This is a genomic window from Thalassotalea litorea (genome assembly GCF_043642205.1).
Taxonomy (GTDB): domain Bacteria; phylum Pseudomonadota; class Gammaproteobacteria; order Enterobacterales; family Alteromonadaceae; genus Thalassotalea_A; species Thalassotalea_A litorea.
Map to the genome: position 1 here is coordinate 1 of NZ_JBHZSG010000014.1, position 57,671 is coordinate 57,671.

General features: G+C 44.5%; 40 protein-coding genes (1 of these 40 running past the window's edge). 11 read left to right on the forward strand and 29 right to left on the reverse strand.

Going from position 1 to position 57,671, the window contains the following annotated elements; genetic code table 11:
- Positions 1 to 135: 135 nt before the first annotated feature.
- The 7 genes from ACHUFQ_RS08685 to ppc all read right to left on the reverse strand — a co-directional run bounded on the left by ACHUFQ_RS08685 (position 136) and on the right by ppc (position 10,877).
- A complete protein-coding gene (locus ACHUFQ_RS08685) occupies positions 136 to 1,401 on the reverse strand; it encodes an inorganic phosphate transporter (protein WP_394174771.1) in 1,266 nt (421 codons plus the stop codon).
- An 18-nt stretch (positions 1,402 to 1,419) separates the two neighbouring features.
- Complete coding sequence (locus tag ACHUFQ_RS08690; RefSeq protein ID WP_394174772.1) at positions 1,420 to 2,097, reverse strand: TIGR00153 family protein; 678 nt, start codon at positions 2,095 to 2,097, stop codon at positions 1,420 to 1,422.
- 426 nt (positions 2,098 to 2,523) lie between these two features.
- Positions 2,524 to 3,231 (reverse strand): phosphate signaling complex protein PhoU, encoded by a 708-nt coding sequence (gene phoU / locus ACHUFQ_RS08695; RefSeq protein ID WP_394174774.1) that lies wholly within the window; start codon positions 3,229 to 3,231, stop codon positions 2,524 to 2,526.
- A gap of 18 nt (positions 3,232 to 3,249) precedes the next feature.
- Positions 3,250 to 4,074: a phosphate ABC transporter ATP-binding protein PstB gene (gene pstB, locus ACHUFQ_RS08700; RefSeq protein ID WP_394174776.1), complete on the reverse strand. Its 825-nt coding sequence runs from the start codon at positions 4,072 to 4,074 to the stop codon at positions 3,250 to 3,252.
- A gap of 41 nt (positions 4,075 to 4,115) precedes the next feature.
- Positions 4,116 to 5,750, reverse strand: coding sequence for a phosphate ABC transporter permease PstA (gene pstA / locus ACHUFQ_RS08705; RefSeq protein WP_394174778.1), 1,635 nt, complete (start codon positions 5,748 to 5,750; stop codon positions 4,116 to 4,118).
- 22 nt (positions 5,751 to 5,772) lie between these two features.
- A complete protein-coding gene (locus tag ACHUFQ_RS08710; RefSeq protein ID WP_394174779.1) occupies positions 5,773 to 8,004 on the reverse strand; it encodes an ABC transporter permease subunit in 2,232 nt (743 codons plus the stop codon).
- Positions 8,005 to 8,321: 317 nt separating this feature from the next.
- Positions 8,322 to 10,877 (reverse strand): phosphoenolpyruvate carboxylase, encoded by a 2,556-nt coding sequence (gene ppc / locus ACHUFQ_RS08715; RefSeq protein ID WP_394174781.1) that lies wholly within the window; start codon positions 10,875 to 10,877, stop codon positions 8,322 to 8,324.
- A 361-nt stretch (positions 10,878 to 11,238) separates the two neighbouring features.
- Between ppc and ACHUFQ_RS08720 the strand changes: the two genes are divergently transcribed.
- The 3 genes from ACHUFQ_RS08720 to ACHUFQ_RS08730 all read left to right on the forward strand — a co-directional run bounded on the left by ACHUFQ_RS08720 (position 11,239) and on the right by ACHUFQ_RS08730 (position 14,436).
- Positions 11,239 to 12,318 carry an NHL repeat-containing protein gene (locus ACHUFQ_RS08720; protein ID WP_394174782.1) on the forward strand — a complete coding sequence of 360 codons (1,080 nt, stop codon included), beginning with the start codon at positions 11,239 to 11,241 and terminating at the stop codon, positions 12,316 to 12,318.
- 6 nt (positions 12,319 to 12,324) lie between these two features.
- Positions 12,325 to 13,782 carry a decarboxylating NADP(+)-dependent phosphogluconate dehydrogenase gene (gene gnd / locus ACHUFQ_RS08725; protein ID WP_394174784.1) on the forward strand — a complete coding sequence of 486 codons (1,458 nt, stop codon included), beginning with the start codon at positions 12,325 to 12,327 and terminating at the stop codon, positions 13,780 to 13,782.
- 426 nt (positions 13,783 to 14,208) lie between these two features.
- Complete coding sequence (locus tag ACHUFQ_RS08730; protein WP_394174786.1) at positions 14,209 to 14,436, forward strand: DUF2986 domain-containing protein; 228 nt, start codon at positions 14,209 to 14,211, stop codon at positions 14,434 to 14,436.
- Positions 14,437 to 14,467: 31 nt separating this feature from the next.
- Here the strand turns inward: ACHUFQ_RS08730 and ACHUFQ_RS08735 are convergent, their stop codons facing one another.
- The 4 genes from ACHUFQ_RS08735 to ACHUFQ_RS08750 form a co-directional block, all read right to left on the reverse strand.
- A complete protein-coding gene (locus tag ACHUFQ_RS08735) occupies positions 14,468 to 15,766 on the reverse strand; it encodes an NAD(P)/FAD-dependent oxidoreductase (RefSeq protein ID WP_394174788.1) in 1,299 nt (432 codons plus the stop codon).
- 17 nt (positions 15,767 to 15,783) lie between these two features.
- Complete coding sequence (locus tag ACHUFQ_RS08740) at positions 15,784 to 16,092, reverse strand: 2Fe-2S iron-sulfur cluster-binding protein (protein ID WP_394174789.1); 309 nt, start codon at positions 16,090 to 16,092, stop codon at positions 15,784 to 15,786.
- A 19-nt stretch (positions 16,093 to 16,111) separates the two neighbouring features.
- A complete protein-coding gene (locus ACHUFQ_RS08745) occupies positions 16,112 to 17,266 on the reverse strand; it encodes a cytochrome P450 (protein WP_394174791.1) in 1,155 nt (384 codons plus the stop codon).
- A gap of 506 nt (positions 17,267 to 17,772) precedes the next feature.
- On the reverse strand, positions 17,773 to 18,549 hold the full coding sequence (locus tag ACHUFQ_RS08750) for a phytanoyl-CoA dioxygenase family protein (protein WP_394174793.1): 777 nt from the start codon (positions 18,547 to 18,549) through the stop codon (positions 17,773 to 17,775).
- A 214-nt stretch (positions 18,550 to 18,763) separates the two neighbouring features.
- Between ACHUFQ_RS08750 and ACHUFQ_RS08755 the strand changes: the two genes are divergently transcribed.
- Positions 18,764 to 19,543: an IclR family transcriptional regulator gene (locus ACHUFQ_RS08755; RefSeq protein ID WP_394174795.1), complete on the forward strand. Its 780-nt coding sequence runs from the start codon at positions 18,764 to 18,766 to the stop codon at positions 19,541 to 19,543.
- 192 nt (positions 19,544 to 19,735) lie between these two features.
- On the opposite strand, the gene ACHUFQ_RS08760 is transcribed toward ACHUFQ_RS08755, so the two are convergent.
- From ACHUFQ_RS08760 to ACHUFQ_RS08800, 9 genes are all read right to left on the reverse strand, one after another.
- The gene (locus tag ACHUFQ_RS08760) at positions 19,736 to 20,452 is read right to left on the reverse strand and encodes a hypothetical protein (RefSeq protein ID WP_394174797.1); all 717 of its coding nucleotides are present in this window, start codon (positions 20,450 to 20,452) and stop codon (positions 19,736 to 19,738) included.
- Positions 20,453 to 20,458: 6 nt separating this feature from the next.
- Positions 20,459 to 20,950 (reverse strand): hypothetical protein, encoded by a 492-nt coding sequence (locus ACHUFQ_RS08765; RefSeq protein WP_394174799.1) that lies wholly within the window; start codon positions 20,948 to 20,950, stop codon positions 20,459 to 20,461.
- Positions 20,951 to 20,952: 2 nt separating this feature from the next.
- Complete coding sequence (locus ACHUFQ_RS08770) at positions 20,953 to 21,795, reverse strand: ParA family protein (protein ID WP_394174801.1); 843 nt, start codon at positions 21,793 to 21,795, stop codon at positions 20,953 to 20,955.
- 519 nt (positions 21,796 to 22,314) lie between these two features.
- Positions 22,315 to 23,388: a glycoside hydrolase family 117 protein gene (locus tag ACHUFQ_RS08775; RefSeq protein ID WP_394174803.1), complete on the reverse strand. Its 1,074-nt coding sequence runs from the start codon at positions 23,386 to 23,388 to the stop codon at positions 22,315 to 22,317.
- 33 nt (positions 23,389 to 23,421) lie between these two features.
- The gene (locus ACHUFQ_RS08780) at positions 23,422 to 24,987 is read right to left on the reverse strand and encodes a sugar porter family MFS transporter (RefSeq protein WP_394174805.1); all 1,566 of its coding nucleotides are present in this window, start codon (positions 24,985 to 24,987) and stop codon (positions 23,422 to 23,424) included.
- 131 nt (positions 24,988 to 25,118) lie between these two features.
- Positions 25,119 to 25,826, reverse strand: a complete 708-nt coding sequence (locus ACHUFQ_RS08785) for a putative glycoside hydrolase (protein ID WP_394174807.1) — start codon at positions 25,824 to 25,826, stop codon at positions 25,119 to 25,121.
- Between the two features lie 45 nt (positions 25,827 to 25,871).
- The gene (locus tag ACHUFQ_RS08790; RefSeq protein WP_394174809.1) at positions 25,872 to 27,416 is read right to left on the reverse strand and encodes a tryptophan halogenase family protein; all 1,545 of its coding nucleotides are present in this window, start codon (positions 27,414 to 27,416) and stop codon (positions 25,872 to 25,874) included.
- A 139-nt stretch (positions 27,417 to 27,555) separates the two neighbouring features.
- Positions 27,556 to 29,616: a carbohydrate binding domain-containing protein gene (locus tag ACHUFQ_RS08795; RefSeq protein ID WP_394174811.1), complete on the reverse strand. Its 2,061-nt coding sequence runs from the start codon at positions 29,614 to 29,616 to the stop codon at positions 27,556 to 27,558.
- A 60-nt stretch (positions 29,617 to 29,676) separates the two neighbouring features.
- Positions 29,677 to 33,324 (reverse strand): TonB-dependent receptor, encoded by a 3,648-nt coding sequence (locus tag ACHUFQ_RS08800; protein WP_394174813.1) that lies wholly within the window; start codon positions 33,322 to 33,324, stop codon positions 29,677 to 29,679.
- A gap of 470 nt (positions 33,325 to 33,794) precedes the next feature.
- Here ACHUFQ_RS08800 and ACHUFQ_RS08805 point away from each other — a divergent pair, with 470 nt between their 5' ends.
- The 4 genes from ACHUFQ_RS08805 (at position 33,795) to ACHUFQ_RS08820 (ending at position 41,553) form a co-directional block, all read left to right on the forward strand.
- Positions 33,795 to 36,158 carry a beta-galactosidase gene (locus tag ACHUFQ_RS08805; protein WP_394174815.1) on the forward strand — a complete coding sequence of 788 codons (2,364 nt, stop codon included), beginning with the start codon at positions 33,795 to 33,797 and terminating at the stop codon, positions 36,156 to 36,158.
- 250 nt (positions 36,159 to 36,408) lie between these two features.
- Positions 36,409 to 37,023 carry a GntR family transcriptional regulator gene (locus ACHUFQ_RS08810; protein WP_394174817.1) on the forward strand — a complete coding sequence of 205 codons (615 nt, stop codon included), beginning with the start codon at positions 36,409 to 36,411 and terminating at the stop codon, positions 37,021 to 37,023.
- 125 nt (positions 37,024 to 37,148) lie between these two features.
- The gene (locus ACHUFQ_RS08815) at positions 37,149 to 39,179 is read left to right on the forward strand and encodes a CRTAC1 family protein (protein ID WP_394174819.1); all 2,031 of its coding nucleotides are present in this window, start codon (positions 37,149 to 37,151) and stop codon (positions 39,177 to 39,179) included.
- 1 nt (position 39,180) lies between these two features.
- A complete protein-coding gene (locus ACHUFQ_RS08820; RefSeq protein ID WP_394174821.1) occupies positions 39,181 to 41,553 on the forward strand; it encodes a hypothetical protein in 2,373 nt (790 codons plus the stop codon).
- Positions 41,554 to 42,418: 865 nt separating this feature from the next.
- Here the strand turns inward: ACHUFQ_RS08820 and ACHUFQ_RS08825 are convergent.
- Positions 42,419 to 43,339: a helix-turn-helix transcriptional regulator gene (locus tag ACHUFQ_RS08825; protein WP_394174823.1), complete on the reverse strand. Its 921-nt coding sequence runs from the start codon at positions 43,337 to 43,339 to the stop codon at positions 42,419 to 42,421.
- Positions 43,340 to 43,517: 178 nt separating this feature from the next.
- Here ACHUFQ_RS08825 and ACHUFQ_RS08830 point away from each other — a divergent pair, with 178 nt between their 5' ends.
- Positions 43,518 to 44,630: a Zn-dependent alcohol dehydrogenase gene (locus ACHUFQ_RS08830; RefSeq protein ID WP_394174825.1), complete on the forward strand. Its 1,113-nt coding sequence runs from the start codon at positions 43,518 to 43,520 to the stop codon at positions 44,628 to 44,630.
- 39 nt (positions 44,631 to 44,669) lie between these two features.
- Entirely contained in the window at positions 44,670 to 45,467 is a 798-nt protein-coding gene (locus tag ACHUFQ_RS08835; RefSeq protein WP_394174827.1) for an alpha/beta hydrolase, read from the forward strand.
- 87 nt (positions 45,468 to 45,554) lie between these two features.
- Here the strand turns inward: ACHUFQ_RS08835 and ACHUFQ_RS08840 are convergent, their stop codons facing one another.
- The 8 genes from ACHUFQ_RS08840 to ACHUFQ_RS08875 form a co-directional block, all read right to left on the reverse strand.
- A complete protein-coding gene (locus ACHUFQ_RS08840) occupies positions 45,555 to 47,009 on the reverse strand; it encodes a sulfatase family protein (protein WP_394174829.1) in 1,455 nt (484 codons plus the stop codon).
- Between the two features lie 320 nt (positions 47,010 to 47,329).
- On the reverse strand, positions 47,330 to 49,714 hold the full coding sequence (locus ACHUFQ_RS08845; RefSeq protein ID WP_394174831.1) for an alkaline phosphatase D family protein: 2,385 nt from the start codon (positions 49,712 to 49,714) through the stop codon (positions 47,330 to 47,332).
- Positions 49,715 to 49,803: 89 nt separating this feature from the next.
- Entirely contained in the window at positions 49,804 to 51,255 is a 1,452-nt protein-coding gene (gene aldA / locus ACHUFQ_RS08850) for an aldehyde dehydrogenase (protein WP_394174833.1), read from the reverse strand.
- Complete coding sequence (locus ACHUFQ_RS08855; RefSeq protein ID WP_394174834.1) at positions 51,256 to 52,020, reverse strand: SDR family oxidoreductase; 765 nt, start codon at positions 52,018 to 52,020, stop codon at positions 51,256 to 51,258.
- 15 nt (positions 52,021 to 52,035) lie between these two features.
- The gene (locus ACHUFQ_RS08860; protein ID WP_394174836.1) at positions 52,036 to 53,064 is read right to left on the reverse strand and encodes a zinc-dependent alcohol dehydrogenase; all 1,029 of its coding nucleotides are present in this window, start codon (positions 53,062 to 53,064) and stop codon (positions 52,036 to 52,038) included.
- Between the two features lie 9 nt (positions 53,065 to 53,073).
- Positions 53,074 to 54,183, reverse strand: a complete 1,110-nt coding sequence (locus tag ACHUFQ_RS08865; RefSeq protein WP_394174838.1) for a mandelate racemase/muconate lactonizing enzyme family protein — start codon at positions 54,181 to 54,183, stop codon at positions 53,074 to 53,076.
- A 261-nt stretch (positions 54,184 to 54,444) separates the two neighbouring features.
- Positions 54,445 to 55,587 carry a galactokinase gene (gene galK / locus ACHUFQ_RS08870; RefSeq protein ID WP_394174840.1) on the reverse strand — a complete coding sequence of 381 codons (1,143 nt, stop codon included), beginning with the start codon at positions 55,585 to 55,587 and terminating at the stop codon, positions 54,445 to 54,447.
- A gap of 2 nt (positions 55,588 to 55,589) precedes the next feature.
- Positions 55,590 to 56,630, reverse strand: a complete 1,041-nt coding sequence (locus ACHUFQ_RS08875; RefSeq protein WP_394174842.1) for a UDP-glucose--hexose-1-phosphate uridylyltransferase — start codon at positions 56,628 to 56,630, stop codon at positions 55,590 to 55,592.
- 181 nt (positions 56,631 to 56,811) lie between these two features.
- Between ACHUFQ_RS08875 and ACHUFQ_RS08880 the strand changes: the two genes are divergently transcribed.
- Positions 56,812 to 57,671: the 5' portion of a LacI family DNA-binding transcriptional regulator gene (locus ACHUFQ_RS08880; protein ID WP_394174844.1), read on the forward strand. It continues 151 nt past the right edge of the window; 860 of the gene's 1,011 nt are visible here — the first part of the coding sequence; its start codon is at positions 56,812 to 56,814; its stop codon lies beyond the right edge, outside the window.

Genomic DNA, 57,671 nt, shown 5'->3' on the forward strand with positions numbered 1-57,671 from the left:
TCTCTGCAATCAAAGCCTTGCCTAAAAGCCTTTAAATTCTCACTGAGTGAGCAATAATTTAATGTGATTGGTATTACTCTCATAAAAAAACCGGAGCATAAGCTCCGGTTTTGCATGACGTGGGTAATCGCAGGGTTAGCTTAACGCCCCTTTGATCATCCAGAAGAACATAATCGATAAGGTGGCACCAACTGGCAATGTGATGACCCAGGAGACCACGATATTGCGGACAACGCCCATATTAATAGCGGCAATACCGCGTGCCATACCTACACCCAAAACAGCACCAACAAGGGTTTGAGTAGTTGAGATTGGCAAGCCGGTACCGGAGGCTACAACAACGGTACATGCAGCGGCTAGCTCTGCAGCGAAACCACGACTTGGGGTTAAATGCGTGATGCCTTTACCTATGGTCGCAATAACGCGGTGACCAAAGATGGCAAGACCGGCAACAATACCTAGTCCGCCAAGTGGCAATATCCACCAGGCTAGCGCTGCTTTTGAAGCAATTTCACCATTGCTTTCGACAATACTGACAACCGCAGCCAATGGACCGATAGCGTTTGCAACATCATTTGAACCGTGAGCGAATGCCATACAACACGCGGTAATGACCATCAATACTGCGAACACTTTCTCTACATTCACGTACTGAGCACGACGGTCGGCCTTTAGGTTTAAATCAAGGCGAGAAATAAAGAACTTACCCGCTAAGGCAACCGCAAGAGCAACCGCAATTGCGTACATGTAACCTTCAACGGCTCCGATTTCCAAACCGATATGCTTCAGGCCCTTTTTGATGGTTACCAAAGATAGTACAAAACCTGCCAGGAACATGTAAAAAGGTACCCAACGTTTCGCCTGCTCTACCGGCTTGTCCGTATCAAAAATCAGTTTTTGCGCACTGTTGAAGATAATGAATGCAAATACACCGGCAATCAATGGTGTGACAATCCAACTACCAATGATGCCCAGAACCTTGTCCCATGCAACCGTTTCAACACCAACACCAATGGCAGAGAAGCCGATAATCGCGCCGACAATTGAGTGGGTGGTAGATACTGGCCAACCAAGATAAGACGCAACCAATAGCCAGGTTGCTGCAGCAAATAGCGCGGAAATCATCCCGAATACCAGTTGTTCTGGGATATCAGTAAAATAACTGGCATCTATGATGCCTTTACGTATCGTCGAGGTAACCTCACCACCGGCCAAATAAGCACCCGCAAATTCGAAAATCATCGCGATGATGATTGCCTGTTTAATGGTTAACGCTTTCGAACCAACAGAGGTACCCATTGCATTTGCAACATCATTGGCACCAATACCCCAAGCCATAAAAAAACCAACGGCTGCGGCAACCAGAACCAACATGGTTCCATAATTAGCTAAAATATCCATTACTACGAAACCTTTTAATTATCTTGCTAACATGATTTCTAAGCGAGCGCCTACACGCTCAGCGATGTCGGCTAAGTCGCCAACCCATTCAATGATCTGGTATAAGAAGATGACATCTACCGGATTCATATCTTTTTCGATGGCTAACAGACCCTGACGCAATTTAATTTGCATAATATCTGTGTCATCTTCGATTGAGTCCAATTCATGAATCATGGTCTCAACAAAATCCAACTCTCGACCACCAAAACCGGCTTCAAGTAATTCATCCATTTCGTTTATCGCTTTGGCCGCTTGTTTAATCGCATCCAGGCAGCGCGATAAATATGCATCAAAGTCCGCGGAAAGCTCTTGAGGGATAGTAATCTTACGCCCCAGGATTCTTCCGGCAATGTCTTTCGACTTATTGGCCATTTTGTCTTGTTGGCTTACCAACTCGAGCAAATCGGTGCGTTGTACAGGCATAAAAATCCCGCCCGGAATCTCAATTCGAATCTTCCGTTTCAGCTGATCGGCATCTTTTTCCAGGTTTGAAATTTCTTTACGAATATCTTCGGCTTTGGTCCAGTCGTCATTGGCACAAGCGGAAAATAGAGATGGAAGTAATTTTGCACATTTATAAACGGTATTAACGTGCTGTTCCAGTGGTTTTAAAGGTGATTTTGCAAATACACCCAGAATGTTATTGGCAGACATAATGTTTCCTGCAACTTTGTTTGCTGCTTCATAAAAATCGGGGCAAATATACGCTATCTGCCCCCTATTTCAACCGTAATTATGGTTTATTGATGTAAAAAACCCAATTATGGTTACTAAACTATCAGTTATTTTCTCATTTTCAAAATGTTATACCAATCACAATAAGTTTGTGCACAACTCAGAATTAGCCCAGAGGTTCATTTACAACATAGATTTTATTGATATAGCCATTCTATATCAATGAAATCTAGGGTCGTAAATGGGCCTCTGGTTAACTCCCTGCGGGTGAGTTTTAAAGGTGTTTATCCTGCGTTACTGATTTCGGCTGTTTTTGAGAGCGGAATAACCATTCTCTGCAATCAAAGCCTTGTCTAAAAGCCTTTAAATTCTCACTGAGTGAGCAATAATTTAATGTGATTGATATTATGAGATAAACTCATCCATATCTTCCTCAGATATATGTCGTACAACTTTGCCTTTTACAAAGTAAATGACGTACTCACAAATATTCTGACAACGGTCACCGATGCGCTCCAACGCCCTCGCTGACCAGATAACGCTCATGATCGATGGTATCGAACGTGGATCTTCCATCATGTAAGTCATTAGCTGACGCATCATGGCTTCATATTCGCGATCAATTCGATCGTCGTTTTGATGCACTTTTAGCGCCGCGTCGAAGTCCATTCTTGCAAACGCATCTAACGTATCATGCAAAGTCGATAGAACCAGACGACCAAGGTTTTCAAGATTTAGTAAAAAATCTTGCTTTTTGCCTGGGAAATTTTCCAAAGCGACTTTCGAGATCTTTTCAGCTTCATCACCGATACGTTCCAAATCGGCAATGGTCTTAATGATTGCCATAATAAGACGTAAATCGCTAGCCGCTGGTTGGCGTTTGGCAATAATGCGGGTGCATTCTTCATCTATTGATACTTCCAAGCGATTGATTTTATAATCGCTGGTCAATACTTTCTGAGCCAAATCTTCGTTGTGCTCACTTACGGACTGCAATGCATCTTTGAGCTGCTGTTCAACCAGCCCACCCATTGTCATTACATGATTACGAACCGCTTCTAATTCCTGGTTGAACTGGCCGGATATGTGTCTGCCAGTATTAAACTTTTCCATGGGACTGTCTCCTGTCGATTAACCGTAACGGCCGGTGATATAGTCTTCGGTCTTTTTCTTGGCGGGCGTGGTAAACAGTGTGTTGGTATCTGCATACTCAATCAAATCGCCCATGTACATAAATGCCGTTTGATCGCTTACACGAGCAGCCTGTTGCATATTATGGGTTACAATAACGACCGTATATTTCTGTTTCAGGTCATTAATTAACTCTTCAATGGTTAACGTTGAAATAGGATCCAAAGCTGAAGTGGGTTCATCTAATAATAACACCTCTGGCTCGATGGCGATTGCCCGGGCGATAACCAGACGCTGTTGCTGACCACCAGACAGACCTAAGGCACTGTCATGAATTCGGTCTTTAACTTCGTCCCACAGCGCTGCGGCACGCAATGAGCGCTCACAGGCCTCATCCAGCACACGTCGATTGTTTTGGCCAACCAGGCGCAAGCCATATACCACGTTTTCGTAAATCGACTTTGGAAACGGATTCGGACGCTGGAATACCATGCCGACTTTACGACGAAGTTGTGCAACATCGACATGCTTGGCGTAAATATTTTCGCCATGCAACTCAATCGCACCATCTATCCGACAACTATCAACCAGATCATTCATACGGTTGATACAGCGCAGTAAGGTTGATTTACCACAACCACTCGGGCCGATAAACGCTGTTACCTGACCTTTGGGGATTTTCATGGAAATATTCTGTAGCGCCTGCTTATCACCATAGTGTAAATTTAGGTTTTTGATTTCCAGGGCGACCTGTTCCGGTGTTAGGTTAGCGATATCCAGCCTGTCGCTATCGTTAGTTAACACTTGCGGATTTACATTAATCATATCTTTGATTCTCTGCTATTTTCTGGTACTTCAGATTCACGTTAGTGCTCTAAAGCACGGTATTTCTCACGTAGACGGTTACGAATCGATACCGCCGTCATGTTCAATGCGACAATAATGGTTACCAAAAGCAGCGCTGTTGCGTAAACCAGTGGCCGCGCCGCTTCTACGTTCGGACTTTGAAAACCGACATCATAGATATGGAAGCCTAAATGCATAAACTTACGTTCTAGATGTAAAAACGGGAAGTTACCATCCAAGGGTAACGTCGGTGCCATTTTCACAACACCAACCAACATCAAAGGTGCCACCTCACCCGCAGCTCGGGCAATGGCCAAAATGATACCGGTCATAATCGCTGGACTGGCAATGGGTAAAATAATCCGCCATAGGGTTTCGGCTTTGGTTGCTCCTAAAGCCAGCGAACCATGGCGCATCGAAGAAGGAATTCGTGCCAGACCTTCTTCGGTAGAAACGATAACGACGGGTAGCGTCAGAATGGCCAGGGTAATTGCAGACCACAGTACCCCTGGAGAACCGAAAGTTGGACTTGGCAAAGATTCGGGATAGAAAATTTGGTCCAATGAACCACCAACCATATAAACGAAAAATCCCAGACCAAATACGCCGTATACGATTGACGGCACACCTGCGAGGTTAATTACCGCGATACGCAGCAGTTTAGTAAAAGCATTATTACCGGCATACTCATGCAGGTAAATCGCCGCAACTACCCCTAAAGGTGATACGATCACCGTCATTAGCAATACCATCAGTACGGTTCCGAATATCGCGGGAAATACACCACCCTCAGTATTCGCTTCGCGAGGATCATTGCCGATAAAGTTACCAATTTGATGCAAGAACTGACCTAACTTACCAAACAATCCCAACTGATTATTGAAGGTAATTTGCAGCACCTGTTCGAGATTAATATCGATGACTTGTCCATCCATCGCCCGAACCACAATTTTGTCACGTTGCACATCCTGTCGCAGCTTGTTCAGGCTAGCCTCGAGCTCGTTATATTGATTCGCAAGCTCTGTACGACGCTGTTCAAAATTCGATTTAACGGATGCGGTTAACGTACCGTCTAGTTCAGCTTTTCGTTCATTTAAACGAATGCGTTCAAGCTCATAATTAATGGCACCGATATCGACGCTTTGTAATTGTTCAATGTCTTCTTGTAAGTCACTGACGCGATCAATAAAGTCTTCTAATTGCGCTCGTTCTACCGGTTTACCGTCCATATAAACCTGTTCGATAAAACCGTAAAAGTTACCATTGGTGCGTCGTTCAATCACCACAACATCGTCGGGTTGACTTCGTTTTTGCACCATAGGCTCGAGTACCCAGCGAAAATCGAGGCTTACCAGCTCACGGTTACCGGTTTTTACTAAGTAACGTTCAACCGTTTCGGCATCACCAATATCGACATTTTTATTATTCAACTGGCTGGCAGGAATACGCTCGGTTTCATAGATCTCACCAATAACAACCGATGTCTGCCCCTGAACGTCACGTAATTCGAATTGATGGATCTGAGAGGGCCAAAAGTACGACAAGCCTCTTGACGCAATCAAGAATAGTAAACCAACCACAGATATTAAGCTGATACTAACGCCTGCAGCGGATAACCATACCCAGGGAGAACCAGATTTAAACCATGTTTTCATCGTTAAAATTCCTACTTAAACACTACAGAGAGCTGTACTTATCACGCAAGCGCTGACGTACAAACTCAGCCAAGGTGTTAAAGACAAAGGTGAAAACAAACAACACGAAAGCAGCAAGGAACAAGATTCGATAATGAGAACTGCCCACTTCAGATTCCGGCATTTCTACGGCAATGTTTGCCGACAAGGTACGCATTCCCTGGAATATACTCCAGTCGATCACCGGGGTATTACCGGTTGCCATTAGCACGATCATGGTTTCGCCAACGGCTCGGCCAAGGCCCATCATAACCGCTGAAAAAATCCCCGGACTGGCGGTAAGCAATACCACTTTAACCAAGGTTTGCCATTGCGTAGCCCCCAGAGCCAATGACCCGGAAGTTAAATGTTTAGGAACACTGAAAATTGCATCTTCAGCCATAGAAAAAATCGTTGGTATGACCGCAAATCCCATCGCAATACCAACGACCAGAGCGTTGCGTTGGTCAAAATCAAAGCCTAAATCGTTGGTAATGTATTTACGCATATCGCCGCCAAACCATGCGGTTTCAACGACAGGCGACAGAGAGAATGCCAACATGGCCGCCAGAATCAAGATCGGTAAAACAATCAACGGCGCAAATGTTTCCGGCAGAATAAGTTTGATATTGTTAGGGAGCTTATACCAGGCAAATGCCGTGACAAAGGTTGCTAAAGGCAAAAAGATAAGTAACAGAAATACCGCTGGCAGGTATTCTTCAATCAAGGGAGCCAACCAAAGACCGGCCAGGAACCCGAGAATTACCGTTGGTAACGCTTCCATTAATTCAATGGTCGGCTTTACCGTGCGACGCATCATTGGCGGCATAAAATATGCGGTATAAATGGCTGCAGCCAGTGCGATAGGTACTGCAAAAAGCATCGCGTAAAGTGCGGCTTTCATGGTACCAAAAGAAATTGGTACTAACGAAAATTTAGCTTCAAAGTCATCCGAACCGGATGTCGACTGCCAAATGTATGCGGGTTCAGGATATCCCTCATACCAGACTTCCTGCCAAAGGGCTGACCAGGTAACTTCCGGGTGTTCGTTGTGAACCGTTAACAGTTCCAACTGCCCGTCACTGCTAAGCACCAAACCATTGGCACGTGGGGCTATGGCAAACAGTTGCTGGTCCGAATCCAGCATTGGTCCTTGCCACAATTTTGCTTCGCTGGTGGTATAGAAAAGTCCAGCCTGCCCGGTTGGCGTTACCGTAAAAAAGCTCTTGCGATAACGTTCGGGATAGATGTTGGTAATGGCTTCGTCGGTACTGGCGTCAAAGCTTCGAATTTGTTGAAATTCACGACCATCCTGACTGGCAACTTCAAACCATTGCAAGACCTTACCGCTATCGGTACCAAATAGAATCGAACTGCTGCCCGACAATAACGTCATTGCGGTTATATTCGTTTGTGCTTCAATTACCGGGTTAAACTGGCCTTTCATTGGCACATCCCAGTCGTCATCCAACTCATATACCGACACATTATTGTCAATGGCAATAACGCCCAGTGACATATCCGGTGTTACTTGCATGAAGTCAATCGTATCAATACCTTCCTGAATCAATTGATACTCTGATGAAAACTCTGGGTCATAATTAAAATCATCTTCAGCAAGCAAAGAGGTTTTAATGAGTCGTTGGTCTTGGGTAAGCGCAATGATTACCGCTTTTTCTTCATTCATCACAAAAGAAAAAGATTTGATTGCGGTTTCATCTTCATCGATATAGATAGGCTCTTCACCGAGCGGGTAACGAACCGCGGGGTTCATCATTCGCTTATCACCATCAAAAGATACGACAAACGAAGGTTCAACCACTTTAATGGCGCCATCCGTAGTTAATAAAACATATTGGTTTGCCGTTGTTGCCTGAATCTCTTGCAAGCTTTCGCCCTCAGACAAAATCGATTCAGTTAATAGCCGCTCACCAACCTCATGTTCATTATTGGCCTGCAACTGGTAGAAAGACATTTCCCCCGATTCACTAAATTGAAATCCGATTTCTTTAAGTTCATCAACACCCACAGCCACAGTTTTTCCACTTTCTATCAGTTGGATATTGGCTTCAGGGGTTATGCTGGCAGATTCAAAAATTGGCTTAATGACATAAACCAAATACATAAAGATAAGCACTAAGGTGAATAACACACTAACGCCACCGGCGGAGATAAGCCAACGGGCTAAGGTGTTTTTCAATTGCCTTGGATCAAAAGCTTTAGCGGAAACTGTCACGTTTAAACCTTCATAGCGACTTGTAAATTATTATGGGTTGGGATTATAAGACAGAAATATGACAGTTTTGTTACAGGGTAAATTTAATTATTAAAAACTGCTCTCCATAACGTGTCAGGCTATGCCTGCAAGCGTTCAAAGACACTGAAAAACACATGACTGTGGCTGCCGTAATAAAACGGCTAACACATAATTTCCAGATAATATGATGGCAAGCAATCAGGTATGCTCCCTCCCCCTTTTGACGCCAAAACAGTTGACATAAAAAAGAGCACGAAATGTGCTCTTTTTAACAGTAGCGAACCCATCATTGGGTGTTAACCGGTGTTGCGCATTCCGGTTGCGATCCCTGCCATGGTATGCATCAGTAAATGTTCATAGCCGGTATGTTCCGGAGAACAACGCAAACGCTTCAAGGCTTCGATCTGCATCAAATGCAACGGCAGCAGATAAGGACGACGCAGTTCAAAAGAACTAAGATTCCAGGGATCATTCTGCATCAGCTGTTGATGCCCGAGAACGGACAGAACCGTTTCCTGATCGGCTGCCAGTTGCGTCCGTAAATCCACACCCATTTGCTTTAACTCGTCATCGACAAGCGCTTGATCATATCGCGTCGCAATCATCGGATTGGATTTTAGATACACCATTTCGATTAATGATACGCGCGAGCGGAAATACGGCCATTGCGTTAACATCTCATCAATCAAGCCTTGGTACTCTTCCCTGTGGTTGGCAATCGCCTGACCAAAACCCAGCCAGCTCGGTAATACCATGCGGTTTTGACTCCACGCGAAAATCCATGGAATGGCCCGCAACGATTCAATGCCACCATCGGCACGACGTTTAGCCGGTCTCGATCCTAAAGGCAATGACGATAACTCTTGCTCAGGCGTTGCCTGACGGAAATATCGGACAAAGTCTGCCTGATCTTGCACGTAACTGCGATACGTTTTGCAGCTATCTGCGGCCATTTTGTCCATCAGTTCACGCCAAGCTGGTTCTGGTGATTTTGGTGGTGTAATCAAAGACTCAAGAATCGCCGAGGCATATAAATGGAAACTTCGCACCGCCAGATTTGGCAATCCATATTTATAACGAATGGTTTCCCCTTGCTCAGTAACGCGCAAACCACCATCTAAGGTACCTGGAGGTTGCGATGCAACCGCGGCATGAGCGGGTCCGCCGCCACGACCAATAGTGCCACCGCGACCATGGAATAATTTCAGCAATACACCTTTATCAGCAAATACTTTAGCTAAGGCTTCCTGCGCCTGATACTGAGCCCATGTTGCAGCCATCACGCCCGCATCTTTGGCAGAATCGCTGTAACCAATCATTACCGTTTGTTGTCCACCACAACTCTGGGTATAAATATCCATCGCCAGAAGTTCGTCCATAACTCCTGGCGCATTATTAAGATCATCCAATGTTTCAAACAGTGGCGCAATTGGCATCTGCCATTTAACACCGCAAATTTTCATAAACAATCGCACTAACAATACGTCACTGGCTGTGCTCGCCATGGAGATGATATAAATACCCAGAACCTGTTGCGGTTGGGCCGCTATCATGTTGAACGTATCAAGGACTTCCTGAGTATCAGCGCTCCAGGTGTGCTCGGGCAGCAACGGACGACAAGACGCCAACTCCGCTAGCAAAAACTGTTGTCGTTTTGCTTCATCCCAAGCCAGGTAATCTCCCATATTCAGGAATTCGAGAATTTCGGCCATTGCCGCATCATGGCGCTCGCTATGTTGGCGCACATCAAGATTGACCATAGAAATTCCGAAACATTGAACTTTGCGGATCAAGTCCAGCAATTGCGAATCCGCGACACGGTGCATGCCGTGATTTATCAAACTTTGGCGGCAACGCTTCAAGGGTGCGAGCAATACATCGGCATCATTGATTGTCGGTGGTTTATCGCCATTAACCAGATTGGCAATATTGTCTTCAAGACGGGAAATAATTTGTTTAAGCTGGTGTCGGTATGGACCCGCGCCATTTATGTCTTCTTCGATAAGATCCGCATCGGCTTTATGCATCGACAATTCTAGATACAGCTCACGGACATCTCGCCAATACAGTCTTGATGCTCTGATGCGAGCATTGCGAATCGCTTCACTGCTTAGTTTGGCGGTTACAAACGGATTACCATCCCTGTCACCGGCCATCCAGCTGGCGATATTAACAGGCATAAAGCCATCCGCCAGCGGCTCACCAAGTAATTGCTGAGAAACGTCATCTAATTCACGAATAAATTGCGGCAATGCCGACCACAGACTGTCAGATATAACATCCAACCCCCAACGGGATTCATCCAGCGGCGTCGGACGCTCAGCACGTATTTCATTAGTAAACCATGCCTGCTCTACCAATTCCGCAATTCGGGAGACATTGTCACTGCCGTTATCGAGTTCATCGGCAATCTGGTGGTATTTGTGAATAAACGTACGACGATTGATTTCAGTCGGATGCGCCGTCAACACCAGTTCGATGCGTAATTTACTGAACGCGTCGCGGATTTTTTCCGGCGCTACGCCTTGAATTTTTTTCGTCAACTCGGTTAAAGGATGGGCAATATCTAACTCGGCCAATCCTTGTTCGGAGATGGTGTATTGTTGCTCAGCGATATTTGCCAGATTTAAAAACTGACTAAACGCTCGAGATAGCACTAACATGTCCGCTTCAGGCATGTCGGCAAATAAGTCTTGCAACTTATTTAGCGCCTCTTCGTTGGTATTAACTTCTTTCGCCAGTGCACGGATGGCTTCGATACGTTCAACCCACTCAGGCCCTTGCTCAACAGCAATGGTTTCTCCCAAAATCTTCCCAAGCAGACGAATATTATTACGAATTGAATCTAGCATTAAACAACCTCATGTTCGTGGCATTCCATGAAAAATCCACTAAAAATTAGCAGAAGCTCCTGAGATTAGCGGTTTATAGTAAAAAAAACCACAATATTTCATTAAGTTGGACCAGTTGACCAATCTGCAATCAAGGTATTTGGCATTAAACGCTATTTGCTGTAACCTCCACGCATTGTTAACATTAAACAATCAGTAGCGCTAGGTGGTTAGTTTCTTTTGTTGAACGCTTCGGTATGACGTTATCCGATGCCCGCAAAAAACGCTCCTAAAACCTCAAACAAGTATATGTCATGTTATGCGCTGAAATTGCTAAACCTAATTACGGTTATCCCTCAATGAATTCATCAAAGGACGTTATATGAGCAGCCATATTGCCCTGCCTGAAAATGGCATAGATCCCCATCACAAAATTATCGGTGAAGGTGCGTTTACTTACCGCGTGAACAATCGATGGGGAATTTTAGATCCTGAGCAATACCCGGTAGAAAACTGCCATGATTTTGCAATCGATAGCAAAAAACGCATTTACATGGTCACGGATCACCCCGATAACCAGATCATTGTTTATGATTGCGAAGGCCAGTTGATAGATGCCTTTGGTAAAATGTTTCCCGGCGTCCATGCCATTGAAATCGTCCAGGAAGGTGACGATGAATTTATCTATTTGGTCGACAGTGGCTGGATCAGCAATCGAAAATGGGACGGTATATCCACCGATGCCTGGGATTCGCCAACCAATAAAGTCATCGCCCAATCCGGTTTTATTGCCAAATTAACCCTTGATGGGGTACTTGTTTTTACGTTGTCTCACCCGCAAACCATCGGTATATACACCCCTGATATGCCGTATCGTCCCACCGATATTGCGATACACGACAATGGAGATATTTTTGTCTGCGACGGATATGGCTCAGACTATGTGATCCGCTATGATAAACAAGGGCGTTATCTCTCTCACTTTGGTGGTCACGACAATGTCGACAGTGACCACAATCTTGCCAACGCCCATGGGATAGCCATTGATCGAAGAATTCCAGATTCACCACAACTTATCATTAGCTCTCGGGCAGAACAATGTCTAAAATTATTTTCCTTAGAAGGTGAATATCAGGGTAAGATAGACACCCCTGGAGCATGGGTTCATGGTCCGGTGTTTGCTGAAGATTATTTCGTAACTTCCGTATGCTGGTCGGATATCGATGGAAAAAATGTCGATAACTCCGGGTTTATCAGCATATTTGATAGTAGCAATAACCTTGTTGTTAATTTAGGCGCTGGTAAGCCTGAATATCGGAATAATCAATTACAACCGATGGCAACGACCTGGGATATCTTTAACCACCCGCATGGTATTTGCATCGATGACGACGGCAATATATATGTAGGACAATGGCGTGCAGGTCAATCCTACCCGATTAAACTCGAAAAAATTGGATAGATTCTTATGACCTTAAAACAGCAGTCAGATATTGGGGTGATTGGCCTGGCCGTAATGGGCGAAAACCTGATTTTAAACATGGCTTCCAAAGGCTTTACGGTAACCGCGTATAACCGTACAACTGCAAAAGTCGATCGATTCATCAATGATCGTGCCAAAGACAAAACCATTCGCGGCGCTTATAGCATTGAGGAATTTGTAAACTCGCTTGCTGCACCAAGAAAAATCATGTTGATGGTAAAAGCCGGCAGTGCCGTGGATGCCACCATAGAACAATTGCTCCCATATCTTAGCGAAGGTGACATTCTTATCGACGGTGGCAACAGCCAGTTTGAAGATTCTGACCGTCGTACTAAATATCTTGAAGAAAAAGGTTTTCTGTATATCGGCACCGGTGTATCCGGTGGCGAAGAAGGCGCGCTATTAGGCCCATCAATTATGCCTGGCGGTTCAAAAGCTGCCTGGCCACTGGTAAAACCTATCTTTCAATCGATTGCCGCGAAAGTGAATGGTGATGTACCTTGCTGCGACTGGGTTGGTAATGGTGGCGCAGGACATTTTGTAAAAATGGTCCACAATGGCATCGAATATGGCGATATGCAGTTGATTTGCGAAGCCTATATTCTGATGCGTGATGTCCTTGGTTTATCTGTTGATGAAATGGCAAACGTATTCGCTGACTGGAAGCAAACCGAGCTAAGCAGCTACCTGATTGATATCACCGCAGACATCATGGCCTACAAAGAAGATGGTCAGCCATTAATCGATGTTATCTTAGACACCGCTGGACAAAAAGGTACGGGGAAATGGACAGGTGTCACCGCTCTACACTTAGGTACGCCGTTAACCTTGATTGGTGAAGCGGTATTTGCTCGCTGTCTGTCAGCATTAAAAGACCAGCGCGTTGTAGCCTCAGAGATTATCGATGGCGTTACTACAGAGTTTGCCGGTGACAAGCAAGCCTTTATCGATGCCTTAAAAGACGCCCTTTTGGCTTCGAAAATGGTGTCCTATGCCCAAGGTTATGCCCTGATGAAGCAAGCTTCTGAAGATTTTGGCTGGGAGCTGGATTATGGCGCCATTGCATTAATGTGGCGCGGCGGCTGTATTATTCGCAGCGTATTTTTAGATGACATCAAGAACGCTTACGATAAAAACCCAGAGATTGATAACCTGTTGTTGGATGATTACTTTAATCAGGCGATAAAAGCTGCGCAACCAGGCTGGCGTAAAGTAGTTAGTGAAGCCACATTAGCAGGAATTTCCATTCCCTGCCTGGCGTCTGCATTAAGCTATTTCGATGGCTACCGTTGTAAAGACTTACCTGCAAACTTGTTGCAGGCACAACGTGACTATTTTGGCGCCCATACTTATGAGCGCAAAGATAAACCCCGCGGTGAGTTTTTCCATACCAACTGGACCGGGCGTGGTGGCGATACCTCTTCCACCACCTACGACGTTTAGCGCTTGCTAATCTGGTTTTCCATAAAGGCAATGGCTGAAAAGTCATTGCTTTTTTGATCGCCTTTTAAATAATACCAATCACATTAAATTATTGCTCACTCAGTGAGAATTTAAAGGCTTTTAGACAAGGCATTGATTGCAGAGAATGGTTATTCCGCTCTCAAAAACAGCCAAAATCAGTAACGCAGGATAAACGCCTTTAAAACTCACCCGTAGGGAGTTTACCTTAAGGCCCATTTACGACCCTATATTTCATTAATATAGAATGACTATATCAACGAAACCTATGTTGTAACTGAACCTCTGCCCTAACTCTGAGTTGTGCACAAACTTAATGTGATTGGTATAACCATTTTAAATCACTTTTGAATGCCCTGGTATTCGCGGTAAAATGACCGAATTCAACGAGCCGAGAACATCCAGAGTATGAACCGCAAAAAGAAAATTAAGTCCATTTTGATGGCCAAAAAGAAAAAGGCCAACAAGAAGCTTCACAACAGCAATAAGCCTAAATACATCTCCAAAGCCGAACGGGAGAAAATGGCTGCTGAAGAGTTACAACAACAGCAACAAGTGGCTGAGCCAGAAGCAGTTAACCTAGATGCAGTTGATCTAGATAAGAAAGAGCAGGATGAGGAAAAGCCTGAAGGCTAGATGCTTTCGGGTGAAAGCATCTAAGTATGTTTTAAACGAAATTTAACGGTTTTAATTCGACCGAAGGATCGGCAAGTTTCTGTTTATTCAAAGTTTCTTTAGCCTTAATAAACTTTGTACCTAATACATAGGCTTTCGAACTATTCACCGCATCAACTGCCAGCAGTTCCTCGCCTTTGAAATACCATAGCGAGCGTTTACTCACATTGTTTAGGACAATGTCATCTCCACCTTCATCTTGGGCTTCAACGCGAACAATCACGTCATCGTAGCCTTCACCAAGACCTACCATCTGTAATTTAACGTCATATTGATCCGACCAAAACCAGGGTAGCGCATCGTATTCAGCGTCTTTACCACAAATAGATTTGGCGGCAACTTTTGCCTGTTCAACGGCGTTTTGCACCGATTCAAGGCGCAGAAAACGTTGATAATGGGGATTGAAGTGATAACTGCAATCACCAATCGCATAGATATTATCAAAGCTGGTTTTAGCGCTGCTATCTACCTTGATACCACCATGTTCAATGTTAAGACCTACAGCAGCGGCAAGCTCGCTATTTACCCGAATACCAACACCGACAATAATAATATCGGCTGCAAATTGGCTGCCATCTGCACAAATGATCTGATTTGGGATTTGATTACAACCGTTGTCGTCGGTAGTTATTTTTACTACGTCTTTATCGGTTAGCACCTCGACACCATGTTGCTGATGAAGCTCGGTGAAAAATGCCGATAATTGTGGCGATGTTACTCGCGCTAGGATACGACTTTCCCGCTCCAACACGGTTACCTCATGCCCCAGTTTTCGTAATGATGCTGCGGTTTCCAGCCCGATGTAGCCGCCACCTATGATCACCACGTTTTTATTACCATTTGTCAGGGCTGTCTTGATGTCGATGACGTCAGTGGCCGTTCTTAGTGGAAACAGATTTTTGGCGTCCTGCAAACCATCAATCGGTGGCATAAAGGGCCGTGCCCCGGTTGCCAATACCAGCTTTGTGAAGCTGAGTGTTTCACCGTTAGTCAGGGTTAGTTGCTGCGCGTCAGCATCGATGCTTTCGACCCGAATCCCCAACATTAATTCGACGTCGTTTTTCTCATAACTGGCAATAGGTTTTAACTGGATTTTTTCAATCGGTGCACGACCATCAACCGGCGTTTCAGTTAAAAAGCCTTTTGATAACGGTGGACGGTGATAAGGCAGATGCGGATCTGCATCAATTAATTTGATAGACCCTTGCCAGCCTTCTTTGCGCAACGCAAAAGCCAGATTCACCCCCGCGTGACTGGCGCCAATAATGACACAACAATGAGATTGATTCATGATATGGCTAGCCAGAATTAATGCGCAACATTCAGTGTGATGCCATCGATATCATCACTGATTTCAATCTGACAACACAAACGACTGCGCTCATTAACGTTATCATCCAGCTCCAGCATATCCTGCTCAATTTCTCCAGCAGGACCGACTTTAGCCATATCTTCGCTGGCAACATGCACATGACAGGTTGCACAAGAGCAGACGCCACCACAATCACCGTCGATACCTTCGACACCATTTTCTACCGCCAGCTCCATTACTGAGCCAGACTCACCTTCAACTTCAATCTTTTCATTGTCAGAGGTAATAAAGGTTATTTTTGCCATTTTATTTGTCTCTCTTATATTAACGGAACGAAACGGTTAGCTGTTCAAAGCCAACCTTGCGCTGAAATTCCTGCCAATCTTCGATATTGTCCTGATGATCGAGAATATCGATATTTTTAACTTTAGCCGATAAAGACGTGAGAAGAATATTCATGATTTGTCGTGCATGGGTAGCGCCAAGACAATTGTGGGTGGCAAAACCAAATCCTACATGCGGATTAATTTTGCGATCAAGTACTACTTCATTGGCATTTTCAAATACCCGCTCGTCTCGGTTTGCCGATGCCCAACACAAGGAAATTCTCGAATTTGCTTTAACGGCGTGCTCACATACCTGAGTATCTTCGGTCACTACCCGCCCCATGTGAGTAAGCGGTGAAAAGTAACGAATTAATTCTTCAACCGCTTTACCGGTGATCTCTGGCTCATTTTGTAAACGGTTAAGAGACTCTGGGTTTTCGGCAAAATAGGCGATGGAATTAGTAACCGCATTGATAACCGTATCGCGGCCACCAGCAAAGGTCAGGATCATTACCCCCTTAACTTCTTCTTTGCTGAGTTTTCGACCATTCACTTCACTGTTAAGCAATACCGAATATAAATCTTCACCAGGATTGGCTATCGCTTTATCAATCTGTTGATCGATATAGTCATAAAGGATATTGGCCTTGTCAGCGTCCAGGGCGGTATCGTCGCTGCGAAATACATGAGTACCCCAGTTAATCCAAACCTGGGCTTCCTCATAAGGAATGTTAAGCAGTAAGGTTAATGCCCGGGATTGAAGTTTCAGGGAAAAATCGGCAACCACTTCAACACTGTCTTTTGCCAACACTTCGTCAATTAGCTCATCAATGATGGCTTTTAAGCTTGCCTGATAGTCGGCCTCTAGTGGACGCTTAAACCAAGGCTCTACAATAGCTCGGTAATTTGCATGTTCAGGGGGATCGACTTCAAATGGAATTTGTCGAGTATCACGAATAGCAACTTCTGAGGGAACAACGATACGCCCGACTTCCTCGCCACCACTTTGAAAGGTTTTCCAGTTGTGGGCACATTTGCGGACATCTTTTAATCCCAGAACCATAGTCACGGGATCGTTTTGATCATCTACGGTGCCGAAACCTTTACCGTTTCGGGCCTCTTGAAACGCATCGGGTAACACGCTCTTACTCATTGCTATCCCCTTAATATTAATTCTTTACTCTTTGATAACGGGTTATCGTTTTCTATACCAATTCCATTGAGTTTTTGCACAACTCAGAGTTAGGGCAGAGGTTCAGTTACAACTTAGATTTCATTGATATAGTCATTCTATATTAATGAAATATAGGGCCGTAAATGGGCCTCTGATAAACTCCCTATGGGTGAGTTTTAAAGGCATTTATACCGTGTTACTGATTTTGACCAACTTTGACAATAGAGCTACCAATCTCTGCGATCAAAACCTTACCTAAAAGCCTTTAAAATCTCACTGAGTGGGAAAACACTTGCTGGACTTGGTATCATGCCTATAAACAACATAATATTGCTTCACTTTGAGCAAAAATACGTAATTAACTGGCAAAAGTAATATTAATTTGTCATCAAGGGATAGTTGGCCTGGCCGCACCAGCAGTTAGCTTTGAGTACTTATTTGAGCTAGCTGTCAGTGCGAGCCATGCGCGCCTTATTGCGTTTTCGCTATTCCTGCCAGGCAAGAATGGCATCGTCTTCCACTTTATCAAGTGGTCGATAGATCAACGAGTTTTCTTTGAAAGGTTTAGCACAGTCGGCACAATAGGCCGGGATCATCGCCCAGCGTGGTTCGCTGGATTTATTCTGATTGGATTTGTGCAATAGGTTACAGTGAAAGAACAAGGTATCACCGGGTTCAAGTTCAACTTTGACCAACTCATGGTGCTTCAATGCCTCTTCAACAAAAACCATATCCGCGCCTTTTTGATCGCCGGTTGCGTTATGATTAATGCGGCCAATATGGTGCGAACCTTTAAGCACTTCCAGGCAGCCATTTTCAACCGTTGCTTTGTTAATTGCGATCATGCAGCTGACAAGCTTCGGGTACAGATGATAATTATCGTTGGCCCAATAACCATAATCCTGATGCCATTCCCAGGCGCCGCCTACGAACGGCTCTTTCATCATGATTTTCGTGGTGGTATGGAATACCGGCTCGCCGAGAATTTTTTCACAGGAATCAGCAAGGCGGCGACCGCGAGAAAACATGCTGTAAAGGTCATCGCCCAAATCCTGCCAAAGGCTGACTTTACTGACAGTGCCGGAGGCATCCTTTTTATCCCAGGCGTTGGTATATAAATTTGCATCATTAAACGCCTTTTCCTGAAGGCGGGCAATTTCCTGCGGACTGTAAAATCCCTTTGCGATCACGTATCCGTCGCGATGAAAGTCCTGTACTTGCTGATCACTTAAGATGCGGCTGCTGCCATTATTATTTGTCATCTTCACTCCCTCATTCTTTCAATTTATCGGTATTAGCATTGGTAATAGCACTGAAATGCGTTTTTATTACCGCAACGTCCAAGCGCTATTAATGACTGTGCAATCACCTTAATTGAGGAAAAAGCAACATTCAAATTTAAATGAAATATTTATATATGAATGATAAACTCGCTAGTTAATCGTCCAAAAAAACATCTTATAGGTTTGAACAGCGATGAAGGAATTATTGGTGAAACCGGTGCGCTACGCGGTTCCCGCTCTGGATAAAGCCCTTGATGTGTTGGAGTTTTTAGCTTCCCAGACACGTCCATTGACCCAGGCTGAAATCGCTCAGGGCTTAGGTCGCAGTGCCAATGAAATCTATCGAATTTTAGTGAACCTCGAGGGGCGTGGTTATCTGATCCGGGATGAAGTCAGTGGCGGTTATCGAATATCACTAAAGTTGTACAACCTCTCCCATGGTATTGAGCCAATTGCGCTAATTCGTCAGGTTGCCCTGCCACATATGGAAGATTTAGCCGTACAGCTCGGAGTTTCCTGTTATTTATCAATCCTATACCAAAGCCAGACCATGGTTCTTATACACGCAAATAGTCCCTCGCCGGTGTCGTTAAATGTTCGCGAAGGTTCGTTATTCTCTACCCTAAATTCCGTACCCGGAAACGTCTTGCTTGCTCACAGTAATGAGGAAGTAAAGTCGATGATTCTTGCGCGCGAGGCAAGCTATGAAACCTATAGCGACAAACAGAAACACTCTTTGAACAAGCGTTGGCAAGCTATCGCTGAAACCGGCATTTACAGTGCCAGTAGCGAGCTTGCCGATGGCGTTTACGAGTACTCAGCGATAGTTGGCGCGGTTGCGGATAAAGTCATTGCGGCATTAACTATTCCGAGCCTGAGTACCACGTTAATCAAAAACCTGGATAAAGACAGCGTTGAAGCACAGGTAAAACAAACGGCAGGTAAGATTGCGGCACAGTTGAGTAAAGGCTAGTTATGGAACGTCGTTTTTAGGAGAGGACTGCGTCGTAGAGGACTTCGTCGAGGGAGACGTTGTCGAGAGCCTAATATTTGTCATCCCGGCGTATGCCGGGATCTGGCTCTTTGGGTTAAAATTCGGGCCTACCTGAGCGGCTGCTCGTTCATTAAAGTCCTTGGCGGCTCCAATGTACAACTTAATATACCACTAGACTTCTGATAGTTGTGGTGACAATATCTTAGTTTTAATATCTCGAGACAAAGATTCATCAATAATATCCCGACTTTTGTAGTGAATCCTCGGGTAATCAGCCCTAAATTGCCAGGATAGAATATTTAAAATTGAAGTAGCAACATCAATATAGTTTTTCATAAATTCATCAGACGCTTTTTTCTCAAAATAAGGGAAATAGCCAAGAGCGCCTATGTTCTGCATATTTGACTCCGTTGCCGTATGGACCGAAGCACAAAGGTTAGAATACAGGCATTTAAGCTTACTGTACTTTTCCTTAATTTCTTCAGTATTAAATACTTCTGCATCTTCAGCCTTATCAATGACTTCGTAAGTATTTTTAATAGTTATAATATTAGGGTGAACAGTACTTCCAATCGCTTTTAAAAAATTTTCTATAGCGCTTCTTAAAATTTGATCACTTCCTTTGTAGCATCCATGAAGAGAAACAAATAAAGAACTTCCCAGTTCGGAAATGGACTCTCCCAGGTATTTTCCGAAAGTTGAATCCAAATTATCTTTTAAAGGCGCAAGTCCCTTGCAAACCGCGTGAAGCTCTAAAATTGAAAAATATATCTTGTGAGTTCTTTTTAAATTATTGAAGTATTCTAAATTGTCATGTTTTGGTAACTCATAACCAACCACGAACTCTTTCAAGCACTCAAAGTCTTCCTTAATTGATTTTGGGGGCATATAAATTTACCTTGCAGAAAGCTCGTTGATTACGAAATTCCAATTGAAATCACTTCCGTCTTTAGTTCGTAAAATTTGCTTTGTCCTTTCTTTATTTCCGGCTAAAACAGATAAAGCCCTAACTAATACATCAAGTCCTTCATCATCTAATTCCACAGTCGAGCAAATAACTCTACCTATCACATCAGCTCTTGAGCTACGCCCAAATCTTTTTAATTCAATACCTAGCACACTTTTTGAAAAGTCAGCAATATCCTGATTTCGTTTGAAAAGCTCGGTATCAAGAAATAGCGCAGGTAGAGCTCCAATTAGAAAATGTTTATTAGGGTTTTCGGACTCGTAATTTCCAACGGCATCCTTAGCATCAGACTTATCATCTGAAGCACTTTTTATTAAATACGCGACATTTTTAAAGTCTACTTTCGAGTAGCTATCCATTAACCAAGAGAATTCCTCCAAGAAACGTAACAGCGACCTTAGTTCTTTTTCATTCTTCACAACTATTCCTCCAGCCCTAAATGTTGCAATGCTTCTCTAGTTATATCGGCTATGGCCATCTTTGATTTTGGATCATTGGTATCCAAAACTAATTTTTGACTCCCTTGTAGCCGAGCGACTTCTGTTCGCTTCAATAACGATTTATTAAAACGCTTACCTTTCCAAAAGTCAGCCGAGTCAAGGTAGTGTACCGCATTTTTATAAACAGTTTCTCTTTCATCTGCGATTGTTAGAACGACCCCAAGGCATTCTAATGCAAGGGAATAATTTTCCTTAACTCGATTTATTACATTTCTCAAAAGATCAATGCCTGTAACAGATAAGGGTTCGGGTTTAACTGGAACGAGATAGTAATCCGATGCTATCAAAGCTGCAGACATCCATGTAGATGGAGTAGGTGGAGTATCGATAATGACAATGTCAAACAGTTCAGAATCTTTAATTGTGTTTATATACCTTTTAAGACGATGTTCTCTTCCTTGACCTGCGGACATATCTAATCGATATAGGTCAAGTGCTCCGGGCAATAAATACATGTTACTGTTAAGTTTCATAGGAAGAACCTGTTCTAACTCAACTGGTTCGATCGGAGATTCACCGTTAACCGAGCTGGCCTGCACTCGAGGTGTATCGTCAAAAACATCAACAATTGTATGCCCACCAGTTTCTATGTGCTTAACGTAATCAGTACCATGAACTAATGCCTGAGTTGCATTAAATTGAGGGTCTAAATCTATGATTAAAACTTTGAGCTCGTGTCTTCTAGACATGCAGTCTGCAACATTGATCGACAACGTTGTTTTTGCAACGCCACCTTTCATATTTACAAAACTTACTACTTTCATATATTTTTCATTCCTTTAAAACTAAACTCTATTTTGCAGTCGAACGTCTCATAAAGCATTAAAAAACAATAATATATTGACTACATATTATTGAATCAATTGCATCAAACTGGTTGAAATTTTTACTCTGGGTTTTAGAGCTGTTGCATTGGTAGCTTACATCTAAAAAACACGGAGACATTTAACAATTTATAGTGAAGACCACTCGGGTAGCACCTTCTACTCCGGCCCATAAATTACCAGAAAACAGATAAACATCAATACCTTAAAAATGATAATGTGCTCATATGCCTAATTCCTTCAGATATCACTATGAAGACCAAGCATTGTAGCTATAAAGCCCTTGCCTTCCTTAATTCACTCGAGAAACCAAAAAATAAAGTCACAGTACACTAAAGGAGATCCCACTCAAAAACATAGTGGGATGACGGCGTATATTTATAAGAAAATGAAAAAGTCGAAGACTAATCAAGGGGTCAGAGTCGTTGATTTTCAACAACTCTGACCCCTTGATGTGCACTAGGCCGTATTTTGAAACGTCCCGGCATCGAGAATCTGTTTACGTGGTTTGAATTTGCAGATGTAATTCCAGTTCCAGCTTGGGTCGTATTTGTGGCATAAGCCCCAATCCAGGCCAGGTTCTGGTAACTCTTGTTCCGGGCGAAATAATCCCATTGCCTCTGGGCCACCTTTGATATGGGCTTTGATCTCAAAATTAATGCCGTCTTTGGCAAACTGAATGGTGTTTTTCTCAGGGCCGTCGGTAGTTAACATGGTGGCAATACCACCTTGGTAATTCCAGACCACCACTTCATGGCCACTATTGGAAATCGGGTTGTATTCTGATTTTACATAAGGGCCATGAATATCATCGGCGATGGCGACACCATGTTTGATTTCCCTGCCACCAAAATTCATGGTTTCGCCCATGGTTTCGCCTTTGTAATACAGATAAAACTTATCGTTAAAGAACAAAATGCACGGATCATGAACCTTATGACTATCAAAGCTCCCCTTCTCATAGACGTGAAAACGATTATCTTCATCACCTTTCCAGGAACCGTCTTTTGATGGTGATAAAATAGGGCCCGGTGATTTTTTCCAGGGACCAAACGGCGAGTCGGCTTCAGCTAGCGCAATTTCTTCATACTGACGATTGGTATAAGGATATTGAACCGTTTGATAAACCAGATAATATTTACCGTCATGATCCAAAATTTCCGGCGTAAACACTGCACGGTCGTCATAACTTCCTGCAGGTCCGCGACTAATGGCTACGCCCTGCTCTTCCCAGGTTTCAGTATCCGTTGATGTCGCATGCCAGACTTCGGTTAAATCCCATGGGAAGACTTTATCGTCCGGGTTTGCACTACCAAAACCTACGGTTTCACCACTGCCTTTGGTATACCAGCAATGGTACAGGCCGTCGACCAAAATCACTGAAGTAGGATCGCGACGGATCACCCCTTCTTCAAATGCGAAATCGCCCTTTAACGGACTAATATCAAATTCGGTAAGCCACTCAGGTCCTTTTTGATCGTAACCGCGCTCAATGGCACGTTGACTGGCGAGGCTTAATTTGTTTTCAGACATAAATCATCTCTCTAGCAATAATGACTTTTCCCATTAATTTGCCACCAATTGTGCTTCAATTTCTTCAATGGTTTTGTGTTTTGTCTCTGGCAACAGTTTGTATAAGCAGATAAAGCCAACAACACCACTGACGGCATAAAACATAAATACATCGGCGGCACCAACATTATTCAATAGCCATGGGAAAAACTGTTGTACGAAATAGCTGACCATAGAACTGATAAAGGCAAAGACTGGTATCGCAACACCACGCACGCCGGTCGGGAAAATTTCAGAGAAAAGCACCCAGAGAATTGGCCCCAGTGAGTAGTGGAAAGCAATAATGAACAACATAATACCTGTCATCACGACAGCAACATTAATGTTGGTCGCACTTTGCAACAGAATGCTTTCTGCCGCTCGAAGCTCTGATTCTGACATAGTTTTGCGAAGCGCCGCTTTAAATTCTATATCTGTTTCAAAGGTGATATCCGCCATATGGGATATTCCTTCAATACCATGCTCATTTTTTACTTCTATGATTTGTTCTGATGTCAGCTGATAAGTCGCTTGTTTAAAGCCGATATGGCAGACAAATAAACTGATACTGGCCAAGATTAACCCAGACATCAGCAACGGTCTGCGACCCACTTTATCGATTAATAATATCGCGACGATGGTAAAGGCAACGCCGACCACACCAACGACTACGGCATTTAAAAATGCGGCATCGGTACCCACGCCAATTTGTTCAAATACTGTGGGCGCATAGAATAAAATGGCATTGATGCCTGTGGCTTGTTGGACAATCGCAATGGTCAGAGCAACGATAACGGCTTTTCTGAGTTTGGTTGAAAATAGTGCCTTAAACGAGGCAATAAAGGATTTACTGGCAGGGTCGATTTCCAGACTGTGTTTAACCTGTGCCACTTCTTCTTCCGGTGATAAATCATGATCAAAACTGGCAATGATTTCTTTCGCTTCCGCTTCCTGGCCTTTCATAATTAACCAGCGAGGGCTCTTTGGGATCTTAAATAATAATACGAACCAAATGATTGCCGGAATAATTTCGACGCCCAGCATCCAGCGCCAGGTTTGTGTATCAATGGCTAAGCTAGACACCCAGGTTAAATCCGACTGGGATAACATTAAAATCCCGTAGTTAATAAAATATGCAGCCGAGAAACCAACAACGATGCTGACCTGTACAATCGATACCAATTTCCCGCGGATTTTCGATGGGGCGATTTCGCCAATGTACATGGCAGCGACCGATAATGAGGTAAACGCAAAACCTCCGACAAAGCGGGCGACTACTAGGGTTTCATAGTTTGGTGCAAATGTAGACGCTATTGCCGAGAATATATAAATAAAAGAGATGCCGATTAAGGTTTTTTTGCGGCCAATTTGATCACAAATATAACCGGTGATCATCAGCGCAAACAACACCGCCAGACCAGGCGCACTCACCATGGCCCCTACTTCCATATCCGAGAGTGAAAATTCCTTCGCTACAAACTTAATCGTTCCAGAAATTAATGCGGCGTCCAATCCCAGAATAAATGCCCCAAACGCCACCACCATGGCACAAAAGTAGACACTATGGCTTACTGATTTCATATTCTTCCCCAAATAAAACCGTGTTTATTGTTTTTAAATTACGGTACTTCTTCTAATTAGCTCTGATGTTACCTTAACCACGCCACATTGTTAACAATTAAATATATTCAATTATTGCATTTATTACAGTTCTAGCCACAACTCAAAGGATTTTCGGTTTGCACTACCCTGACGTTATTGATTTCAAGATCCATTTTACCCCCGGTATAAAGCATAAATGGCGAGGTTACTTTACTTAAATCAAAGTCAGCGCGTTTAAAACAACTTAACGGAATTGGTAACATGGCCCACTCCCCTTTAGGCAAGCGTTTAAGGGCATTTTTCAATGGAAAACTACTACGACATTGCCAGTCCCAGTTACATTCCATGGTAAAATCAACATTTTTATTCGGGGCATTATTGACTTTAATGTCGATCAAAAGAACCCCTCTGTCTTGATAAGGCAGTAAATTTGCAAACCTTTGCGTATTAATGATGTTGGCGGTCATCACGTTTTTATCTTCCGTGCCCCACTCATTTTTAACCCCTTTAGGTTTCCAGGTTAGCCGCACGGCATCTCCTTCAACATTACGAGTCGCCTTCTGCGCTTTTAAACTCCCTTTGGCCGTTTTACCAGACTGATTTTCCAGGGCAACCTGGCCAAATTGCAGGCTAAACTGCCATGGCGTGTTAGACTGTCCAGCAATAAAGTAATCTGTGGTCTGGTTCAGGTTTTGCGGTTGCTGTTGCTGTTGTTGCTGCGCCTTAGTAACCGAGGTACTTAGCAAAAAAATAGTCGTACCAATAAGAATACGAACCAAGCGGTCAACGTTGCGCATTGTCATTTTTTTAATAATCATACGTTTGCTCTTCTATTATTGATGTTTTAACAATAGGTGGTGGTCTTACGCCAGGTGAGCCATGAAAACGTCATGCCATTGACGATTGCGTGGCAAACCCGATTGTAATTGTAATTGGTTGTGTTTAGTCGTCTCGATTTGCGCGAGCAATTGCTGGACTCTGTCCTGAGGGAGAGATTGCAGTAACTGTGTTGGATAACCGCTACCATACAGCACATATTGATAGCTGGCTGCCTGAAAAATCTCACCATTGCGGTCAAAATCCAATAACGATGGCACCCGATGACGCCACAACTGTAAAAGCTCTTTAAGACGTTCTGGTATTGTTTGTGGGTCGCGATGATCCAGCCAAAAACGCGATTGTCGTTCACTTAACACATAATGCAGTTTCAAAAATTCAATCACGCGTTGCCAGCGATAATGAAAGGTCTGATTGAAACGCTTGGCAATAATTGGCATTTCCGACTGAACAACGGGCAATTGTTCGGCCAGCATATTTGCCGAGAGTTCGATCATCACCAAAGCCGATGCTTCCAACGGTTCAATAAAGCCGGCAGACAATCCGATTGCCAGACAGTTGCCTAGCCAAAACTGCTCTTTGTAACCGGGATTAAAGGCTATCTCGCGTATCTCATATGACGAGCTAGACATCGAGCTGAAAGACGAACGTATATATTGTTCCAGCACACCTAATGCGTCTGCCGATTCCATATGTCTTGATGAATAAACATGACCGATTCCCCGTCGTTGCGGTACCGGTATGTCCCAAATCCATCCACTTGTTTGCGCGCTGGCACGGGTAACTGAGGCGATTGGTGATTGTTGTTCTGGGATTTGCGCCGTTAGTGCCCGGTCACAAAACAAAGTATCACTGACATCAATATTTTTGACCGACAGAGCCTGCCCCAATAACAACGCTTTTATGCCGGAGCAATCAATAAACAAATCTGCATGAAGTTGTTCATCAGTGTCGGTATCTAACGACGTGATGTTTTTCTCTGCGCCTACATTGACTTTTTTAATGTTGGCGATCCGATGCTCCACCCCGAGTTTGCCCATACAATGATGTTTGAGATATTTGGCAAATGCCCTGGCATCGAGGTGATAGCCATAATTTAAATACGCATCATAACTGCCCTGGCGCGTCGTTTTAGGTGCTAAACCGAGCGCACAGGTAGCATGTTGAATGCTTATATATTGGCTAAATGGCTGAGCTGTCTTTTGCTGTAACCAAAGCCGCGACAAATCGCCTTCGACAGCGCCAGGCGGCACATCAAAAGGGTGTAAATAAGAGGACTCGGTATGTTCGCTATGCCAGTTAATAAATTGCGAACCTTGTTTAAAGGACATTGGAACATGGCGAAAAAGATCCCGCTCGTCAATGCCAAGCTTTTGCATCGTATCCGGCATAGTCGGCCAGGTACCTTCACCGACGCCAATTGTTGCGATGTCAGCGGATTCCACCAGGGTGATGGTTAATTGCTTTTGGCGAATGCGCTGTTGATGGGTCGCAGCTAATATACCAGCGGTCAACCAACCGGCGCTACCACCGCCAACGATGAGAATGGACTGAATGGGTGTATTATTCATTTACATCACTATTGGTTTATTTGTTATCTAAATTGATAAAAAAAGCCCTAAGCGTGCAGCATAGGGCTTTTCAATTTAATGCCAGCTTGCACAACCTTGCCAAAACAAAGGGGAGAGTGCAAGTCGGCTTAACGCTTGGTTATTCAACTTCGATTAACTGCACGTCATCAACAATAAAGTCACCATTGCCGCTCCAAAGACTTGGTTTGAACTGAATGGTTACACCGCGTTCACTCCAGTCTGTGATGCTGTTGTAGGCGTCAACATTAATGAATTGTTCAATCACAAACACTTCATCTAATGGATGATTCACCATATTGCGAGAACGTGGTTGGATTTGTGATTGCAGATCATCACCAAAGACCGACGTTGCTTCACCTTCATTGGTGTCAAACAGGTTCAGCGTGATAGGACTAAATCCATTCCCGTCATGTTTTTTGGCAACCACGATGAGGCGCAACAGATACTTTTTACCATTTTCAATGGTGCCTTTAGGCAACGCAAGGTTCGCTGCAGCCCAGCCGGTAGCACGTAGACTGTGTAAGCCGTTAATTGGCGTTACCGATTCAATCGCAATATTACCGCCGGTCCAATCGCCTAATGTACCGTCTTCAAAATTAACGTTGTTGCTACCTGATTGATAAACCGCATTGTTGACCGGATCCGAAGAGAATCGACCAGCAAAAACATCATCAAGGCTAATCAAAGACGTACCTAACGTCAGTTCACGTGAGCTGGTGGTATCATCGCTTGCCAGCACGAATGACGTAACATTGGTGTTATGCTCTTTCCAAGGAACTTCAGCGCCACCAACAAATGGAGGATGGAATCCCCAGGTTTGATAAACCGGTACTTCGCCACCGTTAATCCAAGCACTATAGCGGCCCCAGTTACCGATGCGATCGGTCTGGCGTACGTAATAAGCACCACCTGTTTGCACATCAAAGCTTTGCTTGATGGTTGTTTCACCGGACGCTTCTAAGTGATACGCTCCCTCGTATGCTTCATCGCTAGCGACAACGTCAACTAAACTTGAATCCGCAACTGTCCAGCCGGTTAAATCTCCGGACTCAAAACCACCATTGGTTAACAGACTTGTTGGCTCTTGACGGGTAAAGTTGATTACAAAGCTGCTCTCAACTACATGCCCGGCAGTTTCACCTTCTTCCCCATCCGTCAGGTTAAAGCTGTATTCCCAACTTGCCATATCGCCGTTTGCTGCGACATACTTAGAAAAATCAACCGGGTCAATGACGAGTACGGAACCAGAAGACTTATTAAACATAAGTGCTGGACCGCCATCAACTGGTGTGATGCTATCTACATCGACAAGGATCGGATCGCCGTTCCATTCGACCGTGTATTTTTCATCAGCAAGATCGACAAAAACCATGTCATCATTGTTTGTCAGGTTGCCTTCATAAGTCATTACCACTTCTGGTGGCAATGGCTCTGGACGGACACCACGAATGTTAATCGTCGCCTTGCGAGGTAAGCTGTGGTTATGATCTTCAACATTATAATTAAACATCAAAGAAACCGTTTCACCTAATGCAATTTGCTCACTGATACTGGCAATATCTAAGGTCAATACTGAGCCATCAAGACTATGAATATCGAACGTGTTCGCCGAATCGGCCGTAAAACCGGAAATCGACAGCGCTTCACCATCAGCATCAACCACGCCTTCAAGTAAATCGACAACGCCTTGCGCATCAAATTTGGTAAAACTTACCGTTAAATCTTCGAATACCGGGGCGAAATCTTCACCAATAACCGTAACTGAAATCGTACGCGGTACGGCGGCTGCGCCATCACTGATATTGTAAGTAAAATTAACCGTTAAGGTACCACCGGTATCTAGGTTTGGCGCGATTGCCGATGGACGAACACCTAATTTATTGCCTTCAAATTCAAATCCGGTCATATCTTCAGCATCAGAGCTAAAACCATCAATAAAAAGAATATCGCCATCCGGATCGAAGGCGATGCCTTCACCATTTTTCGCGCCATCCGGTGTACCAAGCAGGTAAAGAAATTCAAACGCATCGGCTTCGTTATATGTGCGAACAATATCGCCACCATGTTCCGGTGCAGCATTTACACCATCATCCGGTTTTACATAGTCATCATCACAGGCTCCAAGCATGGTCGTGAACGCCAGAGCCAACATCATTTTAGATTTTTGGAATGTCTTCATAATCAAACACCATTATTATTTTTAAAGACGGGACTGAATCCTCAGCCCCGTTTTAAAGGATTAAAAGTTAACGCGAACACCTAAACGATAAGTCGTACCGACCTTATAGTTACGATAGGTGCGAGATGTTGGCGCATCGCCTTCAAGCGGATTGCCTTCTTCCAAAGCGACAAAGTTATAACCTGAACCATCCCATTCACGCTCAACCGCGATTTCGCGACTGGTAAAATAGGTGCGGTATTCTTCATCCGTCAGGTTGATAGCCTGGAAAGTAAACATCACGTTTTCGTTAAACTGATAGCTCGCAGAAATATCTAAGGTTCCGCGACCTTCATTCCAAATAGAACCCTGGTTCCAGGTTCTGCCCTGCAAACCGGTATCATAATCGGTGCCTACCAGTGAATCACTGGTGCCACGATAACTGATACGGAATTGATGGCCATCCTGCTCCCAGAAAAGCGTTGCGTTATAGGTATGCTCCGGCGTGTCTGCTACCGGATAAGCCGGTAAATCCTTGGTCGGATCAATGCTAGATTTGTCGGCATCATACTCACTATCCTGATAGGTATAGTTCGCAGAGACACCTAAACCACTCCAGATTCCCGGTAAGAAATCGTAAGTCTGAATGTAGCCAAGTTCCAAACCTGTGATTCGAGCGCCTTTACCATTGATGATTTTGCTCACGCTATATTGCGCACACAAATCACGTAGGTCATCACTGAAACGATTTGGATCGGAAGGCCACCAGCCGTAATCGGCGGTTGCGCGAAGCGGCATACAGCCCTGCAACCCGTAATCACTGCTCTCATCCCCAGTTGCAAGAAGCGGTAAATCTTCCTGAGAAACCGGGCCATCTACCTCACGTAAGTCCATTAAGTAAGTCACCGCACTTTCGGTATCGGTGAAATTTTTCATGTCTTTGTGGAAGATAGCGGCACTTAGCATTGACGATTCATTGAAATACCATTCCAAAGAAAGATCTAAGTTATTAGACTCAAGTGGTTCAAGCTTAGTGTTATACATATCAAGGCGACTACCTGACTGAGGATTACCAGAACCCCAATAGCCGTTTTCGTTTAGCTGAAATCCCGGACGTAACTTGTCAATTTCAGGACGAGTCATGGTTTTTGAAACAGCCAGTCGACCAATCCACTCATCACTGAACGCATAGTTTAAGTTCAAGCTTGGTAGCCAGTTTTCATAAGAATGAGAACCGGTTGCCGCAAACGATTGCAACTCTTTATTCTGCGTAGATGTAAACGGAAACTGGTTCGCATTTAAGGTACTTAATGGCGTAGTGCCATCATACGTGATTGCAGAACCCCAACCGTGGTTACGAGTCGTAGATACATCGGCATAACGCCACATATTTAACCAGTTAAGCGCGATCCCTGGATCTGCAAGGCTTGGATCTTGCTGGAACGCTGCCCAGGCCGCATAATCGGGATCATGACAAGGCCCTTGATCTGGGATTGGTGTCCACTGTGATGGATCGGTACCACTGCTAGTATCATACCCTCGACCATCAACACGCTGATATTTTTTCTCATAACCTAGCGTTACAGCTGGGTCTGAAAATACCGGCGCTCGACAGGCTGGTAAACTGGTGTCGCGTAAATCGCGCAATTGTACTAGATCAAATTCACGTTCAAGGGTTTCGGTAAACTGCCAAAAATTTGCACCGGCATAACCCTCAGCATCAACATCTGTTTCAACGTAACGAATACCCACGTTACCGGTTAATCGACCATCAAAATATTCGAAGTTTGTCTTCAAATAAAATGCTGTTGTGTCAATATCGGTGATCCGGGATTCGGTGTTGTTCGGGGTACGAACAGTATCTTCAGAGTCCAACATAATGGATGCCGCATAAGCCGCATCTACCGGGATCCAGCCTTGGGTAGCGCCATTGCGGCCATAACCCAGGCTATCCATAAAGTCATCATAAGGAAGACCGCCATCTCGTGCGATTAAAGGCGCACGGATATCGAGCATTGAACCACCAGGTACGACAACCGGGTTACCATACTCATCTTCAATAACTTCAGAGGCAGTGACAGTATCAAATTGGTAGCTTTGATTATCGACGTCTTTGGTACGTTGGGTAACTTTGGCACCAAACTCTACCGAGGTAAGGCCGACAACATCTAAGTCATATTCAAAATCCAACTGAATATTGGCTAGCTCATCTTCGACGCTACGATCGGTTTCACGTAAAAATGCAAGATGCTGAACATCAACATCGGCCGGATTAAAACCGGTATAAACAGTATTATCTTCGTAACCTGGAACAAAAATCCCGGTATCCGGATCGACTTCGTTAACAATTTGGTCGCCCAAGTCTACAAAACTATCACCAAATACCATTTCACAACGGCCTGAGGTACAGTCATAACCTACTGGCTCAATCATTTCACCAGCATCGTAAAGTTTTACGGCAGGAACATTCGGAAAGTTTTGCAATGCAGCAAACGCACTTGGTAAAGAATCCGATTTACTTAAAGAATAACCAATTAACCCCGACATACGGAATTCATCAGTAATTTCCTGTTTAATATTTAGTGCTGCACTGAAGTTATCCGATTCGTCGCCACCGGTGCTGTTTTGAATATCACCAGCGCCAAAGCGGTTAACGAACTTTGTCAGTGTCGATGTGTCAGTATTTATGGTGTACCAATCCGCCTGAGGATCGGTAAAAGGCGCCGCTGGGCGCAAGGTACCTAGCGGTTGTTCACCTTCGACAAAATTGTTATTGCCAGGGAAACGACTTACCACCGCATCGTTATAGCGTTTTTGCTCAGCTTTGGTATAAGTCGCATCAAACATGATTTCAGTGCTATCCGTCGGTATCCACTGTAAACCTAAGTTAATACCCTGACGGTCATTGCTATTTTGATGCAATTCATAACGAGTACTTTGGTGCTGAATCGCTCTTACCGGACCGGCAATAACATTGCCATCCTGATCGCTGGCAACTTCGATATCTTTGGAAGCAACAAAGTTTTCAACACGATATTGATCTTTACGAAAGGTATTGGTTTCGTCATAAACAGAAAGTGCAATACCAAAGGTCTCATCTAAGAATTTTTCAGACAAAGCGAATTGAATTTTATAATCTTCTTCTTCGGCAAAATCATTGTAACGCCCTTGAAGAGTGAAACTGCGGATATCTTTGGCGACATCTAATGGACGCACCGATACCAGGTTAACATTCGCGCCAAGTGAACCTTCATCCTGATCGGCACTCGAGGTTTTAACAACTTCGAGTTTGGACAAAATATCGGATGAAAAGGAACTTAAATCAACCGCTTGGTTGAAATCAGTAGACGTTAATTGCTGACCATTGAGGGTAATATTGTTCTGGTTGGCGGATGCACCACGAACGGTTATTTGCGAACCTTCGCCATTGGCACCGGACACCACCGATACACCGGTTACTCGTCCAAGTGCGTCAGCGATGTTTTGGTCGGTGTTTTTGCCGATATCTTCGGCATTGATTGAATCAACAACCCCATCGGCAAAACGCTTATCATTGATAGATTTTTTCAGACTGCTTTTTAAGCCAGTCACTTCAATGACTTCAATTTCTTGTTCAGCTTTAGCTTGCTGCGTATCGGTTTCTTCCTGAGCGTAAACATTGGCACTCAGAACCGATAGGACTGCAGCATAGACAGCACTACGCTGAAACTTTTTACCTGTATCTCCCATCTCATTTCCCCATTAAGATTTTCAGTATTTTTGTTTTTTAAATCAATCAGCGGGATACCTAACACAGGTTTGTTGTTAGATCGTTTGCTAATTATTGCCCACTTTAGACCTTGAAATCGTAGATTGTCAACAATTTTGTTAACAATCTTCAATCAACACATCGTGATTTTGTTAACAATTTAGTTAAGGCAGTGTTGGTTATTATTCAATCGATACGTACAAAAAACCGCTAGAAGAGAACCGATTCAACCACAGAAAAAAATAAATATATTCAATATTTACAATATGTTAAAAGTGATTTGTATTTTCAAACATGGTCGAATTATGGAAGGTCCAAAAAACGGGTAACGGGCAACAACAGTAGGCTCGTCAACATCACAGCAGGGGTTATAAAAAATAAAATTATTGTTAACAATTTTCTTTTTACAATTCCTTGGGTATACTCGCCCCATTCAAGTAGAGGAATAATGATGCTAACAACGAAAAAACTCATCTTGGCCAGTATATTCTCTTGCGCCACATTATGGGGATGCAGCACGCCAGAGTCTGCTTCTGATACTAACGCTAACTACGGCAAAAATGAAGCAAAGAACGAACCCGTTAATCTCGCAAGCTTATTTGACCTAACTGATGCTCAGCAACGAAGTAAAAATATTAAAACCTTCAAAGCGGATACAATTTATGATGCCAGCAGCGACACGTTAACCGTTAATTTTGCCGCTCAACAGAATGCTTATAGCTCAGTAACGTTTGTTTCCGAGCCAGGCTGGAACTGGCAGGCCTATCAGGATTTTAATATTGCGTTTGATATTGGTAACCCAGGACAACATTCGGTACAGGTTTATCTGGACATTACCGATGGTAATAACGACACCTATACGCGCAGTGTCAGCATCCCGGTAGGAGCGGCATCTACCTATTATGCCAAGTTAGCCGGTCACGATTTGGCAACGCCAGATGGTGATGAAAAGGTAGAGCTGAATTTCACCTCAGGTCTTCGCTCAAACCCGCCAACCTGGGAAAGTGACGAAACTCAGTTTGTTTCCTTATGGGGTAAAAAGAACCTCGATGTGTCTGACATTCGCAAAATTTCATTCAGTGTACAAAGTGCGCTTTACGATAAAGTCATTACCATCAGCAATATTCGACTGCGTCAAAACCCGGACATGGATCCTGAGTTTTTGACCGGTATTGTCGATAAATATGGGCAAAATGCGAAACTGGAATTCACCGGTAAGATTCATAATCAGCAAGAATTAATCGCGGCTCGTGATAAAGAGTTCTCAGGTCTGAAAGAAAGCTATGGTGAGCAACGGTCAAAATTCGGGGGATGGAAAAGTGGTCCTCGCCAGCAAGCTACTGGATATTTCCGTACCGAAAAAATTAATGGTAAATGGATGATGGTAGACCCTGAAGGTTATCCATACTTTGCCACTGGCCTGGATATTATCCGTCTTTCTAATACATCAACGATGACTGGATATGACTTTGATCAGGGCTTAATCAATCAGCGCAAAGCCGGCGATTTCACCCCGGAAGATTCTCAAAAATTAAATCGCGTCAGCGATCAGGCCATTGCCACCCGTTATGTCGCATCAGAATTGAGAAAAGACTTATTTAACTGGTTACCGTCTTATGATGAACCATTAGGCAAACATTTTGGTTATCGTCGTAGTGCGCATTCCGGGCCTTTACAGCACGGTGAAACCTACAGTTTCTATTCAGCAAATTTAGAGCGTAAATATGCCGATATCGATAACGACTACCTGGCGGTGTGGCGCGAAGTAACCATACGTCGGATGTTGACTTGGGGGTTCACGTCGTTTGGTAACTGGACTGACCCTATGTATTACGATAACAACAAGGTTCCTTATTTTGCTAATGGCTGGATTATTGGTGATTTTAAAACGGTTTCCAGCGGCAATGACTTCTGGGCACCGTTACCTGATGTGTTCGATCCTAAATTTGAAGAGCGTGCTATGGCAACGCTTAAGCAGGTTGCCAATGAAGTGCAAAACAACCCTTGGTGTGTCGGAGTATTTATCGATAATGAAAAGAGTTTCGGTCGCCCTGACAGCCTGGCTTCACATTACGGTATCGTGCTTCATACCATGAACCGTAACGGTGATGAGGTTCCAACCAAAGCGGCATTTATGAAAGTTTTAAAAGATAAATACGCAGATATTGATGCTCTAAATAAAGCCTGGGATACGGATATCGCCAGCTGGGACTCTTTAAACCAGGGCTTTGAAGGTGATGTTAACCAACCGGGTCAGGTAGAAGATTTCGGCCTGTTGTTATCAACATACGCTGATAAATACTTCGCGACGGTGAAAAAAGCCATGGACCAACATATGCCTAATCATATGTATATGGGCGCACGCTTTCCTGACTGGGGAATGCCAAAAGAAGTGGTAAAATCCTCTGCTAAATTTGTCGATGTTATCAGCTTTAACTCATATAAAGAAGGACTCGTAGAAAGCAAATGGAAGTTCATGGAAGAAATTGACATGCCAGCGATTATTGGGGAATGGCATATCGGTGCCTCAGATTCTGGTCTGTATCACCCGGGCTTGATCCATGCAGCCGATCAGCAGGATCGTGCCAAAATGTATAAAGATTATATGAACTCCGTCATTGATAACCCTTATTTTGTGGGGGCTCATTGGTTCCAGTATATGGACTCGCCAATCACCGGCCGAGCCTACGATGGAGAAAATTATAACGTCGGTTTTATCAGCGTCACCGATCAACCGTATCAGCCGATCGTCGATGCCGCTACTAAAGTGAATAGTTATATTTATGAGCGTCGTTTTAATCGTGCAACGCAATAGTAGCAATGACTCAGCGCCTTAATAACGCGGCCTTGTGATAGCATTATTGAAGTGTTAACAAAAAACATCGATTAAGAGAAAAACCTGAGCGACTTGACTATTTTTCAATGTCGCTCATCTTGTAAAACACTAAAAACAAACATAAATTAGTTTTTCGTAGATATGTTTTGTAGACAATAAATAATTTTACAATTGTCAAGAGTAGTTGGTGTCTTTACAATAAGGTATAGGATTGATTAAGGACAAGTACATGGCAACATCACGGACAACGAAAATTTTATCCGTTAAAGACCAAATCGCAGAGCAGTTGCGTACGGATATTATCTCAGGTGCGTTTCCACCAAATACCAAGCTAAATGAAACCGAGCTGGCCAATCGCTTTGGTTTATCACGCGGTCCTATCCGTGACGTGATTTTACAGCTGACCAAAGAAGGTTTGCTGATCTCAAAGAATAATTGTGGTGCCTCGGTGAATAGCGTGCTTGATCCGAGCATGCAAAAGTTGATGATAAAGCTTCGTCGTGAAATCGAAGTATTTGCCATTGAACAAATCAATGACACTTTAGGCGAGCAGGAAATAACCGAGTTGGAAGCCATTCTGGCGGATTTGCAAAAAGCTCTGGATGCCGAAGACTATGCGGAAGTTACCAAAATTGATATTTCATTCCATCGCTATTTAATTAATAAAGCCGGTGGTGATGAGTTGGTCAATATCTGGTATCCGTACGTGATGCGTATGCGCTTGAATTACAAGCGTATCAGCAGCAGTTCGCAATGTGTTGATGAACATAGCCGAATTCTCGATGCGCTTAAAGCCGGCGATGTTAAATTGGCGAGCAAAGCCGTGAAAGCGAATATCAAGTAGCAGGTTTGTATGCACGAAAAACACCCTAGCGGGTGTTTTTTTATCGCTCATACATATTGTCAACAATTTACATTGTTCAATTTGAGCGCAATTAAAACTAAATCAACAAAAACAATAGGATTGAAATGACAACGTATTGGTTTCGCACTGCCCTGGTTTTGCTCGCAGTCTTGTATAGTCTGATATCTGCTCAGGTAAAAGCCGATTCAAAATCGCCGATGTTTATCGATATTAGCGAATCCATCGGTCTTAGCGAGCCAAACAGCTGGAAATATGGCGGGCCAAGTGTCGCTGACGTGGATCAGGATGGCAGACTGGATTTCGTGTTGCCAAATCACGATCAACACCCTGCCTATCTATATTTCTCTCAAAAAGACAACACCCTGTTAAAACACCAAACACCAATTGGTCAGTGGGATGCCCATGGTATTGCCGCCGGTGACTACGATGGTGATGGCGATCTGGACTTCCTCGTTGCCCTAGGCGGAGGCAATGGCAGTCAACCTCAACCACCAAGATTGTTAAAAAACCAACAAGGTAAATTTGTGGATATTACCGATCAGGCCGGCATTGCTGATATGGGTGCGCGTGGCCGCTCAGTGCGTTGGCTTGATTTAGATGCTGATGGTGATCTCGATTTTCTGCAAATCAATGCAATGCAGATCCAAGGTGAAAAAGGCCCCAGGAATATTTTGTTTGAAAACTTAGGTAATGATACGTTCAAGTATCGACCAAGCCCGGTGTTTGAACAGATGGATGCTGAACGGGTATTCATTACCGATCTAAATGACGACGGTCGCCCGGATTTACTGGGTTTTGCGCCTTATACCCCCTTGGTCATCCTGCAGGCCACTGCTGATTTTTCGTTCTCAGACGTTACCCATGACCTATTACCAACTAAGTTATTAGAGTTAGCTCATGTTAATGCGATTGCGGAAGCGGATGTCAATAATGACGGTTTGATGGATTACTATTTAGCTCGTGGCAAAGCGCTGTATCAAATCGCCAACAATAGTATTGAATATGACCAAAGCCAAAGACGTCTGGATTTGCGTGACGAGGGGAATAAAAGTCAGGATGGCGTCACATTTACCGGTGATCGGCAAGTTTACCTGACCGACTTTTATCACTTTCCAAGAGACCGCAACGTCACAGCCCTCCCCTTGTACCTGGGTAAAGAGCAAGTATCCATTTCCGAAGTTAGCGATATGACCGCCATTAACGCTAAGCAAGCACAGGGCTTTCCAGATAAGTTGGATAAAACCGGCTGGTATTTAGGGTATCTTGGACAAAACCACGAAGGTAAACACCAATGGCGTTTAGCCTGGCATCTTGCATCCAATGTTGCTTGGGATATTCGAGCTTCCATCATTGGCGTCGATACCTTTAAAGCCGACTTTGTTCCGCAAACGCCTGGTATCGCTGACGTACTATTGATGGGTGATGCCCGTGCAAACGCAAAAAATAAAAAATCTCAGGTTAGATTCGCTGATGCATCTCACCGACTACCACCACTTAGCAAAGACAATAATCAAGGGGTAATTACTGGCGACTTTGATAACGACGGTCGTAGTGATTTCTTCGTTTATCGATTCGGTACCTTAACGCAGCGTCAGGCGGATGTTTTGATGCTAAATCAAGGTGAGCGCTTTAATCAAAACACCCAACACGGCGCCACCCATCTGCCAGCCAAAGCCCATGGTGATATGGGGGCTGCTTTCGACTTTAACCTTGATGGTAAAATCGACATTTTAAGCGGTGATGATGACAACGGCCGTTGGCATTTGTTTGCCAATCAATTGCAAAACCAACACAACTTTATCCGCGTTGAAATTGGCTACTCGGTCGATAACATCGACGCTATCGATCCCATTGGCGCTAAAGTCACTTTGGTCAGCGCTTCTTCAACCCAGACTCGGTTTGTCAACAGTCAGTCGGCTAGCCACTCTCAATCTCTTATTAATACGCTGCACTTTGGTTTGGGCGAGGATGAGAGCGTAGAGAAGATTGTTGTGCAGTGGCGCGACGGCTCGATACAGGAACTTGAACGACAAGAGCTTCAAGAAAGACAAGAAACACAAGAATTAAACGATATACCAATAAATCAGCAAGTATTCCTGGGACAGCGGCTTGTCGCGCCAGGTAAGGGTAAATAAAATGTATAAAAAAAGCCTAATCGCGATTTCAACAAGCCTCGCACTTACCTTAACCGGTTGTGGCGGTTCCGGTGGCGGTGATTCAGAAAAACCTCTAAAGGTGGAAGACACAATACCCGCCCAGTTTAGTTTTGCCAGTGTCACGGATGCTGCCAGCAATACCTGGATTGAATCGCAAAGCATTACCGTAACCGGCATTAGTGCTGCTACCGACATCAGTATTAGCGGTGGAGAATACTCAGTAAATGATGGCGATTTTACCTCTTCTGCCGGGCAGGTGAACAGTGGTGATAATGTAAAGGTGCGAATTAAGTCATCGACAATGGATGCTACCAGTACGCAATTATCGCTGACGATCGGCGGCGTGAATGCAACCTTTATCGTAACCACAGGCACCTCTTTTGCCGGTGTAATCGTTGATATCAACTTTGATACGGTGCACAGCGTTGGCGGTGTCAGCGAGTTTTCCCGGGAAAAATTTATTACCATCCACGCCGATATTACCGAAAACGGCTGGCGCGGAGGTAATGTTCATAGCGCTAATGCAGAAAACGAAGATCCGAACCTGCTAGATTCATTTGCTAACGGTTACGATGTTTACTTTGGCCGAAACACCGGCGGCATGACGTGGCAGCTAAGCCAGATAGCAGAAGATGCTTCACGTCCTGGATTTGCCTCCGAAGCGGATGCGACGTCCCGGGGTAATGGCCAAAAATGGGGATTTAATAACTACACAGGTAATCACTGGGATACCATACGCTCGCTTCAACACCGCGCCTTAGGCATGGTGGTAGGTGCCCAGCAACACCCTTATTGGCCAGACGGTACCCTTACCGCTCAAGGCTGGGCACTATCGCAAACCGATACCGAGGCAGAACCATTTGGTACCGCAACCGGCCACTATATGGGTCAGTATGTCAGCAAATATTTCGATCCAAATCCTGATGATAATGTCGCTAATGGTCAGATAAAGCCGGCATATGTAGAAGTAATGAATGAGCCATTGTACGATCTGGTAACCGATCGCGAAGGTCAGTCTGATCAGGTAGAGCCTGCAAAGATCTTTGAATTTCACAATGCCGTAGCTAATGAAATCCGCAAAACCAACCCTGATGTTCAGGTAGGTGGATACACGGTAGCTTTCCCTAATTTTGATTGGGATAACTTCGAGCGATGGGAAGAAAGAGATAAAGCCTTTATTGATATCGCCGGAGAAAATATGGATTTCTACGCAATCCATTTATATGACTTCCCTGCCTTTCAAAATAAAGAGCAATATCGCAAGGGCAGTAACGCCGAAGCGACAATGGATATGCTTGAGCACTATTCGTTACTTAAATTTGGCGAAACGAGACCGCTAGTTATTTCTGAATATGGCGCCGCAATTCACTCGATGTTTAAGCAAGGCTGGAACCCTGAGCGCAACACATTGCAGATGCGAGCGATTAACTCGATGCTGATGCAGTTTATGGAGCGCCCGGACATGATCCTTAAAACCATTCCATTTATTGTGGTTAAAGCGGAATGGGGTCGTACCGAAGTACCCTATGGCCCAAGGTTAATGGTGCAAAAATTTGAGCGTGATGGCGATGCTGCCGGTGACAAATGGGTCTATTCAGATCTGATACAGTTTTATCAGTTATGGTCTGAAGTAAATGGTACCCGCATTGAAACTAAAGCCAGTGATTTGGACATTCAGGTGGATGCCTATATCGATGATAAAACCGCACATATCATTCTCAATAGTCTCGAATTTACTGACACGGATATTAACCTCAATGCCTTCGGATTAGACAGTGCCAACATTACAGAGGTTGAAGTTAAGCATCTAACCACCGTTGATAATGCCACTCAGGCATCGGCAATTGTTGAGTCGGCGTATAACGAATTGCCAGAGGTGATAACCTTAGGTGCTGAAAGTACCATGATTGTTAAAGTGACGTTTGATAGCGCACCAGCGTTGGATAAGACTGTTGCAGAAACCAAGTATTATGGTGAAAGCTACAAGCAGGCAATCGTTGCTAATGATCTTATTACCAACACGCTAAATGGTGTTGTTTTAGATGACCATGGCGAAGCGATATTACGATTAGGTATTGGTCGCGATCATGGTAAATCGCTATTGCCAGAAGTATCCATCAATGGCACGAGCTTGAATGTTCCGGAAGATTTTCGCGGTTATGATCAGCAAATGGGTAAAAGCTCAGCCGCCCGCGATGGCTTTTACGGCGTAATCGAAATTCCAGTGCCTTATTCAGCCCTGGCTGAAAACAACGATATCAGTATCCGCTTTAGCGATACTGGCGGATTTGTCGCCAGTACCGCATTGCAGGTATTTAACGCTGAACAACCCCTTGGCCGGACGATTCAATAGAAACGATTGCCCGCCCATTTAAGGCTCCAACAAACGCTAGCCAGAGCCACTCTGGCTAGCTCCCTCACTTTTTCTTTAACACCTACAGTTTCACCCATTACATCAACTCCCCCTGTTTAGATCGCATTTACCTCACCCATTTAATTGCGCGACTTAGCTAACGTTTTTAACCGTGATTTTATTAAGACAAACACGATATTTTTCTCATATTTAACTAGACACCCACGGCAACGAATGCGCGTTCTTACATGGACACCCACCGTAATATGCAAAGTTTATGGCCCTAAAACCGGAGCGTGATTTTATTGAGACACCCACGGTATTTTTTCTTATTTAACCAGACACCCACGGCAACGAATGCGAGTTCTTACATGGACACCCACCGTAATGTGTAACACGCTTAAACAAGACACCCACTGTAACTATTAATATGGTTTACATGGACGGTTTATATGGACACACACCTTAAAAATTAAAATTTAATATCCAACATCCGAAGAATTTTGCCTTTAATCCTTCGACTTGCGCTCTAAAAACATTCTCAAATAATTGGCGTTTTTGGAGGCTGTTACGGTGGGTGTCTTAATAAAACTTAATTGCAATCCGCCGTGACTATCGCCTGGAGTCATCTAAATCAATGGCTGTAGCAAGTCAGAGGTTTTGAATAGCATTTCAGTTTTTCAGCAGCCATTGTTATCAAGCGATAAGAAAAAATGCTGATTGCTAATTTTCCTCCTCCTTCGGTTATGACCTAGTGCCGAAGTCGGAAAATAAGCCCAGTGTTCTCGTTACAGTGGGTGTCTTGATAATTTTGAGTCGTAATTACAGTGGGTGTCTTATTAATTAGTGTGACTAATCGCTCTTACTAATCCGAGTTGGTGTCGCTGATGTGGGTGAGCAAATTTTTGCGAAATTGTAGGGGTGTTTCCTGATACGTTTTTTTGAACTGGGCAATAAAATGTGACGGGTTGGCAAAGCCTAAATCGTAGCTTATCTGGGTAATTGAACGCTCACTTTGGCTTAATTGTCTGGCGGCAATTGCTAGCTTGTGGCGCACCACGTACTCAGAATAGTTACAGCGAAATACGCGTTTAAAAAGACGTGAAAAATACGACGGTGATAAAAAGCATTTTTCAGCGGCTTGCTCTAAGGTCAGTTCAATGTTCTCATCATTTTTAAATAGTCCCATCAAGGGTGCCAAACGGGCAAAACCGTCGCGAACCGGTAACGCCGTCTGCTCTTGCTGCTGCAAAGGCTGATAAAATTCCGCGACGGTAAGAATTAACAACCTGATCAGTGCCTGACTGTGAGCACTGTGAGGGTCCTGCTCATTGCTTTGCTGCAACCATTCTACCAGGGTTAATAAGCGCTGATGAGCGGCCACCCCGTGATTTGCCTGCGTTTCTTTAGGGCGAAAGTTTTGTGCATTATTAAATAATGTCGTTAATGTTTTGAGTTCATCATGATTGAATAATGAGGGCAAAAACTGAACGATATACCAGCTTTTTTCACCCGTCGACAATTCGAAATCGTGGCTTTCCATCGCTGGGGTGAACACCACACTGTTATCTGCAATTGCCGACTGGCCACGCATGTTCAGATAGACCCCATCAACCTGCTCAAAAATAATGAATTCGTGCACTTCATGAAAGTGCATCAGGCAGGAATAATGATCATCTTGCAAGTAACGTACATGATGAACTTCAAAGGTAAGCCCCTGCTCGATGCAATAAGGTTCGCAATAAACCTGACGGGTTGCTGACTTCGTTTTTCCGGAATGTGCCATGTTCTCGACAGTTCTCCAACAGAGCAAGATTTTAATAATAATTATCTTCTGACGAGTTTATCACAGCTTTTTCAGTGAATAACAGGGCATAATTTTATTATTTTATAGCTTCATGCTGTCAAAAACTTTACTGACTTCATGATTTAATGAACCCTAAACAACAACTAGGTATTATTTCATGCAAGCACGCGCAATTATTTCCGATGGCAAGGGCAATATGGCTCTGAAAACCATCACCGTGGGTGAACCTGGCAATGATGAAGTTCAGGTAAAAATTATGGCCGCAGGTCTTTGCCATACGGACTGGGATTCGATCCAGAACTGGAACAAGGAATTTATCGTAGGTCACGAAGGCGCGGGTATCGTTACTGCTGTAGGTTGTGATGTTAGCTCCGTCGCCGTTGGTGATCATGTCATATTGAACTGGGCGATCCCCTGTGGTGAATGCTTTCAATGTGGTGAAGGCAACCTGCATATCTGTGAAGTTAACTCCCCCGTTTGTGGTTGTGATCTGAGCGGTCATGCACACCCACAAGCCTGCACTCAAGATGATATGCCTCTTGAGCGTTCATTTCATCTGGGAACCTTAAGTGAATACACGGTGGTAAAACATACCGCTGTAGTAAAAATGCCGAAACACATTCCGTTTGCCAGCGCATCTATTGTTGGCTGTGGCGTAATGACAGGCTGGGGGTCGGTCATTAACGCCGCCAATTTAAAAGCGGGCAGCAGTGCCTGTATTATTGGCTGTGGTGGCGTCGGCTTAAACGCGATCCAGGGCGCCAAGCAAGCTGGCGCTTACCCGATTATTGCCATCGATATCAATGAAGCACGACTGGCACAGGCCAAATCCTTTGGTGCCACTCATGGTATTATCGCTGCTCGTGATGATATTGATTTTGTTGAAGTCGCTGCCAAGGTTAAGGAAATGCTGGGTGGCCGAGGTGCCGATTATGCGTTCGAGTGTACTGCTATTCCGGCACTTGGCTCTGCACCTTTGGCGCTTATTCGCAGTGCCGGTACCGCGGTACAGGTAAGTGGTATTGAACAGAAAATCGATTTTGACTGTGAGCTGTTTGAATGGGATAAAATTTATATCAATCCACTTTATGGCCAGTGCAATCCGCAACGAGATTTCCCAGTGCTGATTCGTCTATATGAATCCGGACAATTGAAACTGGATGAACTGGTCACCAATACCTACACCCTGGAAACCGTCACCGAGGGCCTTAACGACATGCTCGATGGCAAAAACGCTAAAGGAGTGGTCCTGATTGGTGAACAGAGTTAATGGCAACAGGGTTAATTGAAAAAAGATTAAGGATTAACAATGGCAATTTTAAGACTGGAACAATCTGATAATCAGTACACACCAGAGAAGCTAACGTTGTTAACGGTTCATAGTAGCCATACATCACGTCGTCATTCGGTGAGCATTTACAACGCCCAGAGTACAAGTAAAGACTTACCTGTGGTTATTTTAATGCATGGGGTTTATGGCGACCACTGGTGTTGGATGCATTTAGGTGGCGCTCATGTCGTCTATGAACGGTTGCGCCAGCAAGGTCTTAACGAGTTTGTTCTGGTGATGCCTTCCGATGGTGGTATTGGCGATGGCAGCGGCTATTTGCCGCTGGCTAACGGCGAAGATTATGACGCCTGGGTAACCGATGATCTACGCGCGGCTGTCACGCAAACCATTGACGGCGTGTCAGCAAAGAGTCGTTGGTATATCAGCGGGTTATCCATGGGTGGTTTTGGCGCCTTGCGTCTGAGCGCTAAATATCCGGATAAGTATCAGGGAATTTCCGCTCATTCCAGTGTTACATCCATTGCCGATTTAAAACTGTTTACCGACGTTGATGAGCAACTATTTACCGCCAAGGTGGTGGCAGAAAGTGAGTTATTGCCCTGGTTTACCACGGCCAAAAACTTACCGCCTCTAAGGCTCGATTGCGGTGAAGGTGATGAACTATATACCTCGAACTTAGCGCTGGCTAAAGCCTTAAAAGATGCTGGTATTGAGCATAGTTTTGAAACGTTTTCTGGCGGTCACGAATGGACTTACTGGCACCAACATTTAGAAGATACGCTTAACTTTTTCAATCAGATAGAGTTAAGGCAATAGCCTTAACTCACTGCTGTCTACCTTCTTCTTTCTACTCACCACTTACTACTTTCCACTCACTACTTTCCACTCACTACTTTCCACTTACTACTTACTATCCTCTGTTACCGCTATCTGATATGGCACTTTGTTCGCGGCTTGCTGTTTACCTTGCTCATAAAGACGTTGATAGAACTCTTGCTGCTGTTGCTTATAGGGGAGCGCCTGTAGCAAAGGCGTAGTCTGATTATCCAGGTTCCAGGCATTCCAAAGCTCTGCCAACCGATTTTGCAGCTCTGGCCGCTTACCAACCAGATTGTTTTTCTCAAAAGGGTCACTTTGCATATCGAACAAGCTCAAGCCAGCACCGGGCAAGCCCTGATTTAAAAATTTGGCATCAGGGGTTCGCACCGCCCAGATATTATCCGCTTCTTCAAGGCGCCAGAATAACGCCTGATGCGGCGAACCGGTCTTTTCTCCAAGCAGATACGGCATCAGGTTTACCCCATCTAATTGTTTGACATCTGCATTTGCCAGAGCAACCGAGGTAGCGGCAATATCTAAGGAAGATACTAACCCGTTAAATTGAGTACCGGGTTTAATTTTCGCTGGCCAATGGGCAATAAAAGGTACATGAATGCCACCTTCCAACAGGCTGACTTTACCCCGTCTGAACGGTCGATTGTCGGCCCAGTTTTCCCAGGCATTCCAATACTCGGGATATACGCCGCCATTATCTGATAAAAAGAAAATTAGGGTATTATCCAGTTGCCCATTGCGCTTTAACGCTTCAACCACTATCCCTATTCCAGAATCCATAGAATCAATCATCGCGGCATAGATACGGCGATTTTTATCTTCGATATGCTGATACTTATCAATTAATGCTTTTGGCGCATGTAATGGCGCATGGGGTGCGTTATAGGCAAGATATAACATGAAAGGCTGGTGCGTATTATCGATAAAATCCGCAGCATCTTTACTAAGTGCCGACGTCAGATATTCATTAAATTCCGCCGACTTACCATTGCGCTGCAAAGGCACATGGTAAGCATTGTCACTGACGGCAACTGAGTCAGGAAAATAATCATGCCCACCGGGTAAAAATCCATAAAAATAATCAAAACCACGGTTGTTTGGGTGAAAATTTGGGTGCGAGCCTAAGTGCCATTTGCCGATAACTGCCGTTTTATACCCGGCATTTTGCAAGCGTTTGGCAAAGGTTTGCTGCTCAACCGGTAACCCCATATAAGGGTCCTGTGGTGAATGCGCAGCGTTATTTTCCATGCCAAACCGGGCCTGATGACGCCCGGTTAACAGCCCTGCTCGTGACGGACCACAATAAGGATGGGTGACATAGCCGTTGGTAAATATCACACCATTGTTAGCAAGACTATCAAGATTAGGGGTGAAAATTTCTTTGGAACCGGTAAAACCGACATCCGAATACCCCAAATCATCGGCAAAAATCACAACGATATTAGGCGCTTTGCTCTCTGCCGATTTGACGCTGAGATTCACACCAAGCAGCAAAAACAATAGTCCGATTGCTTTCGTGATCACCTTATACCAATCACATTAAGTTTGTGCACAACTCAGAGTTAGGGCAGAGGTTCAGTTACAACATAGGTTTCATTGATATAGTCATTCTATATTAATGAAATATAGGGTCGTAAATGGGCCTCTGGTAAACTCCCTACGGGTGAGTTTTAAAGGCGTTTATCCTGCGTTACTGATGTTGACAATGGAATAACCATTCTCTGCAATCAAAGCCTTGTCTAAAAGCCTTTAAATTCTCACTGAGTGAGCAATAATTTAAAGTGATTGGTATTAGTCATTGCGATTGTACTATTCAAGCAAGATCTCCTTTATTTGGTATAGATCTAGACATCGGAAAATGACAAGCGGTAGGGCCAGCCATCAAATTGCTTGCCAGTTTTAGGATCAACACTCCACTCCCAACATTCAAACTCAAATGCCTGTTGCTGATGATCAACCCGTACTAACCCGTAGCCTTCGCTTTTAACGGCAGGATCGGCAAGGAAATTCGACCAGCTATCACCAACCTGAGACTTAAAGCTTTGATAGGTGACTTTAGGGTTCGCCACGGCCAATAAGCGCATTTTATTACCAAAGGTATCGGTGAAATCGCCAGTATTCGGATCGTTATTACGTTTATTTTCTAATCGCCCTTCCCCTTCAAACCAGCGTTGCCAGAAAGCTGCGCCAGCAGGGCCTGCGAAAAACAAAGGACCGTCGGTAAAATCGTCAATCCCTTGTCTGGCTAACATCGCAAGGTGTTGATCACCGGCCAGCACCACTGCGCCCGCATCTTTAATCAGTTGCACGGCTCGGGTTCGACCATCGTAAGGATAACCATTGGAATCATAATCGAGTAACGGTTTAACATTGCCTTGGGTTTGCGCTGAGCCCCACATCGATGCGGTTAAGCACACCTTAGGTAAACCAGGGTGCATATTCTTCCATGCCCGCAGAAACATCTCCTGACGCAGTCCTAATAGTTCTCCTTGTGCATGACGCGGATCTACTTTGGTATTGCGGCGAGATTTAAACTTTCTGTCCTCAACCAATGCAAAACTTGTCCCGCCATAAATAAAGGCGCCGTAAGTCACTTCTATGCCATGATCAATGGGTGTTGGATCATAAGGTCTTGGGTTGTGGGAATGCTGAATTCGATATGCCATACGAACCAAAGATTTGGTCTGGGTATAACCACCATCTTCTTCCATGCGTTTATCGGTTTCTAACACCACAGGATCACGACCACCAACACCCCAAAGGTTGCCCTGCAGTACATCGTGGTCATCGGCCAGCATGATCACCGGGCGATTGCGCACCGAGTCACGATAAGTCCAGTACCAAAGATACCAGCGATAAAGGAGATCCAACTTTGAATCTGGTTTATTGCGCCAGACCCGGGTTGGCACGCCTTCATAAAACTGATCGCCACAAAACACATACAAATCTGGCTGATGGCTGTCACAGTTTTGCACCAACTGCTGATGCGGAAATAAAATATTGTCTTTGCTGTAACGACCAATATTTTTCTCTTGTTTTATGCGCGGCACATACGGGCCTGCGTCCAGGCTTTTAGCGGTTGCCGTTAAGCAGGAATGCAAGGCGATTTTCAACGGCTGCGCATTACCTGGGTCTTTAACAATTTGGCCAGAATACAGCTCACGCTCTGTGGCAACATCGACAATGCGATAGTCATGAGTTAGCTGATACGGCCAGTTTTCAATATCAAAAGCGGCGACAAAACCTTCCTCTAAGGGTGCGGTTTGATGTACCTTCCAGCCAGCACCCGTATGGCCACTCTCACGACTTTCCAGTCTAAGTTGTTGATACTCATTGCTTGCCACTGGCATTAATTGCGCGCTCAGCCGCAATGAATCCTGATTTAAGCTATATAAACATCCCACAGCAGGGCCAAGTGTCTGGGACAGGTTTTCTTCGACCTTATCCCCTGCTAGCGCCAGCTCGTTAAACCACCAACGCGCACCACTTGCACCGACTGGCGGTGATGACAACAATAAAATATTACCGGCCAACCGTTGAGCATCAATACCGTCCAGTGCGACCTGGTTTAAGGCTTTTCCTGTACCCGCATCGGATAACGTCAGAACTAGCGTGTTGTTGGAACTTTGACCAGATGCGGGCGCATTTATCTGTAAATCCAGGTAAAAGGCTTTTCGGGAAAACTTACCGGTTTTGGTCAGCGGTTTTGCCTTTAACGAGCGATAGTTTAATGGCTGAGCGTCATTGGAAAAATCACGAAAACTCAACGCCCCCTTGTCATCGACAACTGCCATTAAGCCACCGTTGGTGCCACCGGTGCGCTGCACCAATGAGGCGCCGCGATAATCGAGTTCGGTGCCGCCCGCACCAATAATAAAGCCGGCAAAACCATTGCGATTTTGGGTAAGCAATCCAAGTTTCACCCGTAAATGTGCGTTAGCAGGTTTATCATTAAGCTGGTGGGTGAGCAGAGAAACGGTGCGAACTTCAAAGCTCTTATCGCCTTGCAAGCACTCTACCCGGCCCTGATTAAGCTGCCAGTCTTGTAATCGATTGCCCCATAAAGATTCTCCTAACCAGTGACGAGTAACCTCAGGGTTAAAATCTGCAACGGGTTTCAGGTCGCCAGTAGTTAACAGAGATTTTGCAGCCATTGTGCGCAGAGAAAGTGGCAATAATGCCGAAGCACCTAAAATGGCACCACCCTTGAGAAATTGTCGTCTTTGCATAATTCGTTTCTTTTGTTGTTATTGTTGATCGGCTGGATACAAAAAAACCGAACAAAATTTTCATTTCGTTCGGCTTTCAAAGCGATTGCTTAGTAAGACTCGTTTAAGTAGACGGTCTTCTTTTCCATATATTGTTCGAGGCCATATTTACCATCTTCGCCACCGGCACCGGAAAGTTTCCAGCCATTATGGAACCCCTGATGTTGCTCACCAATACCACGGTTCACATACACTTCACCAACCTCTAATTCGGCAATAGCCTGATGAATATAGCGTTGATTTTGCGTATATAAATAGGCCGACAACCCGTATTCAGAATCATTACAGTAACCAATGACTTCTGTAATAGTGCTGAACTTAACAATAGGAACAATAGGACCAAAGGTCTCTTCATGAACCAAGGTATTACTTTGCTCTACATCGATTAACACGGTTGGTTCATACCAATTGCCGCCTTCAAAACCTTTAACACTGGCAATTTTACCGCCAGTGGCCAGTTTAGCGCCTTCTGCAATACCTTTTTCCACTAACGAATGAATGTGGCGAATTTCATTGGCATTAACCTTCGGCCCCATTTCCGTGGCGGGATCCATCGGGTCACCAACTTTAATCGCCTGTACCTTAGGAACATATCGTTTCACAAATTCATCGTACACTGAGTCATGAACGTAAATACGTTCTGCACAGGTACAGACCTGTCCGCAATTGGCGTAACGCGTGGTAACCGCATCGGCTACGGCTTTATCCAAATCCGCGTCTTCCATCACCACAAACGGTGCTTTGCCACCCAATTCAAGCATTAAAGGGGTTAAATGCTTACTACTTGCCTGATGAATGATTTGTCCTGCTCGAGTGCTTCCCGTCATCGTAATAAGCTTGGTGATTTCACTCTCACACAAATGCTGGCCAACAACAGAACCCGTTCCATTAACAATATTTAAGACACCCGCTGGGATACCGGCAGCATTTGCCAGCTCTCCTAATGCCAATGTCGATAACGGTGTTTCCTGTGTTGGCTTAATGACAATCGAGTTACCGGTGATCAGTGCTGGACCAATTTTGCGACCCGCCAACGCCAGAGGGAAATTCCAGGCGGTAATGGCAACGATCACACCACGTGGCACCTTATGAATATAGATTTTTTCATCGGCAATATCTGACGGTAAAATATCGCCTTCAATGGTCAGGGCATTATCACAAGCATATTCAATAAAGGTTGCGGTAACTTCTGCTTCCATCCGCGCCACATCGATAAGCTTACCTTGCTCTTTTACCAATAACGTTGCCAGTTCTTCGTTTTTGTCACGGATCAGGCTGGCGAACTTTCGTAAAATTGTTTGTCGCTCACGTGCGGTTTTTTTAGCCCAAAGCTTTTGCGCCTGCTCGGCGCTTTCTAAGGCTACTTGTGCATCTTCCCGGGTTCCTGCGGGAATGGTACCGACTAACTCACCGGTGCTTGGGCTAAGCACATCGAGCGTATCGCTGGCACTTGACGCAACATACTTGCCGTCAATAAAGTTTTGGTTATTAAAGATCATCATCTAACGTCCCATCCAACCGCCGTCCACCAGGACAACGCTACCATTCATATAATTTGAGGCATTTGACGCTAAAAATACCGTTGGCCCTTTAAAGTCCTCGGGCTCACCCCAACGGGCTTGTGGAATACGATCTAAAATCGACTTTGCACGCTCAGGGTCATTGCGCAGAGCTTCGGTATTATCGGTGGCGATATACCCAGGCGCAATGGCATTAACGTTAACACCTTTACTGGCCCATTCGTTGGCAAGGGCTTTGGTTAACTGGCCAATGGCCCCCTTGCTTGCTGCATAACCTGGTACGGTGATACCGCCTTGGAACGTCAATAATGATGCGGTAAATATAATTTTGCCGCTGCCACGTTCCACCATGGTTTTGCCGATTTCACGACTGATCACAAATTGCGAATTTAGATTTATTTCAATGATATTGTCCCAATATTCATCGCTATGCTCGGCAGCAGGATCGCGCAAAATTGAGCCAGCGTTGTTTACCAGAATATCAATATTTGGATGATCGCTAAGTACCTGCTGTAAAAAACCAGTCACACTTGCTCTTGATGAAAAATCACACTGATAGGCATAAAATTTACGACCGGCTTTTTCTACCGCGAGCTGTGGTGCACTGCCTTGCATAGCAAGCGTTGCAGACACGCCAATAACATCAGCGCCAGCTTCGGCAAGACCTTCAGCCATTGCCAGGCCGATACCTCGGCTACAGCCGGTAACTAAGGCAAGTTTTCCGGTAAGATCAAATTGCTTTAACATGAGTATATTCAGTCCTTATTTTTGTTCTGGCTGGCAAGAAACTAACGCTTTCATTCCGGTAGGATTGTTATCCATATTGGCAAACGCCTTACCAATCTCATCAAGATGATTAATCGAACTAATAAACGGTTTTAAATCGGCTTTGCCCGAGGCGATAAGATCAATGGCCATATCAAAATCCTCACGCTCGTAAACCCTTGCTCCCACTAACTCTAGCTCTTTCCAGAAAAACTGGAACAAATCTACCTGCGGGGCATTAGCATGAATCGCTACCATGCAAATTCGACCACGCACAGCAGCAATTTTTGTCATCACATCGATGGCAGGTTGCACACCCGAGACTTCAAACACCACATCGGCACCTTTACCCTTGGTCCAGCTATCCACATAAGCGGGCAAGTCTTGCTGCAATGGGTTCACGGTCGCGATATCGTATTGCGAAGAAAACTCACGACGGGCGTCATTGACTTCAGAAATGATGACATCTGCGCCAATCGATTTTGCGACCAATGCGACTAACTGGCCGATAGGACCACCGCCAATAACAACCGCTTTCTCACCCGGCTGTAAGTTGGCACGGCGGATATCGTGGCACGCTACCGCTAGCGGCTCCACTAATGCACCCGTTTGCAAAGACACACTATCTGGAAGTTTATGTAAGGTGCGGGCTTTAACGGTCCAGGAGTTTTGGAAAGCACCCGGGGTGTCGATTCCCATAAATTTTAAATTCTGACAGACGTGAGAGTGACCGGCATCACATGCTGGACACTCACCACAATAATCCAGCGGGCGAACCACAACATTATCACCTACGGCAAAACCTTCAACGCCAGCGCCTAATTCAGCGACGACGCCCGAGATTTCATGTCCGATGGTGGCTGGTGGGTTAACACGCTGGTCCATAACACCATGGTAAATATGCATGTCGGTACCACATATACCGACGTAACCGACGTTTAAGCGAACTTCTCCGGCGCTTGGCGCAATTGAAGCACCTTCGACAATTTGAAACGATTTATTGCCAATATACTGGGCAGCAATCATGGTAAACCCCTAACTTTGTTTAATTAAATGCGGTGATAAAAGTACCGGATCGAAATCGACACCGGTACCAGGTGTATCTGGAGCACATGCTTTTCCCTGTTCAAGTCTAAGGGGAGATTTAGTGTATTGATCAATCGGAAAAGAATGTACTTCCAGATAACCGGCGTGTGGTTGTGAAGCCATTAGTGAGACATGTAACTCGTGCATCCCATGACTGCATACGGGTATATCTGCCCGTTTTGCCATTTCAGCAACGTTAAGCCAGCCGGTGATGCCACCGATATTGGAGGCGTCGGGTTGCAGATAACCAAGCTTGGCCTGCTCAATGGCATAGATAAACTCATGAAGAATATGTAGATTTTCACCCATTGCTAATGGAATATTAATCGCGTCGGCGATTTTACCGTAACCTTGATAATCATCCGGAATGGTTGGCTCTTCAAACCAGGTAATTGCCTGGTCTTCAATGGCAAGGCCAAAACGAATCGCTTCATCGATACTCATCGAGTAATTGGCGTCCACCATAAAGGTGCGATCCTGACCTATCAGTTCACGAACGGCACGGACCCGGGCAACATCTTCTCGGTAATCGTCTTTACCAACTTTGATTTTCACCGCTTCGAATCCGCGATCCAGATAGCCTTGAATGTTATTGAGTAGTTTTTGTTCGCTAAAATTCAAATCAATTCCGCCCGCGTAGCAATTAGTACGATTACTCGCACCTCCTGCAACTTGCCATAATGGCTGATTCAAGCGCTTACATTTGATATCCCAAAGAGCAATATCGACGGCAGAGATGGCGAAACTTAAAATCCCGCCACGACCAACGTAATGGAAGTCCCACTGCAGTTTATGCCAGATGGCATCGATATCTGCACTGTTAAGACCAATAAGATGCGGACGGATCTCATCGTTTAGCAGAGTGTAAATCGCACGGCCACCCTTACCTCCTGTGTAGGTGTACCCAACCCCTTCGACGCCATCGCTGCTCATCATACGACAGACAATGATTTCAAAATGGGTGTGATCGCCGTGCTTGGCGTCAGACAGGACTTCAGCCAATGGCACCTGGTAATATTCAATATTGACAGAGGAAATTTGACTTGGCGCAGTAATCATTCTTATTTATTTGTTAGCGAGTTTATTGTTAACAATCTACACGCGACAACTAGTTTTGTAAAGATGAATTGTTAACAATCCTACAATCTAAATAAGAAAGTTTGAAATAGAGAGTGGAATCGGTGCATTGAGCACAAAATTTTGTAAATAAATGATTAATTCGACGGTAAAAAATAGATTTGAAGGCGAGGAATAAAGAACAATCCATCAATGCCGCAATAGATTGTTCTTTATAAAGTTATAGACAATTGCTAGCTGCGCTTAGCGAAATGCACCCTGCTCTGCCGTACACACATAAATATCAGCTTCAAGGCCTGAGCGCTGTTGATATTCATTGGTAATTGCAGCCTCAATAGGTTCAACCAACTCGGTTGGTGCCAACGCGACGACGCAGCCGCCAAAGCCACCACCGGTCATACGGGTACCACCTTTATTGCCAAGTACATTAGCAATAATCTCAACTAACGCGTCCATTTCTGGCGTGGTCACTTCAAAATCGTCTTTTAATGACATATGTGATGCCATCATCAGCTTACTCATGGTAGCAATGTCATTGGTTTTTAGCGCTGCCAGCGCCGCTAACGTACGGTCATTTTCACTAATCACATGACGAGCACGGCGATATTCAACCTCAGATAGATTGGCCTGCTCAGACTGTAATTGCTCCATGGTCAAATCACGTAGTGCCTGCACATTAAAATGTTTTGCAACCGCTTCGCACTGTTCTCGGCGCAAGTTGTATTCACTATCCACTAAACCACGCTTGACGTTAGAATTAACAATCACAAATGAAAACCCTGCAGGAATTGGGGCATCTTCAAACGTTAAGGCGCGACAATCAAGCAACATCGCATTGGATTTTTGTCCCATCGCCGAAATCAACTGATCCATGATGCCACAGTTACAACCGACAAACTGATTCTCCGCTTTTTGGCCTAAAAGCGCCGCTTCAATCCCATCTAAAGGCAATGAATAGAGCTTGGCAAATGTGCTTAAAATTGCGATTTCAAAACTTGCCGAAGAGCTTAACCCAGCGCCCTGTGGGACGTTACCGGTAACCGCTAATGTTGCGCCACCTAATTGAGGAAATTTTTGTTGCAACATTTTGATGGTACCGCGAACATAATTACTCCACATATACTGATCATCAAACGGAATATCATCAAGCGAGAATTCCGTTGATTGTTGCTCACAGTCATGGGCATAAACGACAACTTTATTATCTTCGCGCTTTGATGCGGCTATGGCCGTTCCATAATTAATCGCGGCCGGTAACACGAAGCCGTCATTGTAGTCGGTATGATCACCAATCACATTTACCCGACCTGGTGCATAACAAACCAATTCGCTAGGTACCGAGAATTGTTGTTGAAAATACCGATTTGCTTGTTCTGTTAGTTTCACAATTAGGACTCCTTGTAATGCGTAGCGCTGACATTGCGCAGACGTTCAGCGGCTTGTTCTGCGGTAAGGTCTCGTTGAGCTTCGGCCATCATTTCGTAGCCCACCATAAATTTTTTCACCGTCGCGCTGCGTAACAGCGGCGGCAGAAAACTCGCATGTAATGTCCATTCCGGGTGATCGTCATCATCATATGGCGCGCCATGCCAGCCCATGGAATAAGGAAATGAACACTGAAATAAATTATCGTAACGGGTAGTAATTTGTTTAAGGATGTCGGCAAGACTTAACGTCTGTATGGTCGTTAAATCCGTCATCCGCTGTACCGGAAATTTTGGTAACACTAAAGTTTCAAACGGCCAGGCCGCCCAATAAGGTACAACAACGAGCCAATCATCATTGGCAACGACAACTCGCTCTTTCGCTTCAATCTCCCGTGCAACATAATCCAGCAACAGGTTACCTTGCTTAGCCTGCCAATACTCCAGTTGCGCGTTTTGCTTTTTACTCACTAATGTTGGTAGTTGCGTCTGTGCCCAGATCTGACCATGGGGATGCGGATTCGAGCAGCCCATCATCGCGCCCTTGTTCTCAAACACCTGTACCGACTGAAACCTCTGACCAAGCTCCTGACATTGTTGCTGCCAGGTTTTAACCACCTGCTGAAGCTTAGTTACCGACAACTCAGGCAGCGTTTTGCTGTGATCTTCACTAAAACAGATCACCCGGCTCATGCCTTGTTCCGTGTGCATTTTAAACAAAGGATCGTCGGTTGCTGTAACCGGCGTTGCTTCTTTTAGCGCCGCAAAGTCATTATCAAATACATAAGTGCCCTGATACTGCGCATTCACTTCGCCATTAATACGGGTATTGCCAGCACACAAATAGCAGGATTCATCGTATGCTGGACGATTATCTTCAGCAGCAGGCTCAACCTGTCCTTGCCATGGGCGTTTTGCCCGGTGTGGAGAAACTAACACCCACTCGCCGATTAACGGATTAAAACGTCGGTGCGGATGTTCGGTAGGATCAAAAGTATCGGTCATAATTTCTTCCAAATGTGATCATTTTCTGCGAGTGTAAACGTTTTCATAAAAAGCTACAATAACAATCATAACAATAATCACGATCATGACAAAACAACATTTATCTAGCCATTAAGCTTGATAATAGCTATGATTCGTTATCATTGAAAAATATTTAAACGTTTACATATAACTCAAAACCATGGCGACAATTAAGGATGTAGCGAAACAAGCAGGGGTTTCCATAGCCACCGTATCCCGGGTAATAAACCTCGGTGAAAAAGTGAATGAGCAAACCCGAGCGAAGGTGACCGCGGCGATGCAGGAATTGGGATATCGTCCTAATGCGAACGCCCGCGCTTTGGTTACCCAGAAAACCGCAACCATCGGTGTTGTCATTCCCGAATTAACGGACCCATTCTTTGCTTCATTAGCCAGTGGCGTTGATGAGATAGCTAAAGAAAAGCAGTTGCAGTTACTGCTCAGTACAGGTACCGGGAGCGAGGAATCTGAGTTACAAGCGCTAAATGTTCTAATCGACAGAAACTGTGATGCGATTGTCATCCACAGCAAGCATATCGCCAGTGATAAACTGATAGCTTTGGCGAAACAGCACCCAGGTTTAGTACTGATTGACCGCTGTGTTGATGCAATACAGGAACGCTGCGTCTGGCTCGATAACCTTGAGGGCGGAAAAATCGCTGCCAGGCATTTGCTGGCCCTTGGCCATAAGCAGTTTGCCTGCATTTCCAGTGAGTATGATATCGAAGATCCACGCCTGCGCCTGCAGGGCTTTCAACAATGTCTTATCGAAAACAATATTGAGAGTGACAAGACGCCGGTTACGTTTGCGCCGCCGAATCAACAGGGTGGTGAAATTGCCGCACAGAAACTGCTTACCGATGGTCATCAATTTACCGCTTTATTTGTGTATAACGATGCCATGGCGTCTGGTGCTATCAGCACTTTAGAAGACAATGGTTTTCGGGTACCTGAAGATATTTCGGTGATTGGTTTTGATGATGTCATTCTCGCCAGTTATACCCGGCCAAAGCTAACCAC

Coding starts and splice junctions, on each gene's coding strand:
- ACHUFQ_RS08775 (WP_394174803.1), bottom strand. CDS start 23,388: ATGTCTGAAAACAAATTAAGCCTCGCCAGTCAACGTGCCATTGAGCGC.
- ACHUFQ_RS08750 (WP_394174793.1), bottom strand. CDS start 18,549: ATGACAAATAATAATGGCAGCAGCCGCATCTTAAGTGATCAGCAAGTA.
- ACHUFQ_RS08755 (WP_394174795.1), top strand. CDS start 18,764: ATGAAGGAATTATTGGTGAAACCGGTGCGCTACGCGGTTCCCGCTCTG.
- ACHUFQ_RS08795 (WP_394174811.1), bottom strand. CDS start 29,616: ATGAAGACATTCCAAAAATCTAAAATGATGTTGGCTCTGGCGTTCACG.
- ACHUFQ_RS08835 (WP_394174827.1), top strand. CDS start 44,670: ATGGCAATTTTAAGACTGGAACAATCTGATAATCAGTACACACCAGAG.
- aldA (WP_394174833.1), bottom strand. CDS start 51,255: ATGATGATCTTTAATAACCAAAACTTTATTGACGGCAAGTATGTTGCG.
- ACHUFQ_RS08810 (WP_394174817.1), top strand. CDS start 36,409: ATGGCAACATCACGGACAACGAAAATTTTATCCGTTAAAGACCAAATC.
- ACHUFQ_RS08720 (WP_394174782.1), top strand. CDS start 11,239: ATGAGCAGCCATATTGCCCTGCCTGAAAATGGCATAGATCCCCATCAC.
- ACHUFQ_RS08740 (WP_394174789.1), bottom strand. CDS start 16,092: ATGGCAAAAATAACCTTTATTACCTCTGACAATGAAAAGATTGAAGTT.
- ACHUFQ_RS08825 (WP_394174823.1), bottom strand. CDS start 43,339: ATGGCACATTCCGGAAAAACGAAGTCAGCAACCCGTCAGGTTTATTGC.
- ACHUFQ_RS08780 (WP_394174805.1), bottom strand. CDS start 24,987: ATGAAATCAGTAAGCCATAGTGTCTACTTTTGTGCCATGGTGGTGGCG.
- ACHUFQ_RS08690 (WP_394174772.1), bottom strand. CDS start 2,097: ATGTCTGCCAATAACATTCTGGGTGTATTTGCAAAATCACCTTTAAAA.
- ACHUFQ_RS08730 (WP_394174786.1), top strand. CDS start 14,209: ATGAACCGCAAAAAGAAAATTAAGTCCATTTTGATGGCCAAAAAGAAA.
- ACHUFQ_RS08830 (WP_394174825.1), top strand. CDS start 43,518: ATGCAAGCACGCGCAATTATTTCCGATGGCAAGGGCAATATGGCTCTG.
- ACHUFQ_RS08735 (WP_394174788.1), bottom strand. CDS start 15,766: ATGAATCAATCTCATTGTTGTGTCATTATTGGCGCCAGTCACGCGGGG.
- ACHUFQ_RS08685 (WP_394174771.1), bottom strand. CDS start 1,401: ATGGATATTTTAGCTAATTATGGAACCATGTTGGTTCTGGTTGCCGCA.
- gnd (WP_394174784.1), top strand. CDS start 12,325: ATGACCTTAAAACAGCAGTCAGATATTGGGGTGATTGGCCTGGCCGTA.
- ACHUFQ_RS08865 (WP_394174838.1), bottom strand. CDS start 54,183: ATGATTACTGCGCCAAGTCAAATTTCCTCTGTCAATATTGAATATTAC.
- ACHUFQ_RS08790 (WP_394174809.1), bottom strand. CDS start 27,416: ATGAATAATACACCCATTCAGTCCATTCTCATCGTTGGCGGTGGTAGC.
- ACHUFQ_RS08845 (WP_394174831.1), bottom strand. CDS start 49,714: ATGCAAAGACGACAATTTCTCAAGGGTGGTGCCATTTTAGGTGCTTCG.
- ACHUFQ_RS08815 (WP_394174819.1), top strand. CDS start 37,149: ATGACAACGTATTGGTTTCGCACTGCCCTGGTTTTGCTCGCAGTCTTG.
- ACHUFQ_RS08820 (WP_394174821.1), top strand. CDS start 39,181: ATGTATAAAAAAAGCCTAATCGCGATTTCAACAAGCCTCGCACTTACC.
- ACHUFQ_RS08875 (WP_394174842.1), bottom strand. CDS start 56,630: ATGACCGATACTTTTGATCCTACCGAACATCCGCACCGACGTTTTAAT.
- phoU (WP_394174774.1), bottom strand. CDS start 3,231: ATGGAAAAGTTTAATACTGGCAGACACATATCCGGCCAGTTCAACCAG.
- ACHUFQ_RS08770 (WP_394174801.1), bottom strand. CDS start 21,795: ATGAAAGTAGTAAGTTTTGTAAATATGAAAGGTGGCGTTGCAAAAACA.
- ACHUFQ_RS08745 (WP_394174791.1), bottom strand. CDS start 17,266: ATGAGTAAGAGCGTGTTACCCGATGCGTTTCAAGAGGCCCGAAACGGT.
- pstA (WP_394174778.1), bottom strand. CDS start 5,750: ATGAAAACATGGTTTAAATCTGGTTCTCCCTGGGTATGGTTATCCGCT.
- ACHUFQ_RS08760 (WP_394174797.1), bottom strand. CDS start 20,452: ATGCCCCCAAAATCAATTAAGGAAGACTTTGAGTGCTTGAAAGAGTTC.
- pstB (WP_394174776.1), bottom strand. CDS start 4,074: ATGATTAATGTAAATCCGCAAGTGTTAACTAACGATAGCGACAGGCTG.
- ACHUFQ_RS08785 (WP_394174807.1), bottom strand. CDS start 25,826: ATGATTATTAAAAAAATGACAATGCGCAACGTTGACCGCTTGGTTCGT.
- ACHUFQ_RS08805 (WP_394174815.1), top strand. CDS start 33,795: ATGCTAACAACGAAAAAACTCATCTTGGCCAGTATATTCTCTTGCGCC.
- ACHUFQ_RS08800 (WP_394174813.1), bottom strand. CDS start 33,324: ATGGGAGATACAGGTAAAAAGTTTCAGCGTAGTGCTGTCTATGCTGCA.
- ACHUFQ_RS08855 (WP_394174834.1), bottom strand. CDS start 52,020: ATGTTAAAGCAATTTGATCTTACCGGAAAACTTGCCTTAGTTACCGGC.
- ppc (WP_394174781.1), bottom strand. CDS start 10,877: ATGCTAGATTCAATTCGTAATAATATTCGTCTGCTTGGGAAGATTTTG.
- ACHUFQ_RS08860 (WP_394174836.1), bottom strand. CDS start 53,064: ATGATTGCTGCCCAGTATATTGGCAATAAATCGTTTCAAATTGTCGAA.